This is a genomic window from Oceanicella sp. (assembly GCF_056449545.1).
In genome coordinates this window covers 1-54,827 of sequence record NZ_JBWOMN010000049.1, presented here as the reverse complement: position 1 = coordinate 54,827, position 54,827 = coordinate 1, and the positions used below count along the sequence as shown (strand labels likewise).

The 54,827-nt window shown below is 70.3% G+C and carries 54 protein-coding genes and 1 pseudogene; 35 read left to right on the top strand and 20 right to left on the bottom strand.

The annotated features are described in order from the left end of the window. Positions 1-277 (bottom strand): winged helix-turn-helix domain-containing protein (locus tag AC1HC7_RS07105; RefSeq protein ID WP_479497512.1); only part of this gene is annotated, 277 nt, incomplete at its 3' end. Positions 278-546: 269 nt separating this feature from the next. On the opposite strand from AC1HC7_RS07105, the gene AC1HC7_RS07100 reads away from it, so the two are divergent. The 3 genes from AC1HC7_RS07100 (at position 547) to AC1HC7_RS07090 (ending at position 3,631) form a co-directional block, all read left to right on the top strand. Next, a complete protein-coding gene (locus AC1HC7_RS07100) occupies positions 547-744 on the top strand; it encodes a hypothetical protein (RefSeq protein ID WP_479497513.1) in 198 nt (65 codons plus the stop codon). A 358-nt stretch (positions 745-1,102) separates the two neighbouring features. After that, positions 1,103-2,098, top strand: a complete 996-nt coding sequence (locus AC1HC7_RS07095; RefSeq protein WP_479497514.1) for a hypothetical protein — start codon at positions 1,103-1,105, stop codon at positions 2,096-2,098. Further along, complete coding sequence (locus AC1HC7_RS07090) at positions 2,099-3,631, top strand: FGGY-family carbohydrate kinase (protein ID WP_479497515.1); 1,533 nt, start codon at positions 2,099-2,101, stop codon at positions 3,629-3,631. Between the two features lie 13 nt (positions 3,632-3,644). On the opposite strand, the gene AC1HC7_RS07085 is transcribed toward AC1HC7_RS07090, so the two are convergent. Further along, positions 3,645-4,850 carry an AGE family epimerase/isomerase gene (locus AC1HC7_RS07085; RefSeq protein WP_479497516.1) on the bottom strand — a complete coding sequence of 402 codons (1,206 nt, stop codon included), beginning with the start codon at positions 4,848-4,850 and terminating at the stop codon, positions 3,645-3,647. 210 nt (positions 4,851-5,060) lie between these two features. Between AC1HC7_RS07085 and AC1HC7_RS07080 the strand changes: the two genes are divergently transcribed. From AC1HC7_RS07080 to AC1HC7_RS07040, 9 genes and pseudogenes are all read left to right on the top strand, one after another. After that, the gene (locus AC1HC7_RS07080; protein ID WP_479497517.1) at positions 5,061-6,041 is read left to right on the top strand and encodes an ABC transporter substrate-binding protein; all 981 of its coding nucleotides are present in this window, start codon (positions 5,061-5,063) and stop codon (positions 6,039-6,041) included. A gap of 94 nt (positions 6,042-6,135) precedes the next feature. Next, complete coding sequence (locus AC1HC7_RS07075; protein WP_479497518.1) at positions 6,136-7,284, top strand: ABC transporter permease; 1,149 nt, start codon at positions 6,136-6,138, stop codon at positions 7,282-7,284. Continuing rightward, complete coding sequence (locus AC1HC7_RS07070) at positions 7,285-8,043, top strand: ATP-binding cassette domain-containing protein (protein ID WP_479497519.1); 759 nt, start codon at positions 7,285-7,287, stop codon at positions 8,041-8,043. It begins immediately after the preceding gene. Between the two features lie 283 nt (positions 8,044-8,326). Then, a complete protein-coding gene (locus AC1HC7_RS07065) occupies positions 8,327-8,590 on the top strand; it encodes a hypothetical protein (RefSeq protein ID WP_479498850.1) in 264 nt (87 codons plus the stop codon). Then, complete coding sequence (locus tag AC1HC7_RS07060) at positions 8,572-8,766, top strand: hypothetical protein (RefSeq protein ID WP_479498849.1); 195 nt, start codon at positions 8,572-8,574, stop codon at positions 8,764-8,766. Before AC1HC7_RS07065 ends, AC1HC7_RS07060 begins: the two co-directional genes overlap by 19 nt. Beyond that, positions 8,763-9,047, top strand: a complete 285-nt coding sequence (locus AC1HC7_RS07055) for a hypothetical protein (protein ID WP_479497521.1) — start codon at positions 8,763-8,765, stop codon at positions 9,045-9,047. Before AC1HC7_RS07060 ends, AC1HC7_RS07055 begins: the two co-directional genes overlap by 4 nt. 165 nt (positions 9,048-9,212) lie before the next feature. Next, positions 9,213-9,461 (top strand): annotated as a pseudogene (locus AC1HC7_RS07050) (hypothetical protein); the annotation flags it as partial. 376 nt (positions 9,462-9,837) lie between these two features. Next, positions 9,838-10,845 carry a glycosyl transferase family protein gene (locus tag AC1HC7_RS07045; RefSeq protein ID WP_479497522.1) on the top strand — a complete coding sequence of 336 codons (1,008 nt, stop codon included), beginning with the start codon at positions 9,838-9,840 and terminating at the stop codon, positions 10,843-10,845. A gap of 4 nt (positions 10,846-10,849) precedes the next feature. Beyond that, positions 10,850-10,990: a hypothetical protein gene (locus tag AC1HC7_RS07040; protein WP_479497523.1), complete on the top strand. Its 141-nt coding sequence runs from the start codon at positions 10,850-10,852 to the stop codon at positions 10,988-10,990. Here the strand turns inward: AC1HC7_RS07040 and AC1HC7_RS07035 are convergent. From AC1HC7_RS07035 to AC1HC7_RS07005, 7 genes are all read right to left on the bottom strand, one after another. Further along, positions 10,983-11,228: a DsrE/DsrF/DrsH-like family protein gene (locus AC1HC7_RS07035; RefSeq protein ID WP_479498851.1), complete on the bottom strand. Its 246-nt coding sequence runs from the start codon at positions 11,226-11,228 to the stop codon at positions 10,983-10,985. The two genes, AC1HC7_RS07040 and AC1HC7_RS07035, sit on opposite strands and share 8 nt — an antisense overlap. Before the next feature lie 46 nt (positions 11,229-11,274). Beyond that, complete coding sequence (locus tag AC1HC7_RS07030; RefSeq protein WP_479497524.1) at positions 11,275-11,478, bottom strand: YgaP family membrane protein; 204 nt, start codon at positions 11,476-11,478, stop codon at positions 11,275-11,277. Positions 11,479-11,623: 145 nt separating this feature from the next. Continuing rightward, complete coding sequence (locus AC1HC7_RS07025; RefSeq protein WP_479497525.1) at positions 11,624-12,634, bottom strand: ABC transporter ATP-binding protein; 1,011 nt, start codon at positions 12,632-12,634, stop codon at positions 11,624-11,626. Next, positions 12,631-13,620 carry an ABC transporter ATP-binding protein gene (locus AC1HC7_RS07020; protein WP_479497526.1) on the bottom strand — a complete coding sequence of 330 codons (990 nt, stop codon included), beginning with the start codon at positions 13,618-13,620 and terminating at the stop codon, positions 12,631-12,633. The genes AC1HC7_RS07025 and AC1HC7_RS07020 overlap by 4 nt, the downstream gene beginning before the upstream one ends. After that, positions 13,617-14,579: an ABC transporter permease gene (locus AC1HC7_RS07015; protein WP_479498848.1), complete on the bottom strand. Its 963-nt coding sequence runs from the start codon at positions 14,577-14,579 to the stop codon at positions 13,617-13,619. The genes AC1HC7_RS07020 and AC1HC7_RS07015 overlap by 4 nt, the downstream gene beginning before the upstream one ends. Continuing rightward, positions 14,576-15,550: an ABC transporter permease gene (locus tag AC1HC7_RS07010; protein WP_479497528.1), complete on the bottom strand. Its 975-nt coding sequence runs from the start codon at positions 15,548-15,550 to the stop codon at positions 14,576-14,578. Before AC1HC7_RS07010 ends, AC1HC7_RS07015 begins: the two co-directional genes overlap by 4 nt. A 134-nt stretch (positions 15,551-15,684) precedes the next feature. Next, positions 15,685-17,286, bottom strand: a complete 1,602-nt coding sequence (locus AC1HC7_RS07005) for an ABC transporter substrate-binding protein (RefSeq protein ID WP_479498847.1) — start codon at positions 17,284-17,286, stop codon at positions 15,685-15,687. Between the two features lie 266 nt (positions 17,287-17,552). Between AC1HC7_RS07005 and AC1HC7_RS07000 the strand changes: the two genes are divergently transcribed. The 17 genes from AC1HC7_RS07000 to AC1HC7_RS06920 all read left to right on the top strand — a co-directional run bounded on the left by AC1HC7_RS07000 (position 17,553) and on the right by AC1HC7_RS06920 (position 34,684). Then, the gene (locus AC1HC7_RS07000) at positions 17,553-18,236 is read left to right on the top strand and encodes a MarR family winged helix-turn-helix transcriptional regulator (protein ID WP_479498846.1); all 684 of its coding nucleotides are present in this window, start codon (positions 17,553-17,555) and stop codon (positions 18,234-18,236) included. Further along, the gene (locus AC1HC7_RS06995; protein ID WP_479497531.1) at positions 18,233-18,955 is read left to right on the top strand and encodes a creatininase family protein; all 723 of its coding nucleotides are present in this window, start codon (positions 18,233-18,235) and stop codon (positions 18,953-18,955) included. The genes AC1HC7_RS07000 and AC1HC7_RS06995 overlap by 4 nt, the downstream gene beginning before the upstream one ends. After that, positions 18,952-20,013: a ketopantoate reductase family protein gene (locus AC1HC7_RS06990; protein ID WP_479497532.1), complete on the top strand. Its 1,062-nt coding sequence runs from the start codon at positions 18,952-18,954 to the stop codon at positions 20,011-20,013. The genes AC1HC7_RS06995 and AC1HC7_RS06990 overlap by 4 nt, the downstream gene beginning before the upstream one ends. Further along, the gene (locus tag AC1HC7_RS06985) at positions 20,010-20,753 is read left to right on the top strand and encodes an SDR family NAD(P)-dependent oxidoreductase (protein WP_479497533.1); all 744 of its coding nucleotides are present in this window, start codon (positions 20,010-20,012) and stop codon (positions 20,751-20,753) included. Before AC1HC7_RS06990 ends, AC1HC7_RS06985 begins: the two co-directional genes overlap by 4 nt. 47 nt (positions 20,754-20,800) lie before the next feature. Then, positions 20,801-22,201, top strand: a complete 1,401-nt coding sequence (locus tag AC1HC7_RS06980; protein WP_479497534.1) for a dipeptidase — start codon at positions 20,801-20,803, stop codon at positions 22,199-22,201. Positions 22,202-22,289: 88 nt separating this feature from the next. Next, positions 22,290-23,177: a pentapeptide repeat-containing protein gene (locus tag AC1HC7_RS06975; RefSeq protein WP_479498845.1), complete on the top strand. Its 888-nt coding sequence runs from the start codon at positions 22,290-22,292 to the stop codon at positions 23,175-23,177. Positions 23,178-23,193: 16 nt separating this feature from the next. Then, positions 23,194-24,342, top strand: a complete 1,149-nt coding sequence (locus tag AC1HC7_RS06970; RefSeq protein ID WP_479497536.1) for an acyl-CoA dehydrogenase family protein — start codon at positions 23,194-23,196, stop codon at positions 24,340-24,342. 9 nt (positions 24,343-24,351) lie between these two features. Beyond that, positions 24,352-25,503, top strand: a complete 1,152-nt coding sequence (locus AC1HC7_RS06965) for a CaiB/BaiF CoA transferase family protein (RefSeq protein ID WP_479498844.1) — start codon at positions 24,352-24,354, stop codon at positions 25,501-25,503. 105 nt (positions 25,504-25,608) lie between these two features. After that, the gene (locus tag AC1HC7_RS06960) at positions 25,609-25,953 is read left to right on the top strand and encodes a ribbon-helix-helix domain-containing protein (protein ID WP_479497538.1); all 345 of its coding nucleotides are present in this window, start codon (positions 25,609-25,611) and stop codon (positions 25,951-25,953) included. Between the two features lie 104 nt (positions 25,954-26,057). Next, positions 26,058-26,453, top strand: coding sequence for a VOC family protein (locus AC1HC7_RS06955; RefSeq protein WP_479497539.1), 396 nt, complete (start codon positions 26,058-26,060; stop codon positions 26,451-26,453). 121 nt (positions 26,454-26,574) lie between these two features. Continuing rightward, positions 26,575-27,075, top strand: a complete 501-nt coding sequence (locus AC1HC7_RS06950; protein ID WP_479497540.1) for a twin-arginine translocation signal domain-containing protein — start codon at positions 26,575-26,577, stop codon at positions 27,073-27,075. Positions 27,076-27,088: 13 nt separating this feature from the next. After that, a complete protein-coding gene (locus AC1HC7_RS06945) occupies positions 27,089-28,660 on the top strand; it encodes a GMC family oxidoreductase (protein ID WP_479497541.1) in 1,572 nt (523 codons plus the stop codon). Between the two features lie 204 nt (positions 28,661-28,864). Beyond that, positions 28,865-29,980 carry a site-2 protease family protein gene (locus AC1HC7_RS06940; RefSeq protein ID WP_479497542.1) on the top strand — a complete coding sequence of 372 codons (1,116 nt, stop codon included), beginning with the start codon at positions 28,865-28,867 and terminating at the stop codon, positions 29,978-29,980. Then, complete coding sequence (locus AC1HC7_RS06935) at positions 29,977-31,338, top strand: MBL fold metallo-hydrolase RNA specificity domain-containing protein (RefSeq protein WP_479497543.1); 1,362 nt, start codon at positions 29,977-29,979, stop codon at positions 31,336-31,338. Before AC1HC7_RS06940 ends, AC1HC7_RS06935 begins: the two co-directional genes overlap by 4 nt. Beyond that, positions 31,335-32,864: a thymidine phosphorylase family protein gene (locus AC1HC7_RS06930; protein ID WP_479497544.1), complete on the top strand. Its 1,530-nt coding sequence runs from the start codon at positions 31,335-31,337 to the stop codon at positions 32,862-32,864. The genes AC1HC7_RS06935 and AC1HC7_RS06930 overlap by 4 nt, the downstream gene beginning before the upstream one ends. Beyond that, complete coding sequence (locus AC1HC7_RS06925) at positions 32,861-33,745, top strand: ribose-phosphate pyrophosphokinase (RefSeq protein ID WP_479497545.1); 885 nt, start codon at positions 32,861-32,863, stop codon at positions 33,743-33,745. Before AC1HC7_RS06930 ends, AC1HC7_RS06925 begins: the two co-directional genes overlap by 4 nt. Positions 33,746-33,862: 117 nt before the next feature. Continuing rightward, entirely contained in the window at positions 33,863-34,684 is an 822-nt protein-coding gene (locus tag AC1HC7_RS06920; RefSeq protein ID WP_479498843.1) for a class I SAM-dependent DNA methyltransferase, read from the top strand. A 142-nt stretch (positions 34,685-34,826) separates the two neighbouring features. On the opposite strand, the gene AC1HC7_RS06915 is transcribed toward AC1HC7_RS06920, so the two are convergent. The 4 genes from AC1HC7_RS06915 to AC1HC7_RS06900 are packed head-to-tail and all read right to left on the bottom strand — an operon-like array spanning position 34,827 to position 39,423. Next, positions 34,827-36,356: a class I adenylate-forming enzyme family protein gene (locus AC1HC7_RS06915; RefSeq protein ID WP_479498842.1), complete on the bottom strand. Its 1,530-nt coding sequence runs from the start codon at positions 36,354-36,356 to the stop codon at positions 34,827-34,829. After that, complete coding sequence (locus AC1HC7_RS06910; protein WP_479497548.1) at positions 36,353-37,624, bottom strand: acyl-CoA dehydrogenase family protein; 1,272 nt, start codon at positions 37,622-37,624, stop codon at positions 36,353-36,355. Before AC1HC7_RS06910 ends, AC1HC7_RS06915 begins: the two co-directional genes overlap by 4 nt. Then, positions 37,621-38,355 carry an alpha/beta fold hydrolase gene (locus AC1HC7_RS06905; RefSeq protein ID WP_479497549.1) on the bottom strand — a complete coding sequence of 245 codons (735 nt, stop codon included), beginning with the start codon at positions 38,353-38,355 and terminating at the stop codon, positions 37,621-37,623. The genes AC1HC7_RS06910 and AC1HC7_RS06905 overlap by 4 nt, the downstream gene beginning before the upstream one ends. A 33-nt stretch (positions 38,356-38,388) precedes the next feature. After that, positions 38,389-39,423: a 2,5-dihydroxypyridine 5,6-dioxygenase NicX family protein gene (locus tag AC1HC7_RS06900; protein WP_479497550.1), complete on the bottom strand. Its 1,035-nt coding sequence runs from the start codon at positions 39,421-39,423 to the stop codon at positions 38,389-38,391. Between the two features lie 105 nt (positions 39,424-39,528). Between AC1HC7_RS06900 and AC1HC7_RS06895 the strand changes: the two genes are divergently transcribed. From AC1HC7_RS06895 to AC1HC7_RS06885, 3 genes are read left to right on the top strand one after another with little or no spacing between them, the layout of a single operon-like run. Next, the gene (locus AC1HC7_RS06895; protein WP_479497551.1) at positions 39,529-40,545 is read left to right on the top strand and encodes a flavin reductase; all 1,017 of its coding nucleotides are present in this window, start codon (positions 39,529-39,531) and stop codon (positions 40,543-40,545) included. A 36-nt stretch (positions 40,546-40,581) separates the two neighbouring features. Further along, positions 40,582-41,820: a flavin-dependent oxidoreductase gene (locus AC1HC7_RS06890; protein WP_479498841.1), complete on the top strand. Its 1,239-nt coding sequence runs from the start codon at positions 40,582-40,584 to the stop codon at positions 41,818-41,820. Between the two features lie 41 nt (positions 41,821-41,861). After that, positions 41,862-43,043 (top strand): serine hydrolase domain-containing protein, encoded by a 1,182-nt coding sequence (locus AC1HC7_RS06885; RefSeq protein ID WP_479497553.1) that lies wholly within the window; start codon positions 41,862-41,864, stop codon positions 43,041-43,043. 54 nt (positions 43,044-43,097) lie between these two features. Here AC1HC7_RS06885 and guaB read toward each other — a convergent pair whose 3' ends face one another. Both guaB and AC1HC7_RS06875 read right to left on the bottom strand, forming a co-directional pair. Then, positions 43,098-44,552 (bottom strand): IMP dehydrogenase, encoded by a 1,455-nt coding sequence (guaB, locus tag AC1HC7_RS06880; protein ID WP_479497554.1) that lies wholly within the window; start codon positions 44,550-44,552, stop codon positions 43,098-43,100. A 102-nt stretch (positions 44,553-44,654) separates the two neighbouring features. Further along, a complete protein-coding gene (locus AC1HC7_RS06875; RefSeq protein ID WP_479497555.1) occupies positions 44,655-45,593 on the bottom strand; it encodes a TDT family transporter in 939 nt (312 codons plus the stop codon). Between the two features lie 381 nt (positions 45,594-45,974). On the opposite strand from AC1HC7_RS06875, the gene AC1HC7_RS06870 reads away from it, so the two are divergent. Then, positions 45,975-47,222 (top strand): NnrS family protein, encoded by a 1,248-nt coding sequence (locus tag AC1HC7_RS06870; protein ID WP_479497556.1) that lies wholly within the window; start codon positions 45,975-45,977, stop codon positions 47,220-47,222. 143 nt (positions 47,223-47,365) lie between these two features. Here the strand turns inward: AC1HC7_RS06870 and AC1HC7_RS06865 are convergent, their stop codons facing one another. The 5 genes from AC1HC7_RS06865 to AC1HC7_RS06845 all read right to left on the bottom strand — a co-directional run bounded on the left by AC1HC7_RS06865 (position 47,366) and on the right by AC1HC7_RS06845 (position 53,184). After that, on the bottom strand, positions 47,366-48,178 hold the full coding sequence (locus AC1HC7_RS06865) for an ABC transporter permease subunit (protein WP_479498840.1): 813 nt from the start codon (positions 48,176-48,178) through the stop codon (positions 47,366-47,368). Then, positions 48,175-49,080 (bottom strand): ABC transporter permease subunit, encoded by a 906-nt coding sequence (locus tag AC1HC7_RS06860; protein ID WP_479497767.1) that lies wholly within the window; start codon positions 49,078-49,080, stop codon positions 48,175-48,177. Before AC1HC7_RS06860 ends, AC1HC7_RS06865 begins: the two co-directional genes overlap by 4 nt. A gap of 14 nt (positions 49,081-49,094) precedes the next feature. Next, positions 49,095-50,243 (bottom strand): ABC transporter ATP-binding protein, encoded by a 1,149-nt coding sequence (locus tag AC1HC7_RS06855; protein WP_479497558.1) that lies wholly within the window; start codon positions 50,241-50,243, stop codon positions 49,095-49,097. A gap of 4 nt (positions 50,244-50,247) precedes the next feature. Continuing rightward, positions 50,248-51,345, bottom strand: a complete 1,098-nt coding sequence (locus AC1HC7_RS06850; RefSeq protein WP_479497559.1) for a polyamine ABC transporter substrate-binding protein — start codon at positions 51,343-51,345, stop codon at positions 50,248-50,250. A gap of 216 nt (positions 51,346-51,561) precedes the next feature. Further along, on the bottom strand, positions 51,562-53,184 hold the full coding sequence (locus AC1HC7_RS06845; protein WP_479497560.1) for a glycosyltransferase family 39 protein: 1,623 nt from the start codon (positions 53,182-53,184) through the stop codon (positions 51,562-51,564). Positions 53,185-53,465: 281 nt separating this feature from the next. Between AC1HC7_RS06845 and AC1HC7_RS06840 the strand changes: the two genes are divergently transcribed. Beyond that, positions 53,466-54,497 carry an MBL fold metallo-hydrolase gene (locus AC1HC7_RS06840; protein WP_479497561.1) on the top strand — a complete coding sequence of 344 codons (1,032 nt, stop codon included), beginning with the start codon at positions 53,466-53,468 and terminating at the stop codon, positions 54,495-54,497. A gap of 113 nt (positions 54,498-54,610) precedes the next feature. After that, positions 54,611-54,827: hypothetical protein (locus AC1HC7_RS06835; protein WP_479498839.1), on the top strand; the 217-nt coding region annotated here is incomplete at its 3' end.

The window sequence follows — 54,827 nt, the reverse complement described above, 5'->3', positions numbered from 1 at the left end:
CGTCGAGGTCGAGCATGTTGGGCTCGCCGCCCGCCCGCGCCCCGCCGTCGGCGTCCGCGGGGCCGGCGCCCCGACGATAGCTGACCACCGAGCCGCGCCCGGCGTGGCGCTCGATGATGCCGTATTCGCCCGGCAGTTCCAGCGCCTGGCGCACGGTGCTGCGCGACAGCCCGAAGGTTTCGCCCAACGCCCGTTCGGCGGGCAGGCGGGCGCCGCAGCGATAGACGCCCTCGATCACGGCGCGAAACAGCGCGGGGCCCATTCGTTTCTCAGGCATTGAACATCTACGCTCCATTCTCAACCATTTCATGGCATTTGATGCGCTTCCGGATGATTTGCTGCGATATTTCTTGTTTTGGTCGGCTTTGGCGGAATTTGCGTTGCTATCGGCGCCTGAATGCACTTTCCGGCCTGAAATTGGCCGCGATGAAGCAAGGGCGGGTTCCTGATGGTCACCCAATCCACGCAGGCGGTGGAGGTGCTGCGCGCGCCGCGCGCCCGGGGGGGCGCCGTCCGCGCCGCGCGATCCCCGCGCCAGACGGCCCCGTGCCCCGCGACCTGCATCTGAAAGGCGCGGTGCTGCGGCGGCTGGCGCGGGCCGGGGCGCGCGGGCTCTGGGATCACGAGATCATGCGCGACGCGCTCGACGAGGGCAGCCATTTCGGCGCCGGCAAGATCCTCAAGCGGTTCCGGCTCAGCCCCTTCGGCGCCGCGCGCATGGCCGCCGCCGGGCTTGACGGCTGACCGGACAGCACGGGAAGGGAAACCCCATGTCGGAGGTCCGGGCCTTTGAGGGCGCGCATCTGCTGGCCATCGCCATGATCGTGGCGCCGGGCCGCGTCTGCCTGTGCATGGCGCGGATCTGGGGGCGGCGGCTGTAGCGCCGCCGCGCCTTTTCCGTTTCGCAGCGGTTTCGTCCCTCGCCCCGATCGCGCCGCTTGCGCGACGCCGCGCGTCGCGGTCATACTGCGCGCGCTGCGCCAGAAAGCCGCGCGCGTCCTGCCACGAGGGGTTGAATCCACGGCGTTTCAACTCTGGCGGGGCCGCTGACCGAAAGCGCCTCGACATGCCTTGCCCATCGGAATTTCAGGAACCCATCGACATGAAAAGACTGGACGTCAAGCTGTCCCGCATCCTGTCCGGCGCCTACACGCCCGCGGATTTCATCATCGCCGACGCCAAGGACGCGGATGTGGGCTTCGCCACCCTCGGCCCCGGCCCGGCGCCGGGCCCCGACGGCCAGCCCTCGGGGCGCCTGAAGACGCTTCAGGACTACCACGCCCAGATCCGCGCGGTGGTGAACGGCGATCTGGTCGACGTCATGCTGCTGTCGCTGAGCAGCTTTGACCGTCTGAACCTGGAGGGGCTGTTCACCGGGTCCAAGATCACCCCGGCGGTCCGCTACAACGATTCCACCGACATCTGGAACAACCGCCACGCCGAATACCTGCAAAAGCCCTCGCGGCCGTTTCGCAGCGTCAATCTCGGGCGGGCCAAGGAATGCGGCGCCCGGCTCGGGCTGTATTCCATGACCTTCGTCAACGATCTCGACTGCGATCTGGCGACGCTGGAGGCCTATTGGGACTTCCGCCAGGAGGCCGGCGCCCATGGGCTCGACCACTTTCTCGAAGTGTTCAACCCCAATGTCGAGACCGGGTTTTCCCAGCGCGAGCTTGGCGAATTCGTCAATGACGCCATCCTGCGCGCGCTCGCCGGGCTGGCGGGGGGCGAACGCCCGCGCTTCCTGAAAATCGTCTACAACGGCGCCCGGGCGCTGGAGGAACTGGCGAATTACGACGACCACATCGTCGTCGGCGTGCTCGGCGGCGCCAGCGGCACCACGGCGGACACGTTCAACCTGCTGCACCTGGCGGAAAAGCACGGGGCGCGGGTGGCGCTGTTCGGGCGCAAGATCAATCTGGCGGACTCCCCGATCGACATGCTGACGCTGATGCGTCAGGTGGTCGAGGGCGTGCTGGCGCCCGACGAGGCGGTGCGGGTCTATCACGACGCGCTGTCCGCGAAGGGCATCGCGCCCAAGCGCGCGCTCGAGGCCGACCGGGAAATCACCGATCCGGTCCTCGCCGCCGACCTCTAGATGGCCGCGCGGCCCGGCCAGGGCGTCCTTGTCGCCGGCATCGACGCGGGCACCACGCGCATCCGCACGCTGGTGTTCGCGCTCGACGGCGCGCTGGCGGCGCAGGGCGCGGCGCCGACGCCGATCGAAACCCGGACCGGGCGCGCCGATTTCGACCCGGCGGCGCTGTGGGCGGCGACGCGGGCCTCGATTCGCCAGGCGACGGGCCAGATCGACGACCCCGCGCGCATCCGCGCCGTCGCCGTCGCCAGCGTCGGCGAAAGCGGCGTGGCGCTGGACGCGGGGCTGTCGCCGCTGGCCCGGGCGCTGGCCTGGTATGACCAGAGCCCGCAGCCCCAGTCCGACGCGCTGGCGGCGCGCATCGACGTGAAGGGCCTGCACATGACCTGCGGCCTGCGGCTGTCGGCGCTGGCCGGGCTGAGCAAGATGCTGTGGCTGCGGGATCAGGACCCGGGCGCCTTCGCGCAGACCCGCCACTGGCTGAACGTCGCCGATTACATCGCCTTCCGGCTGTCGGGCGAGATCGCCACGGATTTCAGCCTCGCCGGGCGCATGGCCTGCCTGGACCTGGCGGCGGGGGGCTGGAACGACGCGCTGCTGGCGGATATCGGCATCAACCCGGCCATGCTGCCGCCGCTTCGCGACAACGGCGCGCCGCTGGGGACCATCGGCGCCGACAGGGCCGCGGAAACCGGGTTGCCCGCCGATTGCCTGGTCGCGGCGGGCGGCCATGACCATATCGTCGGGGCGCTGGCCTCGGGGGTGTTCGGCGCCGGCGCGCTGCTGGATTCGCTGGGCACCGCCGAGGCGCTGCTGCTGCCCATGCCCGAAGCCCCCCGCGATCCGCGCATCGTGGAATGGGAACTGGTGGCGAGCCGGCTGCGGATCAACGGACGGGCGCTCGACTACGTGTGCGGCGATCTCGCCACCGCCAGCGCCTCGATCGAATGGTTTCGCGGGCTGGTGGGCGAGACCCGCGGCTACGACGCGACCATGCGCGCCGCCGCGGCCGTGGCGCCGGGGGCCGAGGGGGTGGTGTTCCTGCCGCATCTGCGGGTGGGTTCGCCGCCGGACCGCCGCCCCGGGCCCGCCGGCGCCTTCCTGCACCTGTCCGCCGACAGCGGGCGCGCGGCGCTGTATCGCGCGGTGCTCGAAGGGCTGGCCTTCGACGCGCGCAACATCCGCGATCACCTGCTGCTGCTGCTGCCCCGGGCCGCCCGCGCCGCGGCGCTGAAACGCCCGATCACCGTCATCGGCGGCGGCGCGCGCAACGCGCTGCTGCTCGACATCAAGGCTGCGGCCTTCGACGCGCCCCTCGCCGTGCTGCAAAGCGACGAGGCCGTGAGCCTCGGCGCCGCCATGCTCGCCGCGCTCGGCGCCGGGCTGTTCGACGATCTCGACGCGGCCGTCGCGGCGATGCGCGGCCCGGCGCCGATCCGCCGCCCCGACCCCGGGCTGAGCGCCTGCTATGCGCGGCTGTTTCGCGACCGCTACCTGCCCGCGGCGGCGGCGATGCGCGGGCTCGGGCGCTGATCCCGCCGGCGGATCACCCGGGATCCGCCCCATGCTTCAGCGCCTGCAAGATTTCGAAACAGGCGCCGAGCCCGTGGTAATCGGTCTTGCCCACCGGGCTTTTCAGTTCCGGGATGCGCCTGTTGCCGGCGTCCAGCATGCGAAACCACGCGCCGTGGCGATGATCGACGAAATGCCGGTCCACGAATCGCCACATGCGGTCATGCCAGTCCCAGCAGCGCGGCGCGCCGGCGCCCAGCGCCAGCAGCGCCGCCGCCGCCAGGGTTTCCGCATGGGTCCAGAAATAGCGGGTGTCGTCGAGCCGCCGGCCGTCGGGCCAGATGGTGTAGCGCATGCCGCCGCGCGCCTCGTCCCAAGAAATCTCCATCGCCGCGTCGAACAGAAAGCGCGCCCGCTCGATCATCCACGGCGCCGGCCGATAGCGGTGCAGCAGCATCAGCAGCTTGGCCCATTCGGTGAAATGGCCGAGCACATAGCCATGGGTGCGGAACAGGTTGTGGGGATCGTCGCGATTGTAATCCCAGTCATGGGTCCAGTCCGGGCGGTAATGTTCCCAGACGAACCCCTTGCGGTCCGGGACCGCGTCGGCGAGGTCGACGCAGACGCGCCGCGCCAGCGTGACGGCGCGATCCAGAAACCGCGCCTCGCCGCTGGCCTCGAAGGCGGCGATCATCGCCTCGCACATGTGCATGTTGGCGTTCTGGCCGCGATAGGGCGACACCGCCGACCAGTCCCCGGCGGCGATCTCGTCGGCGTAGAGATCATGGTCCGGCAGGAAGAACCGCCGCTCCAGCAGATCCCAGATCTGATCGAGCCGCGCGCGCGCGCCGGCGATCCCCGCCTTGGCCGCCATGGCCCAGGCCAGCAGCGCGAAGGCGTGGCCGTAGCAGTGGCGGGCGCCGTCGACGACCTCGCGCCCCGACAGGATCCAGGCGTAGCCGCCATCGGCCTGCAGATGCGCCGAGTCGAGAAAATCCAGCCCGTGGCGCGCCTTGTCCAGATCGCCGGGGTCGCCCAGGGTGATGTATGCGGCGGCGAAACCGTAGACGAAGCGGCAGGAGCCCACCAGATGCCGCACCTTGCGATCGCCGATGCGCCCGTCATCGTGGTATTCCTGAAAATACCCGCCGAATTCGCGATCCACCGCCCGGGGGCGGTAGAAATCGATGATGCTTTTGACATGGGCCTTCAGAAAGGCCTCGGAGCGGAAGTCCTGCACGTGCGCCAACCAGTTTTCGCGCGCCCCGCCGGGGGGAGAGCGCCGTGAACCCCTGCCCGCGCCGCCCCCGGCTTGGCGCGAAAGACAACCCGACAGTGCTTATATACAATTCCCGGATGCATGATACGGTGCCCTGCGACGGCCTCATATGCTTCGCCCAGAAAAGCAACGCCGTCCAGACGCCAGACCAATCGCAGGGAGAACATGGGAATGAGAATCTTATCCAGAATCGCCGCCGCCGCCATGGCCGCATCGCTGATGACCGGCGCCGCCGCGGCGCAGGACGGCAAGATCACCATCGGGTTCCTGCCCGGCGTGGTCGATCCGTTCTATCAGGTGATGGAACTGGGCGTGAAGGCCGCGGTCGCCGATCTCGGGATCAACCTGGTGATGCAGGTGCCCCCGACCTGGGGCGTCGAGGTGCAGACCCCGATCCTCGACGCCATGGTGGCGCGCGGCGACATCGACTATCTGGTGATCGCGCCCACCGACAAGGATCAGATGGTCGGCCCCCTGCAATCGGCGCTGGAGGCGGGCATCAAGGTGATCACCGTCGACACCTTCCTGGGCGACGGCGACTACGTGAACGGCCCGGTGACGTTTCCGCTCAGCTATATCGGGTCGGACAATGTGGAGGGCGGTCGGATCTCGGCGCGCGGTCTGGCCAAGGCGATCGGCGGCAAGGGCAATGTCTACATCAATTCGACCAACCCGAATGTCAGCTCGGTCGAGGGCCGCGCCATCGGCTTCAACGAGGTCATGGACAAGGAATTTCCCGACATCAACGTGGTGGGCATCGATTTCAACCTCGACGACATGAACACCGCCGTGCAGCAGACCGCCGCGACCCTTGAACGCGTGCCCGATCTGGTGGGCGTGTTCGGCACCAACGTGTTCAGCGCCCAGGGCGCCGGCACCGCAGTGGTCAACGCCGGTCTCGGCGGCGCCGTCAACGTGGTCGCCTACGACGCCACGCAATTCGCCATCGAGCAGCTGCGCGAAGGCGTGGTCAGCCTGGTGCTGGCGCAGAAACCCTTCGACATGGGCTACATGGCGGTGCAGTTCGCCGCCGCCGACGCCGCCGGCGTCACCAGCCTGCCGCGGCGGGTGGAGACCGGGTTCGCCATCATCAGCATCGACAATGTCGACGACCCCGAAGCGGCGCGCTTCATCTACCAGACGCCCAAATAGGCTTTTCGGAGCCCGTTTCGCGACCGTCGCCGGGGCGCCTTCGCGGGCGCGCCGGCCTCCCCTCCGCGACCGATCGAAAACACAGGACATCGCGATGGCGCAGCAACCGCCTGCGGGCGAGGCCGGGACCGGCTTCGCGCCCGCCAGGACCAAATCGGCCGGCGAGCAGTTGCTGCTCAGTCTCATCCAGGTCTGGGCATGGGTGTTTCTGGCGGCGCTGATCCTGGTCTTCGTGATCTCGGTGCCGCTGGTCTCGGGCAGCGCGGTCAGCTTCATGACCCTGCGCAATTCCCAGAACATCCTGGTCGCCATCACCCCGGTGCTGCTGCTGGGGCTGGGGCAGACCTTCGTCATCATCAGCGGCGGCATCGACCTGTCGGTGGGCTGGGTGATGAGCCTCGCCTCGGTGCTGTCGGCGCTGGCCCTGCGCGAGGTCTACAACCTGGGCCTGCCGCTGCCGGCGGCGGTGCTCGCCGGGCTTGGCGTCGCGGTGGCGGGAGGCGCCATGGTGGGGCTGATCAACGGCGTCATCATCGCGCGGCTCAAGGTGCCGCCCTTCATCGTCACGCTGGGCACGTCCTTCATCGTGCGCGGCGTGGCGCTGCTGATGTCCGAGAACACCACCGTCATCGGCCTGCCGCGCGGGGTGCGCGACTACGGCAACGAGGCGCTGATGTACTATATCCGCGGCGAGGGCGGCGGCCTGCATTTCTTCACCCGCCCCGAGGTCGCCGGCGCCATGCTGCGGCGCATGGATCGCATTTTCACCTATCCGGTGCTGCTGACCGCGATCATCGTGGCGGTCGCGATCTACGCGCTCAGGCGCACGAAATTCGGGCGCTACACCTACGCCATCGGCGGCAATCGCGAAGCCGCGATCCGCGCCGGCGTGCCGGTCGAACGCCACGTCATCCGGCTTTACATGCTGTCCGCCGCCACCGCCGGGGTCGCGGGGTTCCTGTCCATGCTGCGCTTCACCGCCGGGTCGGCGGTGATCGGCGACCCGCTGCTGCTGTCCTCGATCGCCGCGGTGATCATCGGCGGGGTCAGCCTGTTCGGGGGGTCGGGGTCCGTGGTGGGCACGGTGATCGGCTCGCTGATCATCGCGGTGCTGACCACCGGGCTGGTGATGCTCAACGTGCAGCCGTTCTGGCAGTTCATCGTGGTCGGCGCGGTGGTGATCCTGGCGGTGCTCATCGACCAGTCCCGCGACATGATCCGCCACAAGATCGAGAGCAGATAGATGTCAGCGCAACCGGTGCTTTCGATCGAGGGCCTCAGCAAGCGCTTCGGCGGGCTGGTGGCGGTGGACGAGGTCAGCCTCGACGTGTTCCCCGGCGAGGTGGTGGCGCTGCTCGGCGACAACGGGGCGGGGAAATCGACGCTGATCAAATGCGTCTCCGGCGTGCACGAACCCAATGCCGGGCGCATCCTGTTCAACGGCGAGGAGGTGCGCTTCACCCGGCCCATCGAGGCGCGCGAACGCGGCATCGAGACCATCTACCAGGACCTGGCGCTGGCCAACAACCTGGACGTGGCGGGCAACATCTTTCTCGGGCGCGAAAAGGAAAAATCGGTGCTGGGCGGGCTGCTGCGCCCGCTCGACGAACGCTACATGCACGACCAGTCGGCCGAGGCGCTGCGCTCGCTCGATGTCGAGATCCCGTCGATGAAGGCCCCGATCGAGACCCTGTCGGGCGGCCAGCGCCAGGCCGTCGCCATCGCCCGCGCGGTCTACTGGGACGCGCGGCTGATGATCATGGACGAACCGACCAACAATCTCGGCGTGCCCGAACAGCGCAAGGTGCTGGAGCTGATCCGCAAGCTGCGCGAACGCGGGGCGCCGGTGATCCTGATCAGCCACACCCTGCCCGAGGTGTTTTCGGTGGCCGACCGGCTGGTGGTCATGCATCGCGGCCGCAAGGTGATGGAAAAGCGCGTCGAGGACACCGATTCCGAGGACGTGGTGCAATACATGGTCGGCGCGCTCGACGATTTCTGATCGTTGCGATTGCATGCGACGGACGGGGGGTCGGGGCTTGTCGGCGACGCCCTCGGCCCCGTCGCGAAGATCCGCGCCCAGCGCCGCTGCGCTCGCCGCGTCTCGGCGATTGCGACGCGCCCAGGTTCTACGCGAATCGCCGCAGACCCGCGGACTGACCCCCGGCGACCCGCAGGGGATCGCACCCACGAGGACGAAGACGGCGAGATCACCAATTTCTCGGACTGCAGCAGGGAACCGGCCGACGTCATCGCCGCCGCCGAAGAAGTCGAGCGGAACGAGGATGGCCGATCCGAAACCCCACCCCGCGCATTCCGGCCATGCCGAGGCGCTGGGCTTTCCCGGCGAGCCGGCGAAAAAGAGCCGCGCCTTTCAGGCCTATCTCGACACCTGCGTGACATGCGGCGCCTGCACCGACAAATGCCGTTGCTTCCTCGGCGCCGGCGATCCCAGGAACATGCCGGTGGCGCGCCCGGATCCGCTGCGCAGCGTCGCCGCACTTTCGTCGGCAGGCATTTTCCGTGACTGGTGGGGGCGCGCGACCTGACCGAGGAGGGTCTCGACGAGTGCTGCAACCACTGCCGCCAATGTTCGCAATGGCGCCGCTGTTCGGTGTCCCGCCCCTATGGCATCGACACGGCGGAAACCTCCATGGCGGCGCGCGAGGTCCTCGACACCGTGGGCAAGGGCCCGAATACTGCAACGAGATCATCGGCAAGGTGAAGATCGTCGGCAACAATCCGGGGCTGCGGGAAAAGCCCCTGCGCGCCATGCTCGAAGGGCTGGAGGAGGACATCGAGGACGAGACCGGGGTCACGCGTCTGGCGGCGATCCGCGCCATCTGCAAGACCCGGTTCGCCAGGATCATGGCGAATTTCGGATACGACATGGACTCGATCCTGTCGGTCCGTCAGCTTGTCTCCAACGCCATCATCCTCGACGGGCAGGAGACCGACGACGACGAAATCGGGGCCGCGGCGCCCGCAGCGGAAGCGAATCCATGACCCACATCTCCCCGAACCGCGCCCCCACGTTTCGGCGCTTCGCCGAAGGCGAGACCCCCGCCGGCCGGGATCTGGGGGAAACGATCTTTCAGGGCGGTCATTCCTGCAAATGCGCGACCTGCGTGCACAAGACCCCGCCCTGTCAGGGCTCGCGCCCCTCGGGGCATGAAATCCGCGGCTGGCTGGCGATCGCGCGCGGCATGCTCGACTGTTTCACCTGCCGCAAATCGATGCCCGACGCGGATGTTCAGGACCGGCTGCCGAAGGGCGACAAGGCCGCGCTGCGGTGGAAGGGCGACGGGCATGGCCACCGGGCGCGAGGCCTCGCCGCCGATGATGTGCCGGCATTGCGCCGACCCGCCCTGCGTCGATGTCCGCCCCACCGGCGCGCCCGTCATCCGCCCCGACGGCATCGTGCCGGCGGACAAGCATGGCGGCATCGGCCGCCGCCGCTGCATGATGGCCTGCCCCGACACGGCGCGCGCCTTCATCCACCAAACCATCCCCGACGAGAACCGGACATCCTGGGCCCCGCGCGGCAAGGGCGCCGTGGAAAGCCGCACGCTCTGCGTCCCTTGTCGTCACCGTCGCCTGCCGCCTTGGCGGGCGGCCTTTCGGCCCGCTGCCGATCGCCCGGCCGAGCCGCCGCCGGGGCGTTCGCGGCGCCGCCGGCGATCGCCATGCCGGGCGTCAAGACCCTGCGCATCCTGCCCGCCAACCTGTCGGACGCCAATGTCGCCGCGCTCGCGACGGGCAAAGCCGAATGACGCCAACCCAATCAGGAGCCGCCATGCAACAGCCCCATCCTTTCGCCAGATACGTCGCCATCCTGGCGCGCGGCAAGACCAAGACCCGCGCCCTGACGCTGGACGAGGCCCGGGAGTCAATGGGCATGATCCTGCGCGGCGAGGCCGAACCCGAACAGATCGGCGCCTTCCTCATGCTGCTGCGCCTGAAGGAGGAAGCCCCCGAGGAGATCGCCGGCTTCACGCTCGCCGCCCGCGAAGGCTTCGACCTGCCCGCCGACATGCCGGCGGTGGATCTGGATTGGTCCTCCTACGCCGGCAAGCGCATCCAGCTGCCCTGGTTCCTGCTGTCGGCGCTGGCGCTGGCGGGCGCCGGGCGCAGGGTGTTCATGCACGGGACCGGCGGACACACTCCGGGGCGGGTCTACACCCGCGAGACCCTGCAGCGCCTCGGCCTGCCGATCGCCGACAGCCTGACCCAGGCCGCCCATCACCTCGCCGGGCGAAATTTCGCCTACACGCCGCTGCAGGTGCTGAGCCCCATGCTGCGCCACCTGATCGAACTGCGCCCGCTGCTGGGGCTGCGTTCGCCCGTGCACAGCTTTTCGCGCATGCTCAACCCGTTCAACGCGCCGGTGATGCTGCAGGGCATCTTCCATCGCGGCTTCATGGACATCCACGCCGGCGCGGCGATGCTGCTCGACCAGCCGCACATGGCGGTGTTTCGCGGCGAGGGCGGCGAGATCGAGCGCCGCCCCAACAAGCCGACGGCGGTGCTGAGCACCCACGGCGCGGATGAATCCACCACCGAAACCTGGCCCGCCCTGCTCCCCGATCCGCATCAGGCCGCGGATCTGGACATGGATGTGGCCTCGCTGATCGGGTTCTGGCGCGGCGATCGCGACGACGCCTACGCCGCGGCCTCGGTCACCGGCACGCTGGCCATCGCGCTGAAGGCCATGGGCAAGGCCGCGGACATCCCGGACGCGCAGGCGCAGGCCGAACGGCTCTGGGCCGCGCGCGACCGGGATTTCCTGCCGCTGAAGGCCTGACGCCATGACCGCCTTCATGATTTCCGCCGCCCATGAATCCTCGGGCAAGACGGTGGTCTCCACCGGGCTGGCGGCGGCGCTCAGGGGGCCGGGCGGGCGGCGCCGGCGCCGGGCCCGTCCCCGGGCGTCTTTCCGGTTCAGATGAACAGGTTGACGGCGAATTTCGACGCGGCGCCCATATGGGTCGCGGCGCCGCCGATCTCGACGCCCACGATCATGTCGCCGGGCGAATGCTCGAACAGGACCGGCGTCATCTGGCAGGCGATCATGCGCGCCTCGCAATCCATCGTCGCCTCGCGCAGATCCTCGATCGAGGTGACGCCCTTCTTGTTCATCAGGTTCTTCATCATCGTCGAGGCGCTGCTGGAAAAGCTCTGCGAGATCTGCAGCGCGCCGGAAAGCCGACCCGCCCCGATCCGGCGCCCGGCGTCAATGCGCGCCGATCGCCTTCAGAATCCGGGTCAGCGGGCAGAAACCCGACAGGCCGGACTGGAACAGGTTGGCGCCCACGAACACCGTGAACCACAGCCAGCCGAATTGCGACAGGTCGATCTGACCGCTGAAATGGGCCAGCGCCAGGCTGACGAGGACGAAGGCGCCGGCGATGCTCATGGTTGCGCGTTGGGCGTTCATTGGGGTTCTCCTGTCTGGCCCGCTCCGGTGGGGCGGCGGGCGGCGTTTCCTGCCTGCATTTATACATTCAGTTTTTATAATGTAAGCTTGGCGATGAAAAAAAACCCGCCGCCGCGGCAGCGCGCCCCCCACCTCCGCGCCGCGCCTATGCCTCCGCCCGCGCCGCGAATCGCGCGGCGGCCACGTGGCAGGCGACGCGCCGCCCGGGCGCGATGGCGTCCAGCGGCGGCGCAACGCGGCGGCAGCGGTCTTCGGCCAGCGGACAGCGCGGGGCGAAATGGCAGCCCGGCGGCGGCGCCAGCGGCGAGGGGATCTCGCCCGCGATCGGCGTGAAGCCGGCGCGCGCCCCGTCCAGCGCCAGCTTCGGCACGCTGGCCAGCAGCGCCTGGGCATAGGGATGCGCCGGGGTTTCGAACACCTCTTGGGCGCCGCCCTGTTCGACGATGCGCCCCAGATACATCACCGCCATGGCGTCGCTGACATGGCGCACCACCGACAGGTCATGGCTGATGAACAGGCAGGTCAGCCCCAGATCGCGACGCAGATCCAGGAACAGATTGATGATCTGCGCCTGGATCGACACGTCGAGCGAGGCCACCGGTTCGTCGCAGATCAGCAGGTCGGGCTCCATGGCCAGGGCCCGGGCGATGGCGATGCGCTGGCGCTGGCCGCCGGAAAACTGGTGCGGATAGCGCCCGGCGGCCTGGGCGTCGAGCCCGACCCGCGCGAACCACGCCGCCACATGGGCGCGGGCCTTGGCGCGGGTCGTCAGCCCGTGGGCGATGGGCCCCTCGGCCACCGCGTCGCCGACCTTCATGCGCGGGTCCAGCGAGGCGAAGGGGTCCTGAAACACCGTCTGCACCCGCGTCGTGATCTTGACCCCGTCCCGCATCACCGGCTGGCCGTCGAGCAGCACCCGCCCGGCGCCGGGCGCCAGGATCCCCGCCGCCACCCGCCCCAGCGTGGATTTCCCGCAGCCGGATTCGCCCACCAGCCCCAGGGTCTCGCCCCGCGCCACGCTGATCGACACGTTGCTGACCGCCTGCACCGATCTGGTCTCCACCGCCGCGCCGAGCTTCGCCGCGATGCGCTCGCCCATGGACAGGTTGGGGCCGAAATCGCGGCTGACGCCCTCGATGCTGAGAAACGCGTTCATGACGCCGCCGCCCCGGCGCGCACCGGGCGCACGCAGCGCCAGGCGCGGGGGCCGTCGGGGGCGACGTCGCGCGTGACGCCGGGGGCCTCGTCGCAATCCGGGCCGGCGCGATCGCAGCGCGGCGCGAACGGGCAGCCCGGCGGCAGCGACAGCAGGGCGGGCGGCGCGCCGGGTATCTGGCGCAGCCGCGCCCCGGCATGGGCGGCGGCGGGCAGCGAGGCGATCAGCCCCTGCGTATAGGGATGGCGCGGATCGCGCAGCACCGCGCCGGTGGGGCCTTCCTCGACCACCCGACCCGCATACATCACCAGCAGCCGGGTCGCCAGATTGGACACCACCGCCAGATCATGGCTGATCCAGATCAGCGCCACCCCGAAATCCCGCGCCAGATCGCCCATCAGCTTCAGGATCTGCGCCTGGATCGACACGTCGAGCGCCGTGGTGGGTTCGTCGGCGACGATCACCCCGGGCCTGTGCAGCAACGCGATGGCGATGGCCACGCGCTGGCGCATGCCGCCGGAAAACTCGTGCGGATAGGCGGCCAGCCGCGCCCTGGCCGACGGAATCCCCACCCGGGTCAGCATTTCGGCGCAGCGCGCCGCGGCGGCCCTGCCCGAGATCCGCTCATGGGCCTCGATCGCCAGCCGCATCTGTCGGCCGATGGTCAGCATGGGGTTCAGCGTGGCGATCGGGTCCTGAAAGATCATGGCGATCTCGCGCCCGCGGCGCTTGCGCAGCTCCGCTTCCGCCAGCCCCACCAGGTCCTGCCCGTTGAGCCGGATCGACCCGGCGACCACCCGCCCCGGAGGGTCCACCAGCCCCAGCAGCGAAAACCCGGTCACGGTCTTGCCCGACCCGCTTTCGCCCACCAGCCCGACGATTTCGCCCCGCGCCAGCGAAAACGACACCCCGTCCACCGCCTTCACCAGCCCGGCCCGGGTCGGGAAATGGGTTTTCAGATCGGTCACCTGCAGGACATCGGTCATCGCCGCAGCCTCGGGTTGACCTGGTCGCGGATCTGATCGCCGACGATGTTGATGGCGACGATCAGGATGATCAGCGCCACGCCGGGATAGACCGAAATCCAGTAGCGTCCGCTCATCATGTAGGGAAACCCGTTGGCGATCAGCATCCCCAGCGACGGCTCGGTCACCGGCAGGCCGAGGCCGAGAAAGCTCAGCGTCGCCTCCAGGCTGATGGCGTTGGCGATCTGCACCGTGGCCACCACGATCAGCGGCGGCATGCAGTTGGGCAGCAGGTGGCGCAGCACCACCCGCGGCCCGCTCAGGGGCGTGGCCAGCGCCGCCTCGATGTAGTCCTTGCGCCGCTCCGCCGTGGCGGCGCCATAGGCGGTGCGGGCGAAATAGGCGTATTGCGCGGCCACCAGCGCGGCGATCAGCGGCCCCTTGCCCTGCCCCAGCAAGGCCACCAGCACCAGCGCCAGCAGGATCGCCGGAAAGGACAATTGCAGATCGACGATGCGCATGATCAGCGATTCCAGCCACCCGCCCAGATACGCGGCGAGAATGCCCAGCGTCGCCCCGATGCTCAGCGCCACCACCCCCGCCGCCAGCCCGATCTGGATCGAGATCCGCAGCCCGAAGAAGATCGCCGACAGCAGGTCGCGCCCCTGCGGGTCGGTGCCGAGCGCATGCAGGTAGCCGCCGGTCCCCACATAGCCCGGCGGCCGGCGCGCGTCGCGCAGCGACAGCGAGGCGAGGTCATAGGGGTCCTGCGGCGAGACCAGCGGCGCGAAGATCGCCAGCGCCGCCATGACCAGCACCACCAGCAGGGCCGCCACCGCGACGCGGTTCTCGCGGAATTCGGCCCAGAACCGGCTCAACGGCGTGCCGGGGGGCGTGCCGGGGGGCGTGCCGGGGGGCGTGCCGGGGGGCGTGCCGGGCGCAGACCTGCGGGCGGCATGCGCCTTGTCCCCGGCGTTCACGACGCGGTCCTCGCGCGGATCCGCGGGTCGATCAGCGCGAACGCCAGATCGACGGTGAAATTGATGCTGACGAACAGCAGCGCGATCAGGATCAGATAGGCGACCATCACCGGGCGGTCGAGCACGGCGATGGAATCGATGATCAGCTTGCCCACCCCGGGCCACGAAAAGATCGTCTCGGTGACCACCGCGAAGGCCAGGGTCGAACCGAGCTCGAGCCCGAACACCGTGATGATCGGGATCGAGATCAGCTTCAGCAGGTGGCGGCGCAGGATCACGCTTTCGCGGATCCCGGCGGCGCGGGCGAACTTGATGGTGTCGCTCAGCATGGTTTCCCGCGTGCCGGCGCGCGCCAGCCGGATCATCATCGCCAGCTTGAAGATCGCGAGGTTGACGGCGGGCAGCACGATATGCGCCAGCCCGTTGCCGGTGAGAAAGCTCCACCTGACCCCGAACAGCGTCACCGTGTCCCCGCGCCCGCCCGCCGGCAGCCAGCCCAGCGACACCGCGAAGGTCATGATCAGGATCAGCCCGACCCAGAACGAGGGCACCGAGAACCCCAGCACCGACACCGCCATGATGGTCCTCGAAATCCAGCTGTCGGGGCGGTAGCCGGCATAGACCCCGAGGCCGACCCCCAGCACGGCGGCCGAGATCACCGAGATCAGCACCAGTTCCAGCGTCGCGGGCAGCCGCCCGCCGATCAGCTCCAGCACCGGGATGTTGTAGACGAAGGAGCGCCCGAAATCGCCCTGCAGCAGGTTGCCGGCAAAGATCCAGTACTGTTCCCACAGGGGCCGGTCGAGCCCGAGCCGGCGGATCGCCTCGGCGCGGATGTCCTCGGTGGCGTCGGGGGGGATGACGATGTCCACCGGGTTGCCGATGGCGTAGACGCCCACGAACACGATCACCGACATCACCGCCATGACCAGCGCGGCCTGCAGGAAGCGTTGGATGACGAAGCCCAGCATTGCGCCCCCCCGATGGGCCTGCGTTCAGCGGATCGGGCGGCCGGCGCCCCCCGATACCCGGTTGAAGCCGGGCGGCCGGCGGCCCCGGCGCGGGTCCCCCCGGGCCCGCGCCGGGCCGGCCGCCCGGCCGGGCCTCAGCCCCTGGGCGTGATGAAGAAGGCCAGCGTATCCTCGTCATAGCGCGGCGTGAAGGTCAGCGCCCCCGCCCTGGCGGCCCAGACCGTCTGCAGCTGGATGATCGAGATATAGGCCCGATCGGCCATGGTCAGCGCCATGGCTTCTTCGTAGAGCGCCCGGCGTTCGTCGAAATCGAGCTTGGTCGCGCCCTCTTCCAGCAGCGCATCCACCTTGGGGTTGCCGTAGTCGATGCGGTTGAACTGCCCGAGCTTCAGATCGGGCGCCTTGGAATGGGCCAGCGCGCCCAGCGTGTAGGAGGCCTCGCCGGTCAGCGTGCCCCAGCCGTTCATGAACACCGAATACTCAAGCCGCGCCTGGGCCGGAAAATACACCGTCTTGGAGACCGCGTTGACATTGGTCCTGATCCCCACCTGGCTGAACATCTGCCCCAGCCCCTGGCAGATCGCGCCGTCGCCGGGCAGCCGGTCGGCGGTGCAGAACAGGTCGATCTCGAACCCGTCCGGATAGCCCGCCTCGGCCAGCAGGGCCCTGGCCTTCCCGGGGTTGTATTCGGGCGTCGGAATGGCGGCGTTGGACCCGAAGAAGCCCGGGGGCATCATCTGGTTGGCCGGCTTGCCGAGGCCTTCGAGCACGATCTCCACCATGGTTTCGCGGTCGATGGCGAGGTCGAAGGCGTCGCGCACCCGCTGGTCGCGCAGCGGATTGGTCGCCAGTTTCGAACCGTCCCTGGCGCGCACCCGCGGCGTGTCCTCGCGCTGGTCCAGGGCCAGGTTCATGATGTAGACGCTGTCGCCGATCACCGCGTCCACGTCGGGATCGCGCTGCAGGGCCAGGTAATCCACCGAGGAGACGTAGTTGATCACGTCCACCTGCCCCGCCTTCAGCGCCGCCAGCCGCGAACTGTCATTGGGGATCTCCTTGCGGATGACCTTTTCCCAGGCGCCCTTGCCGCGCCAGTAGTCGTCGAAGCGTTCGAGCACCAGATCGCCCTTGGGCTCCCAGCTCACCAGCTTGTAGGGGCCGGTGCCGATGGCGGCCTTGCCGCTGTTGAAGCCCGCGGCCGAGGTTTCGGGGGTCGAATAATCCGCCGCCGCGTCGCTGCTGACGATGAACAGGCGCACGAAATCATACGGCAGCGTCGCCGCCGGGCCGTCGGTGTGGATGCGCAGGGTCAGCGGGTCGACGATCTCCACCTCCTTGACGCGGCGCACGTAGATGGTGGTGGTGGTGGGGCCGGAGACCACGGGAATGCGCTCGATCGAAAACTTCACGTCCTCGGCGTCGAAATCCGACCCGTCATGGAACTTCACGCCCTCGCGCAGCTTGAATTCCCAGGTGTCCGCGTCGATCGGCGTCCAGGACAGGGCCAGCCCCGGCTCGATCTGCAGATCGTCCCCGGACCAGACCAGCGTGTCGTAGATATGCTTGGCCGCCTCGGCATGCGGGCCAAGCGCCGAATAATGCGGATCCAGCGATTCCGGCCCGCCGCGCACCCCCATCGTCAGGGTCTGCGCGGACGCGGCGCCGACCGCCATCGCCAGCCCGAGCCCGAACCCGACCGCAACCGCCGCCGGTCGCAGAAATGACCTGTGTCTCATCTGGTTTCCTCTCCTGTTGCATGATGGCGGCGGTTTGCCCGCCTTGTTTAAATTCCATTTGGAACTTGCGATTCCGAGGATGAGCATTATTATTGGACCCGTCAAGCGCGATATGGCAAAAGCAAGTTCTTATTGGAACATGCGTCGCCTGTCCCGGATCGCAACGCCAGCTTCGCCGGTCCGGATCGCAACGCCAGCTTCGCCGGCCAGGTTCGCCGCATCAGGATCGCCGTTTCAGGATCGCAGGTCAGGGAGCCCCCGCGCATATGAACGAACAGCGTCACACGGCCGCACGGGGCCAGCGCCCCGATGACCGCGCGCCGAACCCGCAGGGCCCGCCGATCCCCGGCGCGCCGTCGGGCGGCGGGGTCTCGGGCATGGATCCGATGCTGGAGGCCAAGCTCTGGCGCAACCCGTGCTGGCTGGCCTTCCGGCTCAACTATCTGGCGCTGCGCTACAACGTGCCGCTTTACGACTGGGTGAAGCGCAATTACGGGCTCAGCCGCCCGGAATACGTGGTGGTCTACGCGCTGGCGCTGGCGGACGGGGCGCGGTCGCGCGACATCTCCCGCAGCTCGGGCTTTCCCAAGAACACGCTGTCGCGCGCCATCGCCCGGCTGGAGGGCCTGAAGCTGATCAAGCGCAGCCGCACCCCGGGACAGGGGCGCAACCAGACCCTGCGCCTGACCCCGGCGGGGCGCGCGCTCTACGAAGAAACCCTGCCCGCCTTCGTGACGCAGGAACGGCTCATGCTGTCGAGCCTCAGCGAGGACGAGCGCGCCACCCTGTCGCGGCTGATGGCCAAGATGGTGCTGGATTCCGGCGACTGGCCAAGCGCGCTGCCCGACGGCCCGCCGGGCCCGACGGACATGACCGACGCGACCGACACGACCGACGCGCGGGGCGGGGCGCCCGCGGCGGCCGACACCAGCAGGGGGAAGACATCATGAAGATCGCCGACATGAACTGGCGCGACGTGGAGGCCCAGGCGGCGCGCGATCCGCGCTGCGTGCTGCCCATCGGGTCCACCGAACAGCACGCGCAGCTGTCGCTCTGCGTGGATGCGATCCTCGCCGAAAAGGTGTCGATCGACGCCGCGGAGCCGCTGGGCGTGCCGGTGTTCCCGGTGATCCCCTACGGGCTGGCGCCGTATTTCAGCGCCTATCCGGGCACCATCTCGCTGCGCCCCGAAACCCTGCTGGCGGTGGTGCGCGACGCGGTCGAATCGATGCGGCGCGGCGGTTTTCGGCGCATCCTCATCGTCAACGCCCATGGCGGCAACAACCCGGTGGACGCGCAGGCGCAGCAGTTGATGGCGGACTGGCCCGACATCTCGGTGAAATTCCACAACTGGTGGAACGCCCCCGCCACCTGGGCCAAGGTGCAGGCCATCGATCCCACCGGCAGCCACGCCAACTGGATGGAGAACTACCCCTGGACCCGGCTGGCCCACGCCCCGGCGCCCGAGGGCGAAAAGCCGGCCCCCGACATGCAGGCGGCGCGCGTCGCCCCCCCGGCCCAGGCCCGGGCGATGCTGGGCGACGGCGCCTTCGGCGGGCCGTGGCGGCGATCCGACGCGGACATGCTGGCGCTCTGGGCCGTGGGGGTGGCCGACACCCGCGCGGCGCTCGAAGGCCCATGGCCGGATCCGGGCGATCCCGGCGCATGAGCGGCGCGGCCCCTGACGCCGGCGTTCGGCCCGAAATCCTGATCTGGGGGGCCGGGGCCATCGGCGGCGTGCTCGGCGCCTGGTGGGCGCGCGCCGGGATTCCGGTGCGGATGGTGGACATCGTCGAACCCCACGCCCGGGCCTGCGCCGGCGACGGGCTGGCCATCGAGGGCCCGATCAACGCCTTCCGACAGGTGGTGCCCTGCGTCGCGCCCGAGCGGCTCGACGGCGTGCATGGCCGCGTGGTGCTGGCGGTGAAGGCGCAGGACACCGAGGCCGCCATGACCGCCCTGCTGCCGCATCTGGCCGCTGACGGCTATGTGCTGTCGGCGCAGAACGGGCTCAACGAACGGCTGATCGCGAACATGGCCGGGGCTGATCGCTGCATGGGCGCATTGGTCAATTTCGGCGCCGACTGGCTGGCGCCGGGGCGCATCCTGCTGGGCAATCGCGGCGCCGTGGCGGTGGGCGAGATCGACGGGACCACCCGCCCCCGCACCCGCGACATGTTCGCGCTGCTGAAGCTGTTCGAACCCGACGCCGTGCTGACCGACAGCATCTGGGATTACCTCTGGGGCAAGCTCGGCTACGGCGCCATGCTGTTCGCCACCGCGCTCAGCAATGACAGCATGACCGACAATTTCGCCGATCCCGCCCGGGCGCCGGCGCTGATCGGGCTGGCCCGCGAAATGATGCTGATCGCGCGCGCCGAGGGCGCCGCGCCGCGCCCCTTCAACGGCTTCGAACCCGCGGCCTTCATGCCCGCCGCCCCCGAGGCCGCCGCCCGCGCCTGCCTGGCCCGGCTGGCGGCGTTCAACGCCGGGACCGCCAAGACCCATAGCGGCGTCTGGCGCGACCTGGCGGTGCGCAGGCGACGCACCGAGGTCGACCCCCAGATCGGCGTCGCCGCCGCAATCGGCGCCGGTCACGGCATCGCCGCGCCGCTGCTGACCCGGCTGACCGAGCTGATCCACGACATCGAGGACGGGCGCCGCGCGCAATCGCCCGAGACCTTCGCGCAGCTGGCCGCCGCCCTGCCCGCGCGGGCGCGGCCATGACCCGGCGCGTGGCGCTGGTCACCGGCGCGGTCGGGGGCATCGGCGCCGCCATCGCCGCGCGGCTGGCGCGGGACGGCGCGCAGGTCGTGGTCAGCGACCTTGCCGGCGCGGATTTCGACGCGGCGCGCGACCGGCTCGGGCTGCCGGCCATCGCCGCCGATCTGGGATCGCGCGAACATGCGGCGGCGCTGTTCGCCGCGGTGACCCGCGATCACGGCGCGCCGGACATTCTGGTCAACGCCGCGGGCGGCGTGCGCGGCCAGACCGGGCGCCCGGTCGAGGAGGTGCAGGAACATGACTGGCGCGCCGTGTTCGCCGCCAATGTGGACAGCGCCTTCTTTCTGGCGCAGGCGGTCGCGCCGGCGATGCGCGAAGCCGGCCGGGGGCGGATCGTCACCATCAGTTCGGGCGCCGGGCTGCGCCCCAGTCTCACCGGCATCCAGGCCTACGCCGCCGCCAAGCACGCGCTGATCGGCCTCACCCGCCAGCTCAGCCATGAACTGGGCCGCCACGGGATCACGGTGAATTCCGTGGCCCCGGGCTTCGTGCTCTCCAACCCGGCGACCCGGGCGCAATGGGACGGCTACGGCCCCGAGGGCCAGCGCCGGTTGGTGGAGCGCATCCACACCCGGCGCATCGGCGCCCCCGAGGACATCGCCGCCGCCGTCGCTTTCCTGACCGGCGACGAAGCCGGATGGATCAGCGGTCAGGTGCTGAGCGTCGACGGCGGCGTGGCGTGACCCCGCCCGGTCACGCCCCCGATCACCCCCCCGGTCAGGATCCGGTCTTGACCCACGCGCTGGCCGGGCGCGCGGCGGCCATCGAGCGGCTCTGCGATCTGATCCGCTGCCCCTCCGTGGGCGCCGATCCGGGATTTGCGCAGGGCATGGAAGACGCGCGCCGCCTGATCGAAACCCGCCTCGCCGAGATCGGTTTCTCGCGGATTCAGCGGCTCGAAGCGCCCCCGGGGGGGCATCCGGCGATCTACGCCGAACGGCGCGGGGTCGCGGACCGGCCCACCATCCTCGTCTACGGTCATTACGACGTGCAGCCGCCCGACCCGCTCGACAAATGGACGACGCCGCCTTTCGAACCGACGCTGCGCGACGGGCGGCTTTACGGGCGCGGGGCCTCGGACGACAAGGGGCCGAGCATGGTCGCGCTCGAGACCCTCGCCGCCTTTCTCGCCGTAGAGGGCGGGTTGCCGGTCAATGTCAAGCTGCTGTTCGAGGGCGAGGAGGAAACCGGCAGCCCCTCGCTCTCGGCCATCCTGCGCGACCATCGCGACCTGCTGGCGGCGGACGCGATCCTGTCGGCGGACGGCGCCCGCTGGCGCCCGGACCTGCTGGCGATCAATGTGGGTTCGCGCGGCAATGGCGGGCTGGAGTTTTCGGTGCGCACCGCCTGCAAGGACCTGCATTCAGGGCGCTATGGCGGCATCGTCCCCAATGCGCTGCACGTGATGGCCGAGATCATCGCCGGGCTGCACGACGCCCGACGCCGCGTCGCCGTGCCCGGCTTTCATGACGGCGTCGCCGAACCCGACGCCGCCGCGCGCGCCGCGCTGGCCGCCATCCCCGACAATGCGGCGCAGATGTTCGCGGCGCTGGACGCCGCGCCCGCGGGCGAGGCCGGTTACGGCATGCTGGAACGCCTGTGGCTGCGCCCGACGCTGGAGGTCAACGGCATGTGGGGCGGCTATCAGGGCGCCGGCGCCAAGACCGTGATCCCGGCCGAGGCCCACGCCAAGCTCACCATGCGTCTGGTTCCCGGCCAGGACCCGCAGGCGGTGCGCGATGCGGTCGTCGCGCATCTCGCCGCCGCCTGCCCGGCGGGCGCGCGGCTGAGCGTCACCGACCGGCGCGGCTGGGCCGGGGCCTACGAGGTCCCCCCCGATCACCCGTTGCTGCTGGCCGCCGAGGACGCGCTGGAAACCGCCGCCGGGGCCCGGCCGCTGCGGGTGCGCATCGGCGCCAGCCTGCCGCTCGCCGATATCGTGGCGCGGGGGCTGGGCATCGACACGGTGATGTTTTCGTTTGCGCTCTCGGATGAAGACTACCATGCGCCCAACGAATTTTTCCGCCTGTCCTCGATCGACGAGGGGCTGGCGGCCTGGGTGGCGATCCTGCGGCGCATCGGGCGCCAGCGGGTCGGGGATTACGCGCGCTTCCGGCGCGATCCCGCCTAGGCGGGTGTCGTCGCGCCGCGTCTGGACGCCGCCGCGGCGGGCGCCCATATTGGACCCGACCCCGCGACAACAGTTGAAAGCCCGGCCCATGACCCGCCTGCGCACCACCCTCGCCATCAGCATTTCATGCGCGCTGTTCGCCGCCCTGCCGGCGCTTTCCATGGACGCCGAGACGATCATCGCCAATGGCGGCTGCCCGGGCTGCGACCTGCGCGCCCACAGCCTGCGCGCGCTGACGCTCGCCAACGGCGATTTCAGCGGCGCGGTGCTGCGCGAGGCGGATCTGAAGACCGCAAGACTGCCCGGCGTCAATTTCGGCGAGGCCGATCTGCGCCGCGCCGAGATGGAGCGCATGTTCGCCCCCGACGCCGATTTCACCGGCGCCCGCCTGCGCGCCGCGGATCTGGAGAAATCCACCCTGACCGGCGCCCGCATGACCGGCGCCGACATGCGCGACATCGATCTGGAATCCGCCGACCTGACCGTCGCCGACCTGTCGGACGCCGATATCCGCGGCGCCCTGCTGCGCCGCATTCGCGCCGACGGCGCGTCGTTTCGCGGCGCCCGGATGGAGCGCGTGGACATGGAGCGCGCCTCGCTGGCGAACGCCGATTTCTCCGATGCGGATCTGCGCAACGCCGATCTCGACCGCATCGCCGCCGGCGGCGCGCTGTTTCGCAACGCCGATCTGAGCGGCGCGCGGCTGTCGAGCGCCCGGCTGCAGCGCGCCGATCTGCGCGGCGCCGATCTCGACGGCGCGCTGCTGCGGCGCACCAACCTGTCGGGCGCCGATCTCACCGGCGTGCGCGGGCTGGACGCGGACCGCCTGGCCATGGCCTGCGGCGACGCCGAGACCCTGCTGCCCCGGGGCATGACCATCGCCCCCTGCGACCGCGCCGGCGCGCCGGCGCGGGGGTGGCCAGCCGCGCGGGGTCAGGCGCCTGGTCAACCGGCGGCGGCGCGCGCCGCCGGTTGAACAGGATCGGGCGCCCATGGACGACTTTCAGGACATTCGCGACGGCGTGGCGGCGCTGTGCGCCGATTTTCCCGGCGCCTACTGGCGCGGGCTCGACGCCGAAAAAGCCTATCCCGACGCGTTCGTCGCGGCGCTGACCGAGGCGGGGCATCTGGCGGCGCTGATCCCGGAATCCTTCGGCGGCGCCGGGCTCGGCGTCGCGGCGGCGGGGGCGATTCTGGAGGAAATATCCCGCGCGGGCGGGCATCCCGGCGCCTGCCATGCGCAGATGTACACCATGGGCACGCTGCTGCGCCACGGCTCCGAGGCGCAGAAATCCCGCTATCTTCCGGCCATCGCCCGGGGCGAGCTGCGCCTGCAGGCCTTCGGGGTCACCGAACCGAAGGCGGGCAGCGACACCACCTCGATCGCCACCACCGCGCGGCGCGACGGGGATCGCTACATCGTCAACGGCCAGAAGGTCTGGATCAGCCGCGCCGAGCAGTCCGACCTGCTGCTGCTGCTGGCCCGCACCACGCCGAAGGCGCAATGCGCGCGCAAGACCGAGGGGCTGAGCGCCTTTCTCGTCGACATGCGCGCGGCGCGCGGCGCCGGGCTGCGCATCGCCCCCATCGACGCGATGATGAACCACCACGCCACCGAGCTGTTCTTCGACGACCTCGCCATCCCCGCCGACGCGCTGATCGGCGAGGAAGGGCGCGGTTTCGCCTACATCCTCGACGGCATGAACGCCGAACGCATCCTCATCGCCCATGAATGCATCGGCGATGCGAAATTCTTCATCGAACGCGCCGCCGCCTACGCCAGCGAACGCGAAGTGTTCGGCCGCCCCATCGGGCGCAATCAGGGGGTGCAGTTCCCCATCGCCCGCGCCTATGCCCAGATGCGCGCCGCCGAACTGATGACCCGCGAGGCCGCCCGCCTTTTCGACGCCGAACACCCCTGCGGGGCGGAGGCCAACATGGCCAAGCTGCTGGCTTCGGAGGCGTCATGGGCCGCCGGGGACACCTGCGTTCAGACCCATGGCGGCTACGGCTTCGCCACCGAATACGACATCGAGCGCAAGCTGCGCGAAACCCGGCTGTATCAGGTGGCGCCGATCTCCACCAACCTGATCCTGTCCTTCATCGGCGAACATGTGCTGCACATGCCGCGCTCCTTCTAGGCGGGGGTCATGACCCGGGATCAAATGCCGCTGGACGGGGTGTTCGTGGTGTCGCTGGAACAGGCGGTGGCGGCGCCGGTCTGCACCGCGCGGCTGGCGGATGCGGGCGCGCGGGTGGTGAAGGTGGAACGCCCCGAGGGCGATTTCGCCCGCGGCTACGACGGTTTCGTCAAGGGCGAATCCAGCTATTTCACCTGGGCCAACCGGGGCAAGCAGTCGTTGCGGCTCGATCTGAAGCAGCCCGGCGACCTGGCCTTGATGCGGCGGATGCTGGCCCGCGCCGACGTGTTCGTGCAGAACCTGGCGGTGGGCGCCGCGGCGCGGCTGGGGCTCGGGGCCGAGGATCTGCGCAAGGCGAACCCGCGGCTGATCACCTGCGCGATCTCGGGCTATGGCGAAACCGGCCCCTGCAGCGACATGAAAGCCTATGACATGCTGATCCAGGCCGAAAGCGGGCTGTCGGCGATCAGCGGCGGCGGGCGCATCGGCGTGTCGATCGCCGACATCCTCACCGGGGTCAACGCCCATGGGGCGATTCTGGAGGCGCTGGCGCTGCGCGCGCGCAGCGGCGTCGGCTGCCACCTGTCGCTGTCGCTGTTTGACAGCATGGCCGATCTGATGGCGGCGCCGATCCTGCAGCAGATCGGCGCCGGCGCCGGGCCGCGCAGCATCGGCATGCGCCACCCTTCGATCACGCCCTACGGCGCCTATCCCTGCCGCGACGGCGGCGAGGTGATCATCGCGGTGCAGAACGAACGCGAATGGGCCCGGCTGTGCGAACAGGCGCTGGAGGCGCCCGAACTGGCGGCCGATCCGCGCTTCGCCGACAATCGCGCGCGCACCGCGCGGCGCGCCGAACTCGAACCGCTGATCGCCGCCGCCACGGCGCGATTTTCGCGCAGCGACCTGACGGCGCGGCTGAAGGCGGCCAGCATCGCCCATGGCGCAATGCGCGATCTTCCGGCGGTCCTCGCGCATCCGGCGCTGCGCATGGCCTCCCTGACCCTGCCCGACGGGCGGCGCGCGCAGGTTCCCGCGCCCCCGGCGCGCACGCCCTGGCGCGGCGACGCGCTGGCCCCGGTCCCGGCGCTGGGGCGCGACGACGCGGCGCTGCGCGCCGAATTCGCGCCGGGCTCCGGCGACGCGCCGGACCCGGACTGATCCCCTCGCGGGCCGTCCGGGCCCGCACGAAAACGCGATCGCCTTGCAAATGCCCGGCGGCGGATCAAAGATGACGCTTCGCGGATTACTCGGGGAGGAGCGGTCATGTGTCGAATTTTCGCCGGACAGGATCCAGAGGACTACCAGCCTGAAACCCGGCGCATGCGGCTGAACGGCCAGAGCACCAGCATCCGGCTGGAGCGGTCGTTCTGGAAGATCGTCGATGACATCGCCGGCGCCGAGGGGGTCTCGACCCCGGCCTTCGTGTCCAAGCTGCATGCCGAAGTGCTTGAACTCAGGGGCGAGGCGCCGAACTTCACCTCGCTGCTGCGCTGCGCCTGCCTGATCCGCCGCGACCAGATGGCGGCGGCGGCCGAAATCGGACCCGGGATCGAATCCCGAATCGACGGCGATTTCGGCTCCGGGGGCGGGACCATCGCCGCGCAATAGCGCCGGTCACGAGTCTTCGATGTAGTATCATGCTACTACCAACGGCCCGCGCCGCCTCGCTACCCTGATCGCAAGCATTAGGGACAGCTTTGAGGGAGAGCTCGGTGGCCAAGGCGATCCACATGATGATTCGGGTGCGCGACGAAGCGCGCTCGGTGGCGTTCTACGAAGAGGTTTTCGCCCTGCGCGTGATCGAGCGACTGGATTTCGACGGCTTCACGCTGGTCTATCTGGGCAATGACGAGACCGACTTCGAACTGGAGCTGACCGTCAACAAGGACCGCGCCGCGCCCTACGAGCTCGGCGACGGCTACGGGCACATCGCGTTTTGCGTCGACGATCTCGACGCCGAACGCGCCCGCATCGAGGCCGCCGGCCACGCGCCCCGCAAGATCGTCGAATTCAGCCCCGGGGGCGCGCTGCTGGCCCGGTTCTTCTTCATCCAGGACCCCGACGGCTACGACATCGAGGTCTTGCAGCGGCAAGGCCGATACCGCTGACCCCCATCGGAGTCGCGGCAAGGTCAAGACGCCCCGTCCCCGGGGCGAGAGATCCGGAAAACGTCCCGGCAAGGGACGAGGCATCAAGGGAGGAACGCCGACTATGGAACCTGATCGTTCAATGCTGACCCGCAGGGATCTGCTGGCGCGCAGCGCCGCGGCCGGGGCCGCGCTGGTGGTGGGGGCCGGCTTCGTCGCCGGGACCTCCGCCGCCTGGGCCGTCGAGGTCAACCACCTTCAGCCCCGCACCATGGCGACGCTGATCCAGATGGCGCGCGACATCTACCCCCATGACCGCGTGGCCGATGAATTCTACGCCGCCGCGGTCAAGGGCTATGATTCCGCGGATCTCGCGGCCTCGATCGAGGCCGGGATCGCGGCGCTCGACGCGGCCGCCGCCGGCAAGGGTTTCGCCAGCTATCTCGACACGCGCTGGGAACGCGACCGCGTCGACATCCTGCGCGCCATGGAGGACAGCGCCTTCTTCCAGCAGGTGCGCGGCGGGCTGGTGGGCGGCCTCTACAACCAGAAAGCGGTCTGGCCGCTGTTTGGCTACGAGGGCGAAAGCTATTCCAAGGGCGGCTACATCAACCGCGGCTTCAACGACATCAACTGGATCTGAGGAGGGCGCGATCATGGCTGCACCATTTGACCTGAGCGACGACGGCGTCGTCGTCGTCATCGGCACCGGCGCCGGCGGCGGCGTGCTGTCCAACGAACTGGCCCAGAAGGGCGTCAGCGTCGTGGCGCTGGAGGCGGGCGGACGCTACCTGCCCGAAGACTACGTCAACGACGAATGGGAAAGCTTCGGCCAGCTGGCCTGGACCGACGCGCGATCGACATCCGGCGACTGGCGGGTGGCCAAGGATTTTTCCGGCCTGCCGGCCTGGATCGTCAAGGCGGTCGGCGGCACGACGACCCATTGGGCCGGGGCCTCGCTGCGCATCCGGGACCATGAATGGAAGGCCGCCACCACCTACGGCCCGGTGCAGGGGGCGAACCTGCTCGACTGGCCGATCGACAACGACGACATGGACCCCTATTACGTGAAGGCCGAAAACAAGCTCGGCGTCACCCGCACCGGCGGGCGCGCGGGACTGCCCGGCTGCAACAACTACAAGGTGTTCGAGGCCGGGGCCAAGGCGCTCGGCTACAAGGAGGTCCACACCGGCCGCATGGCCATCAACAGCGCCGAATACGACGGCCGCAATGCCTGCCAGCAGACCGGGTTCTGCTTTCAGGGCTGCAAATGGGGGGCGAAATGGTCATCGGCCTACACCGACGTGCCGCGGGGCGAGGCGACCGGCAATCTTGAAGTCCGCGAACGCGCCCATGCGCTGAAGATCGAACATGACGCCAAGGGCCGCGTCACCGGCGTGCTCTACGCCGACAAGGACGGCAATCAGCATCTGCAAAAGGCGCGCATCGTCTGCGTGGCGGGCAATTCCATCGAAAGCCCGCGCCTGCTGCTGAATTCGGCGTCGAGCCTGTTCCCCGACGGGCTTGCCAATTCGTCGGGCCAGGTGGGGCGCAACTACATGCGCCACATGACGGGCTCGGTCTATGCGGTGTTCGACAAGCCGGTGCGCATGTGGCGCGGCACCACCATGGCCGGGATCATCCAGGACGAGGCGCGCCACGACCCGTCGCGCGGCTTCGTCGGCGGCTACGAACTGGAAACCCTGTCGCTGGGCCTGCCTTTCATGGCGGCGTTCCTCGACCCCGGCGCCTGGGGGCGCGAATTCACCTCCGCGCTCGATGGCTACGAGAACATGGCCGGGATGTGGATCGTGGGCGAGGACATGCCCCAGGAAACCAACCGCATCACCCTCAACCACGACCTGAAGGATCAGTTCGGCCTGCCGGCGCCCAACGTGCATTTCGACAACCACCCCAACGACAACGCCATGCGCGATCACGCCTACCGGCAGGGCGCGGCGATCTATGACGCGGTGGGGGCGACGCGGGTGTTCCCGACGCCGCCCTATCCCTCGACCCACAATCTGGGCACCAACCGCATGTCGGCGAATCCGCGCGACGGGGTGGTGAACCGCTGGGGGCAGTCGCATGACATCGGCAACCTGTTCGTGTCCGACGGCAGCCAGTTCACCACCGGCGCGGCCGAGAACCCGACCCTGACCATCGTCGCGCTGGCGATCCGGCAGGCGGACCACATCGCCGGGGAAATGAGCCGGGGCAACCTCTAGCCCCAGCTTCGGCGCCCCTGACGCGCCCGGGGCCGGAAACGGCCCCGGGCGTATTTTTTCGGGCTGCTGCGACGGCTGCGGCCGCGAACGCGCGCCCACGCAAGGCGCTGCAAGCCGGCTGCGGCAATGCTCCCCTCTGGCCAATGGCCGGCGCGCACCATACCTTCCTGCGCAGATGTCACGGCAAACGGAGGGCGTTGCGCCATGAAATGGTCGTGGAAACTGACCCGGATTGCGGGCATCGACATTTATGTCCATGTCACGTTCCTGGTGCTGATCCTGTGGATCGGCGTGGCCCATTGGCGCGCCGAGGGATCGCTGGGCGCGGTCGCCACCGGGGTCGGCTTCATCCTGGCGCTGTTCGCCTGCGTGGTGCTGCATGAATTCGGCCACGCCCTGACAGCGCGCCGCTTCGGCATCGCCACCCGCGACATCACGCTGCTGCCCATCGGCGGCGTCGCGGCGCTGGAACGCATGCCCGAGGACCCCAAGCAGGAAATCCTCGTGGCGCTGGCCGGCCCGGCGGTCAACGTGGCGATCGCCGCCCTGCTGTGGCTATGGCTGTCGCTGGCCGGCGCGATGACCTCGGCGGAGCCGCTCAGCCTCACCGGCGGGCCGTTTCTGGAACGACTGCTGGCGATCAACGTCATGCTCGCGGTGTTCAACATGCTGCCGGCGTTTCCCATGGATGGCGGGCGGGTGCTGCGCGCCGCGCTGGCGCTGCGCATGGACCGCGCCCGCGCCACGGGCATGGCGGCGCGCATCGGTCAGGCGCTGGCGCTGTGGCTGGGGCTGATGGGGCTGCTCTACAACCCGTTCCTGATCCTCATCGCGCTGTTCGTGTGGTTCGGCGCGGCGGCCGAGGCGGGCTCCGAGCAGGTGAAATCCTCGCTCGCGGGCGCCGCCGTGGGCCGCGCCATGCTGGTCGACTATCAGACCATGGCGCCGGGCGATCCGCTGTCGCGCGCCGTGGCGCTGACCATGGCCGGCAGCCAGAAGGATTTCCCGGTGATCGAAGGCGGGCGCATGATCGGCGTGCTGGGCCAGAGCGACCTGCTGCGCGGCCTGCAGGCGGCGGGCGAATCCGCCCCCGCGGGCGACTGGATGCAGCCCCAGACCGACGCCGCCGAAATCGACGAGCCGCTGGAAAGCGTGCTGGCGCGCCTGCAGGCCAGCCCCTGCCGGGTGCTGCCGGTGATGCGCGACGGGCGGCTGGCGGGGATCGTCGATCTCGACAACGTCATGGAGCTGATCCGCATCCAGACCGCGATTCAGGACCACCGCAGCCACTGGCCCGCCGGCAAGGAGACCCTGCCATGACACTGTCGCTGCAATTTCTGGGCGCCGCCGGGACGGTCACCGGCTCGCGTCATCTGGTCCATGCCGGAGACAAGCGGATCCTGGTGGATTGCGGGCTGTTTCAGGGCTTCAAGCAGCTGCGCCGCAAGAACTGGGCGCCGTTCCCGGTCCCGCCGGGCAAGATCGACGCGGTGGTTCTCACCCATGCCCATATCGACCATTCCGGCTACCTGCCGCTGCTGGTGCGCAGCGGCTTTCGCGGCCCCGTCTATTGTTCCGAGGCGACCCGCGATCTTTGCGCGATCCTGCTGCCCGACAGCGGCTATTTGCAGGAAAAGGACGCCGAGCGCGCCAATCGCTACGGCTACACCAAGCACAAGCCGGCATTGCCGCTTTACACCCGCGAGGACGCCGAGGCCTGCCTCGCCGCCTTCGCGCCGCGCGGATTTCACGAGTCCTTCGACATCGCCCCCGGGATCTCGGCGCTGTTGCGTCCGGCGGGGCATATCCTCGGCGCGGCGATCGTGGAATTGCGCGCAGGCGGGCGCAAGCTGGTCTTCACCGGCGATCTCGGCCAGTTCGGCGCCGCGACCATGCCCGACCCGGAACGGGTGCGCGACGCCGACGCGCTGGTGATGGAATCCACCTATGGCGACCGGCTGCACGGGACCGCCGACCCCGAGGATGAAATCGCCGGCGTGATCAACGACACCGCCGCGCGCGGCGGCACGGTGCTGATCCCGTCCTTCGCCGTAGGCCGGGCGCAATCGCTGATGCACCATCTCGAACGCCTGAAGCATGCCGGGCGCATTCCCGACCTGCCGGTGTTTCTCGACAGCCCCATGGCTGAACGCGCCAGCGACGTGTATCGCAGCCATCTCGACGACCAACGCCTGTCGGCGGCCGAATGCGACGCCATGTTCGCCATGACGACCTATGTGCGCACCCCCGACGAATCCCGGGCGCTGAACGCCAACCACATGCCCAAGGTGATCATCTCGGCCAGCGGCATGGCCACCGGCGGGCGGGTGCTGCACCATCTGAAGGTCATCGCGCCGGACCGGCGCAACAGCATCCTGTTCGCCGGGTTCCAGGCCGGGGGCACCCGCGGCGCGGCCATGGTCGCGGGCGCCAAACGGGTCCGCATCCATGGCGATTACGTCACCATCCGCGCCGAGGTGCGCAATCTCAGCATGTTGTCGAGCCACGCCGACCGCGACGACCTGCTGCGCTGGCTGCGCGGCTTCGAGCGCCCGCCGGGACAGGTGTTCATCGTCCATGGCGAACCCACGGCGTCGGAGGCCCTGCGCGTGCGCATTCGCGACGAACTGGGCTGGGACGCCGAGGTGCCGCTGCTGTTCGACGAGGCCGCCCTGTGAGCGGCGCGCCCCCGGCCGGGGATCCGGCCAACCTGCTGACGCCGCGGCGCATCGGCGTCGACACCCGCGACCAGCCGGTGGTCTACATGAACGTGAACTGCCCGGTCTGCCTCGCCGAAGGCTTTCGCGCCCATGCCCGGGTGCGGCTCAGCTTGCGCGACCGCCACGTGATCGCCACCGTCAACCATGTGTTCGGCGACCTGATCGCCCGGGACGAGGCGGCGCTGTCCGAAGCCGCCTGGCGCCGGCTCGACCCCCGCCCCGGCGACCTGGTGCGCATCGCCCATGCCAGGCCGCCGCTGTCCATGAGTTCGGTGCGCGGCAAGATCTACGGCGAACGCCTGAGCGCGCCGGATCTGGCCCGCATAATCGAGGATCTGGTGGCCGGGCGCTATTCGGACATCCAGGCCTCGGCCTTCATATCCGCCTGCGCCGCGCAGCCGCTGGATCTGGACGAGATCCACGCCCTGACCGGCGCCATGGTCGAGGTCGGCGAGCGCATGCACTGGGACGCGCACCCGATCGCCGACAAGCATTGCGTCGGCGGGCTGCCGGGCAATCGCACCACGCCGATCGTGGTGGCGATCATGGCCTCGCTGGGCGCGACCATGCCCAAGACCTCGTCGCGGGCCATCACCTCGCCCGCGGGCACCGCCGACACCATGGAAACCCTGGCCCCCGTCGAACTCGACGCCCCGGCCATCCGCCGCGTGGTGCAGCGCACCGGCGGCTGCGTCGTCTGGGGCGGCGCGGTGCGCTTCAGCCCGGCGGACGACCTGCTGATCCGCATCGAACGCGCGCTCGACATCGACAGCGAGGGCCAGCTCATCGCCTCGATCCTGTCCAAGAAGATCGCCGCCGGGGCCACGCATATGGTGCTCGACATCCCCGTCGGGCCGACCGCCAAGGTGCGCGACGCCGCCGCCGCCGGGCGTCTCGCCGCGAATCTGGAAAGCACCGCCGAAAAATTCGGGCTGGCGGTGCGCACGCTGATCACCGACGGGCGCCAGCCGGTGGGGCGCGGCATCGGCCCGGCGCTGGAGGCCCGCGACGTGCTGGCGGTGCTGCGCGGCGACGCGGACGCCCCCGCCGACCTGCGCGACCGCGCCGCGACGCTGGCCGGGGCGCTGCTGGAGCTGGTGGATCTGGCCCCCCCCGGCGCCGGCCTCGCCGCCGCCGCCGCGGCGCTGTCCGACGGGCGCGCCTGGCGAAAATTCCAGGCCATCTGCGACGAACAGGGCGGCATGCGCGCCCCGCCCGTCGCCGCCCACAGGCACGAGATCACGGCGACCGCCGCCGGCGCGGTGCGCGACATCGACAATCGCAAGCTGGCCCGCTGCGCCAAGCTCGCCGGCGCCCCCGAGGACAAGGCCGCGGGCATCGACCTGCATGTGCGCCTCGGCGACCGCGTGACCGCGGGCCAGCCGCTCTACGCCGTCCACGCCGAACACCGCGGCACGCTCGACTACGCCATGCGCTACGCCGAAAGCGCCGCGGACATCATCCGCATCGGAGCCCCGCAATGACCCCCCTGCTGATCCCGCTGCCCGGCAACGAGACCTTCGCGCAAGGCCTGACGCGGGCCGGAGGCTTTGACCTCGGCAAGCTCGAAACCCGCCGGTTCCCCGACGGCGAGACCTATCTGCGCCATCGCTCCGAACTGTCCGGGCGCTCCGTGGCGCTGGTCTGCACCCTCAACGACCCCGACCCCAAGCTGATGCCGCTGCTGCTGGCGGCGGGCGCGGCGCGGGCGCTGGGCGCGCGCCGCGTCGGGCTGGTCGCCCCCTACCTCGCCTATATGCGCCAGGATCGGCGGTTCCATGACGGCGAGGCGGTCTCGGCGATGCATTTCGCCAACATCCTGTCGCGCGAGATCGACTGGCTGGTCACGGTGGACCCGCATCTGCACCGCATCCATGACCTCGGCGACATCTACGGCGTGCCGGCGCAGGCCCTGCACGCCGGCCCGCTGATGGCGCAATGGATCGGCGCCGAGATCCCAGACCCGCTGCTGATCGGCCCCGACGAGGAAAGCGAGCAATGGGTGTCGGCGGTCGCGGGGATCATCGGCGCGCCGTATGCCGTGGCCCGAAAGACCCGCGCCGGAGATCGCCGCGTGACGGTGGACATCCCGGATCTGCGCCAATGGACCGGGCGCACGCCGGTGCTGGTGGACGATGTCGCGTCGTCGGGCGAGACCCTGATCGCCAGCGTGGACATCCTGCGGCGCCGCGGCTTGCCCGCCCCCGTCTGCGTGGTGGTGCACGGCATCTTCGCCGGCGACGCGCATGCCCGGCTGCTGGCCAAGGGCGCGCGCGTGGCGAGCGCCGATTCCATCCCCCATGCCAGCAACCGCATCGCGCTGGCGCCGCTGGTCGCGGGCGCCGTGGCGCAACTGGCGAGCTAGACGCCCCGTCGCCCCGATCCCCAAAACCACCAGATCCCCAAATCCGACAGTTCCCAAATCCGACAGATCGAAAAACCGACCTGCCAAACCCGCGCCCCGCGCCCAGGATCCCGCGCCATGAGCCCTGACCCGACCGACCGCCTCGCCGAGGCCTACAACCGCGCTCTGGCGCTGGAAAAATCCGGCGATCGCGACGCCGCCGCCGCCGCCTATGCCGAGGTCCTGCGCCTCGACCCCGCCGATCATGGCGGCGCGGCGGTGCGGCTCGCCGCCATGGGGCGCGGCGCGGCCCCCGACAAGGCGCCCGAGGCCTATGTGACCACGCTGTTCGATCAGCAGGCCGCGGCCTTCGAGGCGATCCTCGTGGGCCAGCTGGCCTATGCGGTCCCAGATCTGCTGCGCGCAAGCCTCGACGCCGTCGCCCCCGGCCCCTATGCGCGCATGCTGGATCTGGGCTGCGGCACCGGGCTCGCCGGCGCGGCGCTGGCCGGGATCTGCGCCCATGCCGAGGGCGTGGACCTCGCGCCCGCCATGCTGGAGATCGCCGAGGATCGCGGCGTCTATGACGACCTGTATCTGGGCGACGCGGTGGACTTCCTGCACGCGCCAGGCGACCCGGACACGCCGCTCTGGGACCTGATCGTCGCCACCGACATGCTGCCCTATATCGGCGAGGTCGCGCCCCTGTTCGCCGGCGCCGCCGCCTGCCTCGCGCCCGGCGGGGTGCTGGCGTTCTCGACCGAGACCCCGCCCCCCGCCGCCGTCCCGTCCCAGGGCTGGGGCGTCGGCCCCAACCAGCGCTACGCCCATGCCGAACCCTATCTGCGCCTGGCGCTCGACGCGGCGGGATTCGCCCCGATCAGCTTCGATCCCATCACCGTGCGCACCAATGACGGCGCGCCCGAGCCCGGCCAGCTGATCCTCGCGCGCAAAGCCTGAAACCCGGCCCCAGGCCGGTCACGCGGCCTCCCCGCCCATCGCGGCCCCCGCGCAGGGAGGGGGTCCAGGGGAGGGGCGCAGCCCCGCCACGGGTGCGCGCCGCCGCCCGGCGGCGCGCCCTGAATTCACCCGGGCGCCCCGCTCACGCCAGCGCCCGCTCGACCAGCGCGCGCAGATCCCCGACCACCACCTTGCCCATGGCGTTGCGGGGCAGCGCATCCACAAACACCACCGCGCGCGGGCGCTTGAAGCGGGCGAGCCTGCCGTCGAACCCCGCCAGCACCGCCGCGGCGTCCAGCGCCGCGCCCGGCGCGCGCACCACCGCGGCCACCGGCGCCGCGCCCCAGCGCGGATCGGGCAGGCCGACGACGGCGGCCTCGGCCACCCCGGGCATGGTCTGCAGCACCCGCTCCAGTTCCGCCGGAAAGATGTTCTCGCCGCCCGAGATGATCACGTTCTTGACCCGGTCCGCGAACCAGAACACCCCGTCCGCGTCGCGCCGGGCGACGTCGCCGGTGCGAAACCAGCCGCCGGAAAAATCCGCATCCGCGTCGGGGCGGTTGAGATAGCCCCGCGCCAGCGCCGGGGATTTCAGCAGGATCTCGCCGGTCTCCCCGGTCGCCACGTCGCGCCCGCGCCCGTCCACCAGCCGCGCCGACACCCCCGGCCCGGGGCGCCCGATGGCGCCGGGATGCGCGGCCGCGTCGGCCTCGCGCTGATAGATCGCCACCGGGCCGGTCTCGGTGGCGCCGTAGATCTGGATCACCGCCACGCCCCGCGCCCGCACCGTCTCGATCAGGTCCACCGGCACGTCGGTCGAACCCGTCGCGATCAGCCGCAGCGACGACAGGTCGGCGTTCTCCCAGCCGGGATCGGCCAGCATGGCGCGCAGGGTTGCGGGCACCTGCACGCTCAGGGTCGGGCGGTCCCGCGCGATGCGCGCCAGGCAGTCGCGCGGATCGAAGCGCGCGCACAGCGTCGCCTCGGCCCCGATCAGCAGCGCCGGCAGGGTCTGGATGTTGAGCCCGCCCACATGAAACATGGGCAGCACGGTCAGCACATGATCGCTGGCGCGCATGTCGTGCATGTCCACCGCCAGCGCCGCGTTGGCAAGCAGCGCCGACTGGCTCAGCAGCGCCCCCTTGGGCCGGCCGGAGGCCCCCGAGGTGTAGACCAGCAGCGCCGGCGCCGCGGGGGATTCGCGGCGCGCCGCCGCCGCCGCCGCGCCGCCTGACAGCATCGCCGCCATGGCCTCCTCGGCGGCGCAGACCGGGGCGGCGCCGGCGACGCGCCGCGCCATGTCCTCATGCGCCGCGTCGGCGACGATCAGCGACGGCGCCGCGTCGCCGACGATCCAGGCCATCTCCTCGACCGCCAGCCGCCAGTTCAGCGGCGCCAGCATGGCCCCGAGCCGCGCCGCCCCGAACAGCAGCATGATCTGCGTCGCCGCGTTCAGCCCCAGCCACGCCACCCGGTCCCCCGCGCCGACGCCGCGCGACGCCAGCCAGCGCGCCGCGCCCTCGGCGCCCCGCGCCAGCGCCGCGCGATCCAGCGTCGCATCCGGCGCGTTCAGCGCCCGGCGGTCGGGACCGGCGGCGGCGACCGCCGCCAGCCGGCTTCCCAGATCGCGCGCCCGGCTCAGCGGCGGCAAATCGCCCGGCGCGCCGGTCATGCCGCGGGATCGTCGGTTTCGCCGGGCTCGTAGAGCGCCTCGCGCCCGATGCGGTCCATGCAGATTTCGGCGGTCCAGGGCAGCATCAGCGCGCCGCAGCGGCTGTCGCGATACAGCCTTTCCAACGGCAGGGATTTCAGCATCGACTGGCCGCCGCAGGTGCGGATCGCCAGCGCGCAAACGGCGTTCGAGGTCTCCATGACGACATGCTGGGCGGCGTAGGCGCGCAGCACCTGCGCCTTGCTCGGATCTGCCCGGGCCTCGGAAATCGACTGAAACCACAGGCAGGCGGCCTGCTCCAGCTTCACCCGCATCTCGGCCACCGCCAGTTGCTTGGTGGGATACATGCGCCGCTTCACCGGCGGCAGGCCGGGGATTTCGCCGCGCAGGTATCGCACGGTGAAATCATGGGCCGCCTGGGCGATGCCCAGATAGGTGGGGCTGAGGGTCATGAACATGTGCGGCCAGCGGCTCGCCGCCTGATAATAGACCCCATGGGGCATCAGCGCCTCGTCCTCGGGCACGAACACGTCGTCGAACAGCAGCGTGCGCGACACCGTGCCCCGCATCCCCAGCGGGTCCCAGCCGCCGACCACGCTGACGCCTTTCGCGTCCGCAGGCACCGCCACATACATGGTGTCCCGGCGCGAGGCGCGCCGGCCTTCCTGCACCTCGCCGCAGAGCAGCCCGTAGTAATCCGCATGCCCGGCGAGGGAGGCGAAGATCTTCTTGCCGGTGATCCGCCAGCCGCCGTCGACCCTGGTCGCGCGGGTGGAAAACGGCGCCGCGCCCGCCGCCGCCGCGCCGCCCTCGGAAAACGACTGCGAATAGATCTTTGCGTGATCCACGATGCGCTTGTAGTGCAAGGCGCGCCGGCGCAGATGTTCGCTCCGGGTCGCGGCGTCCATCTCCAGGTCGTCCGACAGCATCCCGGTCCACAGGCAGGAACTGACATGCATGTTCCAGGTCAGCGCCGTGGCCCCGCAATAGCGCCCCATCTCCGCCGCCGCCAGCATGTAGCCGCGGTAATCGGCGCCCAGCCCGCCGTTTTCCGCGGGCACGCAGATCCCGAGCAGCCCCGCCTCGTGCATGTCGCGGAAATTCTGCGTCGGGAAACGCGCCTCGCGATCCCAGGTCGCGGCCCGATCGGCGAAGGTCTCGACGCCGATCCTGCGCACCCGGGCGGTGAGATCGGCTTCGGCCTCGCTCAGCCGGAACGCCCCGGGGTCGAACATCGGCGCGTCGGGGGCGGGGGCGTCTGCGGTCATGTGGCTTTCTCCTCAAGGGACTTGCGGAAATCGGCGACCGCGGCGGCCGTCATTTCCGGTTGTTCGAGCGGCAGGAAATGCCCGCCGGGCAATTCGACGAACCGCGCATCGGGGATCGCCTCGGCCATGCGGCGCATGGTCCGGGCCGGCGCCGCCATGTCCCGGTCGCCGGCCAACGCCAGCGTCGGGGCGGAAAGATCCGCCAGCGCCGCGCGCCGGTTGAAGGTGGTCAGGCATTCCAGAATGTCGCGAAAAACCTTCTCCGGCACCCGGCCCATGGCGGCGGCGGCGATGGCGCGGGCGGCGTCCGGGGCCTCGGGCGCCATCATCGCCCGGGCGCTCTGGGCCCCGAGATCGGCCATGCTCGCGCCCCGGTCCAGCGGCCCCAGCCGCGCCGCCAGAAAGGCATCCCTGAAACTTTCGTCGCGCCCGCCAAAGGCCGGGGTCGTGCAGCACAGCGTGATCGCGCGCACCCGGTCGGGGCGGGTCGCCGCCATCTCCAGCGCCAGCATGCCGCCGAGCGAATGGCCGAACAGTTCGGCGCGCCCGATCCCCAGCGCATCCAGTTTCGCCGCCAGCCAATCGGCGAGGCGCGGGAAGGTCGCTTGCGCCTCCCAGGGTTCGTCGCCGAACCCCGGCAGATCCAGCGCCAGCGCGTCGGGCACGCGCGGCGCCAATAATTCGAAGGTCGCGGCGCCGCCGCCAATGCCGTGCAGAAACACCATGGTCATGGGGGTTTTCCTTGAATCAGACTGGCCGGCGCCTCAGACCGGAACGCCGGCTTTCACCGCCAGCACGCCGTCGAGCGCGATGTCGCAGCCGCGCACCGGCAGATCGAAATGGCCCTCGGTGTAGCGCCCGGCGAATTCGTTCGCCCCGGTGGAGAACAGGAAATTCCCGGCATAGGCCCGCAGTTCCGTGCCGTTGCTGTCGCGCTGGTCGTACATGGTCAGGGATTCGTAGCGGGCGGCGGGGTTCAGCCCCCAGCCCACATGCGAGATCGCATAGGCCACCGGGTCGTTCCAGGCGGCCAGATAGCGGCGCATGAGTTCGGCGTCGGTCCCGTCGCCCTCGATGGACACCACGTAGTCATCCTTCAGGGTCAGCGTCACCGGGCTTTCCAGATAGCGCTTGAAGGTGAGGTTCACGTCCCCGGCGTCGAGCACCAGCCGCCCGTTGGCGCTGCCGGCTCTGGGAAAGCTCACCAGCACGCCGCCGGGCCAATGCGCCACCGTGCCGGGGCGGTCGGTCCAGCCCCAGACCCCGGCGGTGGCCGCGCCGCGCATGTCGACGCTCAGATCGGTCCCCGCGGGCGAGGTCACGCGCATCTGCGTCGCGGCGCGGCATCTGGCGACCGCGGCCTTGACGATGTCCTTCATCGCCGGTTCCGGGACCAGGCGCTCCAGGCAGTCGGGATGTTCGTTGGAGACCATCTGCACCCGCGTCCCGGCCTTCAGGATCGCGCCAAGCTGGGGCGCGTGCAGCAGGCCCTCGACGGTCAGGTCGAGGATGATGTCGGCGGCTTTCAGCGATTCCAGCGCCGCGCCCTGCCCGTTCAGCGCCTGACTGGCGCCGGTGGAGCGCACCGGCACGGGCGCGGTCTGGGCCGGGCTCGGCACGCGCACATGGAACACCGTCGCCCCGGTCGCCAGCGCCGCCAGCTCCGCCAGATGCACGTTGAGATCGCGCGACTGGGTCTCGCTGAGGATGGCGACGCTTTCCTCCGGCTTCACCGCGCACAGCGCCAGAACCCGGCTGAACGCGGCGATCCAGCGCGCCTCGATGCGGTCCGCAAGCATCGGCTTCTCCCTCGTTTGTTCGATGTCCCGTCTGCGGCCTTGATCCTAAGCGCGATTCGGGCAAACTGGAAAGATGAATTTTCATGTTTTTGTCGGGAGGCCGTGATGACCGAGTCCGAAACGCCAGCCCCGCACCCCGATGCGGACCCCCCCTCCATGCGCCAGGCGCTGTCGCGCTTCGCCACCGGGGTGACGGTGATCACCGCGCGCGACCGCGACGGCGCGCCGATCGGCTTCACCGCGTCCAGCTTCAACGCCCTGTCGCTGGACCCGCCGATGATCCTGTGGAGCCTGTCGCGCAGGTCCATCCATCTTGACGACTACCGCGCCGCGGACGCCTATGCGGTCAACGTGCTGGCCCAGGACCAGCACGAGATCGCCAGCCGCTTCGCCCGCCCGGTGGAAGACCGCTTCGCCGGGCTCGACTGGGCCCCCGGCGCCAGCGGCGCGCCGGTGATCGCCGGGGCGCTGGCGAACTTCGAATGCAGCCATGAAACCGTGCAGGGGGTCGGCGATCACCTGCTTTTCATCGGCCGGGTCACCGGGTTTTCCCACGGCCACGGCGCGCCGCTGACGTTTTTCGGCGGGGCCTTCGGCACCGTCACCACGCCGCGCCATGGCCCCGCGCCCTCGGGGTTCTACGAGGATTACACGCTGTATCTGCTGGCCCGGGCCTCGGCGCTGGCCTCGGAGGATTTCCACGCCCAGCTTGCCGCCGAGGGCGTCCCCGCCCCGGTCTGGCGGGTGCTCGCGGTGTTGATGAGCGGCCCGGCCACCGTGGGCAAGCTCGCCGACGCGGTGCTCTACAAGCAGCCCACGCTGACCAAGCTGCTGGGGCGCATGGAGGCGGACGGGCTGGTGGCGCGCATGCGTCAGAGCGCGGATGGGCGCGAGGTGACCGTGCGCCTGCGCGACAAGGGCCGCGAACTGGCCGAGGAGCTGATCCCCATGGCGCTGGAGCACGAGACCGCGATCCTCGGCGACGTGCCGGTGGACGAGGTCCAGACCCTGCGCCACGTGCTGCGCAGTTTCATTGCCCGCGCCGAACAGGGCGGGCGCCGCAGGGATGCGAAACCGGCGACGGCGGCCGATGATCTCGACCCGGCGGCCGGGGAGGGCTAGACCTGAGTCCGACGCGATCAGGGGGAGGCCTGCAAAATGATCATCATCGCCGGCGCCGGCATCGGCGGGCTGACGCTCGCGCTCGCGCTGCACAGGCATGGCCTGCCCTGCCGGGTGTTCGAATCGGCGCGCGACCTGCGCCCGCTTGGCGTGGGCATCAACCTCCAGCCCCATGCGGTGAAGGAACTGTGCGCGCTGGGTCTGCTGGAGGCGCTCGACGCCATCGCCATCCGCACCCGCGAGGTCGCGTATTTCAATTCTCAGGGCCAGAAGATCTGGGCCGAGCCGCGCGGGCGCGACGCCGGCTACGACTGGCCGCAGTTTTCGGTCCACCGGGGAAAATTCCAGTTCATGCTGCTTGACGCGGTGCGCGCGCGGCTCGGCCCGGATGCGGTGGTCAGCGGCGCGCGGGTGACGGGCTGGCGCGCGACCGCGACCGGCGTCGACGTCGATGTCGCGACCGCGCGCGGCGCCCAGATCATCTCCGGCGCGGCGCTGATCGGCTGCGACGGCATCCATGCGGCGACCCGCAGGCGCATGCATCCCGACGAGGGCCCGCCGGTCTGGTCGGGGACCATGCTGTGGCGCGCCACCACGATCGCGCCGAAATTCCTCTCCGGCGCCAGCATGGCCATGGCCGGCGACCGCAACCGCAAATTCGTCTGCTATCCCATCGCCGAGACCGAAGACGGGCAAAGCGTGGTCAACTGGATCGCCGATCTGCGCTATCCCGACGACCATCCCTGGAAACGCGAGGACTGGAACCGCCCTGGCGACCCGTCCGAGATCCTGCCCCGCTTCGCCGACTGGACATTCGACTGGCTCGACGTGCCGGCGCTGATCCGGGGCGCCGAGGCCATCTACGAATTCCCGATGATCGACCGCGACCCCCTGCCCGCCTGGACCATGGACGGCGCCACCCTGCTGGGCGACGCGGCGCACGCCATGTATCCCATCGGCTCCAACGGCGCGACGCAGGCCATTCTCGACGCCAGCGTATTGGCGCGCGAATTGCGGCGGCGCCCGGCGCCCGAGGCGCTCGCCGCCTATGAGGCCATCCGCCGCCCCGCCACCGCGGCCATCGTCAAGGCCAATCGCGGCGACGGGCCGGATCAGGTGCTGGACATCGTCGCGGCGCGCGCGCCAAACGGCTTTGACCGGCTCGAGGACGCCATCTCGCAGGCCGAACTGCACGCCGTCGCCGCACGCTACAAGACCATCGCCGGCTTTCGGGTCGAGGACCTGAACGCCGCGCCGGCCTTGCTGGACGCGTGACGACGCCGCCCGGCAATTCATTGGGAGGATGATAGTCAATCATGGCGAAACTGGACCGGTCCGCGCTGGCGCGGCTCGATGACTGCATGGCGCGTTGGGTTGCCCGCGGCGATTACGCCGGCATCGAATGGATGATCGGCGACGCGACCGGCGCGGTGCTGCATCAGGGCCGCGCCGGCGCGCGCGAGATCGGCGGCGCGGCGATGCCGGACACCCCGATCTACCGGATCTATTCGATGACCAAGCCCATCCTGTCGATCGCCGCCATGCAGATGGTCGAGGAATGCCGCCTGCGCCTGCATCTGCCAATCGCCGACTGGCTGCCCGAATACGCCGACATGCAGGTGCTGGGGGCGGACGGATCGCGCCGCCCGGCCCGCGCGCCGATCCGGGTGCAGCATCTGCTCTGCCACATGTCGGGCCTGTATTACGGTTTCGCCGGCGAACCGCTGGAGGACGAAACCGCCGGCGACTGCCTTCTGGCCACCACCACGCCGCTGCGCGAGGCGGTGCGCGATTTCGCCCGCTTCCCGCTGGATTTCGACCCCGGGACGCGCTGGCGCTATTCCTGCGCCAGCGACGTGCTGGGCGCGATCATGGAAATCATCGAACAGAAACCCCTGCCCGAAATCCTGCGCGCCCGGGTGCTCGCGCCGCTGGGCATGACCGAGACCGGGTTTCGCGTCCCCGCGGCGGCGCAGGCCCGGGTGATGGGCATGCATGGCGGCCGCCAGCCCGAAGACCCGACGACCGTGCCGCTGGACGTGAACGCGCCCTACCCGCTGGACGACCCGGATTTCGCGCGCGGCGGCCACGGGCTGTATGCGACCATGCAGGATTACGCGCGGTTCACCGCGGCGCTGCTGGCGCTGGCGCGGGGCGGCGATCGCGCCCCGGGGCTGGTGGGGCGCAAGACCCTGGCGGCGATGACCGAAAACCACGTGCCCGATTCGGCGCTGCCGCTGCATATCGAACTCATCGACCTCGACCAGCGCCCCGGGCTCGGCGGCTACGGCTTCGGGTTGGGATTTCGCCGCGCGCTGGGCAAGCGCGACCGGCGCATCCTTGCCAGCGAGGGCGAATTCGGCTGGTCCGGCGCGGCGGAGACCTGGTTCAGCGTCGATCCCCACGAAGGCGTGCACGCGCTGTTCATGACCCAGAACCTGGATTTTTCCGGGGCCAGCGAGGATTTCCAGACCATGCTGAACGCGGCGCTGACCTAGCGCCGCGCCGCCGCGCCGCCGGGGCGCCGCCCCCCGACCTGGCGCCGCCCGCGCTCAGCCGACGCGGTAGTTCGGGCTCTCGCGGGTGATCTGCACGTCATGGACATGGCTTTCGGTCAGCCCGGCCCCGGTGATCTTCACGAACCGGCAGCCGCCGCGCATGGCGTCGATGCTGCGGTTGCCGGTGTAGCCCATGGCGGCGCGCAAGCCCCCCACCAGCTGATGCAGCACCGCGCCCGCCGCGCCCTTGTAGGGCACCTGGCCCTCGATGCCCTCGGGCACCAGCTTGTCGGTGGCGGCCTCTTTCTGGAAATAGCGATCCGCCGAGCCCCGCGCCATGGCCCCCACCGATCCCATGCCGCGATAGGCCTTGAAGCTGCGGCCCTGATACAGGATCAGCTCTCCCGGCGCCTCGTCGGTGCCGGCCAGCATCGACCCGATCATGGCGCAATGGGCGCCCGCGGCGATGGCCTTGGCCAGATCCCCGGAAAATTTTATGCCGCCATCGGCGATCACCGGCGTGTCGGTCTCCGCCGCCGCCTGCGCGCAATCCATCACCGCGGTCAATTGCGGCACCCCGACCCCGGCGACGATGCGCGTGGTGCAGATCGAACCCGGCCCGATCCCCACTTTCACCGCATCCGCCCCGGCGCCGATCAGCGCGCGCGTCGCCTCGGCGGTGGCGACGTTGCCCGCCACCACCTGCACGTCGTTGGACAGCGTCTTGATGCGCTCGACCGCCCGGGCCACCGAAATCGAATGCCCATGCGCGGTGTCGATGACGATCAGATCAACCCCCGCGTCGATCAGCGCCTCGGAGCGTTCATAGCCCGCATCGCCCACCGTGGTCGCCGCCGCCACCCGCAGCTGCCCCAGCGAATCCTTGCAGGCATGGGGGTTGAGCACCGCCTTTTCCAGATCCTTGATGGTCAGCAGCCCCGCGAGCCGCCCCTCGCCATTCACCACCAGCAGCTTTTCGATGCGCCGCGCCTGCATCAGCCCGCGCGCCTCGTCCAGATCCACCGGTTCGCGCAGCAGGGCGAGGTTTTCCGAGGTCATCAGCGCACGCACCGGCGTGGTCCCGTCCGAGGTGAAGCGCATGTCGCGATTGGTGAGGATGCCGACCAGACGTTCATCCGCGTCCACCACCGGGAATCCGGTGATCTTGTAGCGTTCCTGCAGCACCCGCGCATCGGCCAGCGTCTGGTCGTCGCGCAGGGTGATCGGCGCGTAGACGATGCCGCTTTCAAAGCGCTTGACCCGGCGGATCTGGCGCGCCTGCTCGGCGATGTCGAGATTGCGGTGCACCACCCCCATGCCGCCGGCCTGGGCCATGGCGATGGCCATCTCGGCCTCGGTCACCGTGTCCATGGCCGAAGACAGGAGCGGGATGTTGAGGGTGATGCGCGACGTGACGCGGGTGCGCAGCTCGGCGTCCGAAGGCAGCACCTCCGAGGCGCCGGGCACCAGCAGAACGTCGTCGAATGTGAACGCCTCGCGAATCTCCATCGGTCTCTCCTGATCGGGATCGGCTTTGGCGCTTCCCTTTCGCATGGGCCGGGCGCGAAGAAAAGACGTGATTGCCCGGTTTGGGGTTTTGGCGGGCGGGGGTCAGTCGAACAGCGCGCCCTTGCGCGCCGCGTCCGCCAGGCGCCAGGTCAGCGCCAGCGCCGCCGCCGAGGCCAGCAACGCCAGCCCCCAGGCAAGCGGCGCCAGCGCCGGAACCCGGCCGCTGACGACGATCGTCGCGTGGGCGAGCGCGGCCAGCGCGAAGCCGAAGACGCCCCAGGCCGGCGTCCAGCCGCCGGCAAGCAGCCAGCGCGCCCGCAGCGCCAGCCAGATCGCGACGCCGAGCGCCGCGGCGGTCAACGCCGACGCCGGCGCCCAGTTCACGCCGAGCGCCCGCCCGGCAAGCGCCGCCAACGCCGGCGCCGCCGCCAGCAGCGACAGATCGGCGCGCCGCCCCGGCGCCGCCCATGCCGCGCCGCGCGCCTGCCGGAGCGCGCCGACGCCGATCGCCGCGATCGCCGCGATCGCCACCGCGAACAGCAACGTCGACAAGGCCCCGAAGCCCAGCGCCGCGCCGCCGAGCGGAGCGACGATCTGCCCGGCGAAGGGCAGCAGCAGATCCGGCCCCACGGCGCGATCCCCGGGCGGCGCGCGCAGCAGGGTCAGGACCACGACCCCGGCGAACACCCAATGCAGCAGCGCCCCGATCACCCAGGCGCCGATGGCGGGCCCCTGCGCGATGGGCGCGAGCCCGGCGCCCAGCAGCATGAGGCTCATGGACAGCGCCGCCGCGCCGCCGCGCATGGGCGGGGCCAGATCGGCGATCAGCGCATCGGGATCGAGCCCGATCTTGACCGCGTAGAGCCCGGCGCAGAACAGCAGCAGCATGCTGGCGAGCCCGAGCCAGGCCTCGCCGATCCACCCCGGCGCGCCCAGTTCGCCGGCGGCCGCCCGCCACATGAGCCCGACGCCGAGCAGCCCGAGGCAGAGCGGAAACGCCGAGACCGGAAAACGGCGGATCGGGGCCATGGGATCGGACATGTCGTCTTCGCTTTTCGGGTGCGGCGCGTGGCGGGGCTTCGCGCCCATAAACACCTTCGGCGCGGGTCGCGGCAATGGCGGATCGGGATCCGCCCTACACAAAACGCGATGCCGGCGCGCCCCGGATGCGCATGGGCCGGCATTGCGTCGGCGCCTGGTTCGGGGCGGCGGACACCGGGCGGGGCGGGTTCGGGCGGGGCGGGTTCGGGCGGGGCGGGTCCGGGCGGGGCGGGTCCGGGCGGGTCCGGGCGGGGCGTCACGCGTCAGCGGCGAGCGGTCCCAATTGGTCGCATCGCAACTCCTGAGAATTTTACTAGGATACAGTCCGACCCGCGCAGCCCGCGGGCCGAAACCGATGCAGACGATCCCGGGAGGCCTCAGATGTTCGCGGCCAGACCAATCATGTTCGGGGGCGCGCCCCATGCCGCGCCCCATGCCGCGCCGATGCGCGCGGCGCCCGATCTGCGCGCGTCGCCGCCGCGCCGCCGCGCCTATGCCGGGCCGGCCTTTCTCAGCCACGGCTTCCGGCCGTTCTTCTTCGGCGCCGGCGTGCTGGCGGCATTGCTGGTGCCGCTCTGGACGCTCGCCTATTTCGGCGCGCTCGACCTGGGCGAGGCGCCGCTGCGCTGGCATATGCACGAGATGCTCTGGGGGTATCTCGGCGCGGCGCTGTCGGGGTTCCTGTTCACCGCCATCCCCAACTGGACCGGGCGGCTGCCGATCTCGGGCGCCGGTCTCGGGGGGCTTTTCGGGCTGTGGCTGGCGGCCCGCGCGGCGATGCTGGCCGGCGGACAGGGCGCGCTGGCGGCGCTCGCCGGGGCGTTTCTGGTCGCGGTCGCGGCGCTGGTCTGGCGCGAGGTCATCGCCGGGCGCAACTGGCGCAACGCCGTGGTGGCGCTGCTGGTCAGCGTTTTCGCCGCCGCGCAGCTGACATTCCTGTTCGTCAGTCAGGATCTGGGGTTCCGGCTCGGGCTTGGCGTCGCCGCCTGCATGCTGATGCTGATCGGCGGTCGGGTGATCCCGAGCTTCACCCGCAACTGGCTGGCGCGGCAAAACGCGAAAGCCATGCCCGCGCCCATGGGCAGGCCGGACGCGGCGGCGATCCTGATCGCCGTCGCGGCGCTTGCGGCATGGGTCGCGGCGCCGGATTCGCGCCTTGCCGGGGCGGGCTTCGCGATCGCCGCCATCGCCCATGTCTGGCGGCTGTCGCGCTGGCGCGGCGCGGCCGCAAGGTCCGAGCCGCTGCTGCTGGCGCTGCATGTCGCCTACGCCTGGCTGCCCGTCGCCTATGCGCTGTTCGCGGCGTCGATCCTCGCCCCCGGCCTCGCGCAGCCCCAGCAGGCGATCCACGCGCTCGCCGCCGGGGCGGTGGGGCAGATGACCCTGGCGGTGATGACCCGGGCCAGCCTCGGCCACAGCGGGCGCAGGCTCGCCGCCACGCCGGCCACCACCGCGGCCTATGTCTGCGTGTTCGCCGGCGCGGTCCTGCGGGTCGCGTCGGGCTGGCTGGCGGCGCCGGCGCCGCTGCTGATCGGCGGCGCGGCGCTCTGGTCGCTCGGGTTTGCGATTTTCGCCGTGGCCTACGCGCCGATCTTCGTGAAGCCGCGCCCGCGCCGCCGCCCGGTCTGAGCCGCCCCTTCCGAGCCGCGCGCGGCCGGGCGCCGGCGTGGTCCCGGGCCTGACCCGGGCCCATGATCCAAGGCCCGTGACCCGAGGCCCGTGAGCCGAGGACTTTGATCCAGGGGGCTGGCCGGGCCAGCCGCGCCGCGCCCTCAATCCGGGCGCCTGCGCCCCTTCCACACCGCCAGCGCGATCCCGGCCCCCACCACAAGGATCATCAGCGTCGCCAGCGCGTTGATCTCGGGCGACACCCCGAGGCGCACCTTGGAGAAGATCACCATGGGCAGGGTCGAGGCCCCCGGCCCGCTGACGAAGCTGGCGATCACCAGGTCGTCGAAGCTCAGCGTGAAGCTCAGCAGCCAGCCCGAGACCAGCGCCGGGGCGATCGCCGGCAGGGTCACGTCGAAGAACACCCGCGGCTGGCGGGCGCCCAGATCCATCGCCGCCTCCTCCACCGAGCCGTCGAAATCCGCCAGCCGCGCCTGCACGATCACCGCCACGAAGGCCATGCAGAACGTGGCGTGAGCGATCACCACGGTGTCGAGCCCGCGCCCGGCGGGCCAGCCGAACAGGCTCTCCATGGAGATGAACAGCAGCAGCAGCGACAGCCCGGTCACCACGTCGGGCATGACGATCGGCGCCGTGGCCATGCCCGACAGCAGCAGCCGGCCGCGAAACCGGCCGAAACGGCTGAGCGCGTAGCCGATCATCGCCCCGAAGATCACCCCCAGCGTGGCCGACATCACCGCGATCTTCACCGAGATCCAGGCGGCGTGCAGGATCTGGTCGTTGGCCAGCAGCGCGCCATACCATTTCATCGACCAGCCGCCCCAGACGCTGGCCAGCTTCGAGGCGTTGAAGCTGTAGATCACCATGATGACGATGGGGATGTAGAGCAGCGCGAAGCCGAAGGCCGAGGCCCAGATCAGAAAGCCGCCGCGGGATTTTCCGCCCCCGGCGGTCATTCCTTCACCCCCAGCGCGTTGCGCATGAACATGATCGGGATCACCAGCAGCGCCAGCATGGCGATGGCCACCGCCGAGGCCACCGGCCAGTCGCGATTGTTGAAGAACTCGGTCCACAGCACCTTGCCGATCATCAGCTGATCCGGCCCGCCCAGCAGCGCCGGGATCACGTATTCGCCCACCGCCGGGATGAACACCAGCATGCAGCCGGCGACGATCCCGGGCATGGACAGCGGCAGCGTCACCGTCAGGAACGCCCGCATGGGCGATGCGCCAAGGTCGTGCGAGGCCTCCAGCAGGTTCGAATCCAGCTTTTCCAGCGTCGAATACAGCGGCAGGATCATCAGCGGCAGATAGCCGGTGATGATGCCCAGATAGACCGCGAAGTCGGTCTGCAGCATGGTGAAGGGCCCGATCCCGACCAGCCCCAGCGCCGCGTTGATGAAACCGGTGGGCGCCATCAGCCCGATCAGCGCATACATGCGCAGCAGGAACGAGGTCCAGAACGGCAGGATCACCAGCATCAGCAGCAGGTTGCGCCGCCTGACCGGGCTGCGCGCGATCAGCAGCGCCATGGGATAGGCCGCCAGCAGGCAGGCCAGCGTCGCCATCGCCGCCATCCAGATCGAATTCAGATAGGCGCTGTAGTAAAGATCATCCTCCAGCAGAAACAGGTAATTGCCGAAATTCAGGAACACCGTGAGGATGCCGTCGGACCATTCGTAGAGATCGGTGAAGGGCGGGCGGGCGATCGCCGATTCGGCGAGGCTGACCCGCAGCACCACCAGAAACGGGATCAGAAAGAACAGCCCCAGCCACAGCATCGGCGCGGCGATGACCAGCGCGCGGCCGCGTTCGCGCAACCCGCGCAGGCGCGCGGCCAGCCCCGCCCCCCCGCCCATGGCGTCGGGCGCGCTCATGACGTCAGCGCCACGCCGGCCTCGGCGGGCCAGGACACCCAGGCCCGATCGTCCCAGGTCAGGGCCGCGCCCTGCAGCCGGTCGGCGTTGACCAGCGTCACCCGCACGCGGAATCCCGAGGGCAGCCGCACCCGGTAATGGGACAATCCGCCCATGTAGGCGACGTCCTCGATCACCCCCTCGGCGGCCCCCCCGGCCCCCGCCCCGGTCTCGGGAGGCCCGGCGCTCAGCCGCAGCTTTTCGGGGCGCACCGCCACCCAGATCCGCTGGCCCATCTGGCAGGAGATGCCGTGATGGATGTCGATCTCGCCGCCCAGCTCCGCCGAGCGCAGGCGCGCATGGTCGGCCTCGTCCTCGATCACCTCGCCCTCGAACAGGTTCACCGAGCCGACGAAACCGGCGATGAAGCGGTTGCGCGGGAATTCGTAGAGATCGCGCGGCGCGTCCACCTGCACGAGGCGGCCCTGATCCATCACCCCGATGCGGCAGCCCAGCGTCATCGCCTCCTCCTGGTCGTGGGTCACCACGATGAAGGTGGTCCCGAGACGCTCCTGGATGTCCTGCAATTCGAACTGCGTCTCCTCGCGCAGCTTCTTGTCGAGCGCCGAGAGCGGCTCGTCGAGCAGCAGCGCCTTGGGCCGCTTGACCAGCGCGCGCGCCAGCGCCACGCGCTGGCGCTGGCCGCCCGAAAGCTGGCCGGGCTTGCGCCGGGCGAAATCGGTGAGCTTGACCATCGCCAGCATCTCCGCCACCCGCGTTGCCATCTCGGGCTTGGAAACCCGGTCCTGCTTCAGCCCGTAGGCGACGTTCTTTTCCACGCTCATATGCGGAAACAGCGCGTAGGACTGGAACATCATGTTGATGGGCCGGTCCCAGGGGGGGATGCGGGTCATGTCCTGCCCGTCGATCTCGATCAGCCCGTCATCGGGGGTCTCGAACCCGGCCAGCATGCGCAGCAGGGTCGATTTCCCCGACCCCGAGCCGCCGAGCAGGCAGAAGATCTCGCCCTTGCGCACCTCCAGCGACAGGTTGTCCACCGCCTTGTAGCCGTCGAAGGTTTTCGTGACCCCCTTGATGCGGATGAAGGTGGCGCCGTCATCGCCGACGGGCGCCGCGCCGCGCCCGCCCTCGGTTTCGCCCGCCATGACCTCAGCGGCCCGTCTTGACCTTGGTCCAGGCGCGGTTGACCGCCCGGTCGGTGCGCGAATCATAGACCACCGCGGTCCAGAGCTTGGCCATCACCGCCTCGGGCGGGAAGATGCCGGGATCGGCGGTGATCTCGGGATCCACCAGCGGCAGCGAGGCGGCGTTGCCGTTGGCGTACCAGACATAGTTGGTGATGTCGGCGGTGATCTGCGCGTCCATGATGAAATTGATGAACTTGTGGGCGTTGTCGGGATGCGGCGCGTCCACCGGGATGGCGAGGTTGTCAAACCACATCAGCGCGCCTTCTTTCGGGATCGCATAGGCGATCTCGACGCCGTTCTCGGCCTCGTCGGCGCGGTCGCGGGCCTGGAACACGTCGCCCGACCAGCCCACCGACAGGCACACGTCGCCATTGGCCAGATCGGTGATGTATTGCGAGGAATGGAAGTAGCGCACATAGGGCTGGATCCTGGACAGCAGCGCGGCGCCCGCGGCGATGTCCTTCTTGTCGGTGGAATTCGGGTCGAGCCCCAGGTAATTCATCGCCGCCGGGATGATCTCGGTGGGCGCGTCGAGAATGGTGATGCCGCAATCCGCCAGCTTCGCGGCGTTGGCCGGGTCCAGGACCAGCGCCCAGCTGTCGGTGGGCGCGTCGTCGCCAAGGCGTTCGGCGATCTTGCCGGTGTTGTAGCCGATGCCGGTGGTGCCCCACATGTAGACCACGGAATGGGCGTTGTCGGGGTCATGCGCCGCGGCGCGGGCCATGATCACCGGATCCATGTTCTTGAGGTTGGGCAGCTTGGACTTGTCGAGCTTGCGGTAGACTCCGGCGGCGATCTGGCGCTGCAGGAAATCGCCGGTGGGCACCACGATGTCGTAGCCCGAGGACCCGGTCATCATCTTGGCTTCCAGCACCTCGTTGGAATCGAACACGTCATAGGTGACCTTGATGCCGGTGGCGGCCTCGAATTTCGCCACCGTGTCCTCGGCGATGTAATCCGACCAGTTGTAGACGTTGAGCGCCTTTTCCTCGTTCGCCTGCGCCGCCAGCGCCGACAGGCAAAGCGCGAGCGCGGCGCCGCCGAGATACGTGGTCTTCATGTTGTCACCTCTCTGTCGGGACGGTCGCGCCGCCCCCTGTTGTCCTGACCGTGATCCGCAGGCGGCGCGCGACGCGACCGCCGCCGCGCCTGGCGGATCTTGCCGACAATCTAGACATGGATGAGTGCAATCCGCAAAGAGGTTTTGCGTTTTCGTGATCACAAAATTCAGCCGACGCCGCGGCGGCGACAGGTCCGGCGGTCGCCGTCAAACCCGTCAATAGCCGCGAAAACCCTGCACGCTCCAGATCGCGTATGTGATCACATTGTCGGAATGGGTGGCGAAGGAGCCTTCCTCAAGCAATTCGGCATGTTCGAATCGCGCCGCGATCTCCTCGCCCCGGGTCAGGTTCTGCACCGCCAGAATCATCGTGCGATCATCCCCCGGCGCCAGGCGCGCCTTCAGTTCGAAATGATTGGAGGCGACGCCGTCCGGGTCGTAGATGGCGATGTCCTCCAGCGTCAGCCCGCCCTCGAACATGCATTCCGACAGGCGGCGGCGGTCGTTGGACAGCAGCGCGTCGGAATCCTCGCCCTCCAGCGCCGCCAGCGCGTGTTCGCAGAATTGCGGGCCGATGCGCATCTTCTTGAACGGATCGTAGGCGCGGGGCAGGTCCGCCCCGTCCAGCGCGTAGACCAGCCCGGCGCCCCAGATCGCCGCCAGCGCGACCGCGCCGATGACAAGCTGCGCGATCAGCGCCCGGGTCCAGCCGCGCGCGACCAGCAGCCACGCCGCCAGCGCCGCGCCCGCGACATAGGCCGGCGCCGCCCAGTTGGCGTTGGCCTGGCTCAGCAGCGCCTGCACGCACATCGCCAGCAGCAGCGGCGCGCTCAGCCAGGCCAGCAGCCGCAGCCGCCAGTCGCGCCGCGCCGCGCCGAAACCGACCAGCGCCAGCGCCGCGACCATGGCGACGAAGGCCACCGGCCCGATCACCGCCAGCTGGGCGCCGAGAAATTCCGCCAGCTTGTCGGGGTTGAGCAGATCGCCGCCGATCTCGGCGTTCTCCGACAGATGCGCCACGGTGGCGAAGCCGTTGCGCGCGTTCCAGGCCAGATTGGGCGACAGCACCAGCAGCGCCGCCCCCGCCGCCAGCAGCGGCCCGCGCCGGTTGGCCGGGCCCTCGCGCGAGAACAGCGCATAGCCGAGCCCCGAGAGCGGCAGCGCCACGGCGGTGTATTTCGCCATCATCCCGAGCCCGACCCCGAGCCCCATCGCCGCCCACCAGCCCCAGCGCGGCGGCGGCGGCGCGGGTGTCCTGCGCCGCCCCGGCGCCGGCGCGGGTTCGATGGCCCGGATCAGCGCATAGACCCCCAGCGCCCAGCCCGCCATCATCACCGGATCGGTGGTCATCAGCATCGAGGACACCGTGACCCCCGGCGCCGCCAGATACAGCGCCGCAGCCCAGAACCCGGTGCGCGCCTCGAACAGCCGCCGCGTCGAAAGGAAGATCAGCCCCGCCACCGCGAAATGCGCCGTCGGCGCGAAGACGCGCAGCGCGAACAGCGTGTCGCCCAGCATCTCGGCGGCGGCGCGGATCAGCCAGGCGACCAGCGGCGGCTTGGAATAATAGCCGGCGTCGAGCGACTCGCCATAGACCCAGTATTGCGCCTCGTCGAAATGCACCGGGGCGACGCTGAACGCGTTCAGGACCAGCCGCAGCGCCAGCACCCCCAGCAGCAGCCAGACCGCCCGCCAGGTCCAGCGCCGGTTGTCCCGCGCCGCCTTGAGCCCCGCCTTGCGGCCCTTGCCGGCTTTCCCGCCGCCCGGCGCCGCGGACCCGCCCGCGGGCGCCGCCGCCGCGCCGGCCGGACCCTGCGCCGATATGGATCGTTTCGCCATCAAGTCCTCCGCCGCGCGCCCGGCCGGTTTCAGGCGCGCCCAAGCCGCGCGCGGATCCTGGCCTTCTGCCGCATTCCCCCGCGCCGCGCAAGACGCCGCCCATGGCCGGCCCCGGGCGCCAGGCCCAACTGGCGAATAGACTTGCGCCGGCATATGCCTAAGATGCGTTCCGGCATTTGCATTGGCGACGCTCGCCATTGCGACCCGCCCGATCAGGGCCTGACAGCCTCCCCGCCGCCGATCGCCCGCCCGCCTTCCCCGGCCACAATCAGGAGACCCGCATGTTTCGCCCCTTGCGCCCCAACCGATCCCCCAGCCGATCCCCCGACCAGTCCCGGCGGCGCCCAAGCCGCCGCGAGATCCTCAAGCTCGCCGCCATGGCCCCGGCGCTGGCGCTCACCGCCGCCCCCGGGCCGCTGCGCGCGCTCGGCGCCCCGAACGCGGACCAGGCCCCCGGGTTTTTCCGCTTCACGCTCGGCGACAAGAACATCACCATCCTGTCGGACGGCAACCTCAACACCCCGGCCGCGATGCTCGGCGTCAACGCCGATCCCGAGGCGGTCGCGGCCTTCCTCACCGCCCATTACCTCGACACCGAGGTGAACTACGCCCACACCAACCACGTGATGATCGGCGAGGGCGACAAGACCGTGCTGGTCGATGTCGGCTCCGGCGACCGGTTCCAGCCCAGCGCCGGGCGGCTGGTGAGCAACATGGAGGAAGCCGGCATCGACCCCGCCGGCGTCACCGACGTGGTTCTGACCCATGCCCATCCCGATCACGTCTGGGGCGCCATGGATGATTTCGGCGACGACCCCCGCATCCCCGAAGCGGCGCATCACATCGGCGGCGCCGAATACGACTGGTGGATGCAGGACGGCCTGCCCAGCCGGGTCCCCGCCGGCATGGCGCCTTTCGTGGTCGGCGCGCAAAGCGCGCTGGGCGCGCTGGGCGACCGGCTCGCCCCGGTGAAGGCCGGCGACGGGCCCATGTCGGGGGTGCAGGTCATCGACACGCCCGGCCACACCATCGGCCACATGTCGCTGATCGTCGAAAGCGGCGACGAGCGCATGCTGATCACCGCCGACGCGCTCAACCACGGGCATGTGAGCTTCGAGCGCCCGGAATGGATCTACGGCTTCGACATGGACGGCGCGCAGGCGGTGAAGACCCGGCGCCGGCTGCTCGACATGGCGGTGGAGGAAAAGATGGTGGTGGTCGGCTACCATTTTCCCTTCCCCGGCGTCGGTCACGTGGTGCGCAGCGGCGAGGCCTACCGGTTCCTGCCGGCGCTGTGGCGCTGGCAGGGCTGACCCCGCGGATCCGCGCGGCGGGCGACAGGCCCGGGGGCGGGGCGCATTTGGCGTTTCGCCCCCGCGCGCCTATATTGAGCATGTTGGTGTGAATTTTTAGGATCGGACACGAAATGCCCCCTGCCGCACGGATCACGGACACGACCACCCATATGGGCCAGCCGCTGGCGCCCGGCCCCGGATCCCCGAACACGATCATCGCCTTCATGCCGGCCTGGCGCGCCGTGCCGGCCGCCGCCGCCGCCGCGCTGCAAGCGGCCAAGGACACATCGGACAAGGCGATACAGGCGGTCGAGCAGGCGCGCGCCGCGGCCTCGGGCACCCCCGGCG

Excerpts from the sequence above, each read along its gene's own strand:
- AC1HC7_RS06985 (WP_479497533.1), top strand. The coding sequence starts at position 20,010 with ATGACCCGGCGCGTGGCGCTGGTCACCGGCGCGGTCGGGGGCATCGGC.
- AC1HC7_RS07000 (WP_479498846.1), top strand. The coding sequence starts at position 17,553 with ATGAACGAACAGCGTCACACGGCCGCACGGGGCCAGCGCCCCGATGAC.
- AC1HC7_RS07030 (WP_479497524.1), bottom strand. The coding sequence starts at position 11,478 with ATGAACGCCCAACGCGCAACCATGAGCATCGCCGGCGCCTTCGTCCTC.
- AC1HC7_RS07005 (WP_479498847.1), bottom strand. The coding sequence starts at position 17,286 with ATGAGACACAGGTCATTTCTGCGACCGGCGGCGGTTGCGGTCGGGTTC.
- AC1HC7_RS06875 (WP_479497555.1), bottom strand. The coding sequence starts at position 45,593 with ATGTCCGATCCCATGGCCCCGATCCGCCGTTTTCCGGTCTCGGCGTTT.
- AC1HC7_RS06920 (WP_479498843.1), top strand. The coding sequence starts at position 33,863 with ATGAGCCCTGACCCGACCGACCGCCTCGCCGAGGCCTACAACCGCGCT.
- AC1HC7_RS07040 (WP_479497523.1), top strand. The coding sequence starts at position 10,850 with ATGACCGCCTTCATGATTTCCGCCGCCCATGAATCCTCGGGCAAGACG.
- AC1HC7_RS06970 (WP_479497536.1), top strand. The coding sequence starts at position 23,194 with ATGGACGACTTTCAGGACATTCGCGACGGCGTGGCGGCGCTGTGCGCC.
- AC1HC7_RS07095 (WP_479497514.1), top strand. The coding sequence starts at position 1,103 with ATGAAAAGACTGGACGTCAAGCTGTCCCGCATCCTGTCCGGCGCCTAC.
- AC1HC7_RS06865 (WP_479498840.1), bottom strand. The coding sequence starts at position 48,178 with ATGACCGCCGGGGGCGGAAAATCCCGCGGCGGCTTTCTGATCTGGGCC.
- AC1HC7_RS06910 (WP_479497548.1), bottom strand. The coding sequence starts at position 37,624 with ATGACCGCAGACGCCCCCGCCCCCGACGCGCCGATGTTCGACCCCGGG.
- AC1HC7_RS06960 (WP_479497538.1), top strand. The coding sequence starts at position 25,609 with ATGTGTCGAATTTTCGCCGGACAGGATCCAGAGGACTACCAGCCTGAA.
- AC1HC7_RS07080 (WP_479497517.1), top strand. The coding sequence starts at position 5,061 with ATGAGAATCTTATCCAGAATCGCCGCCGCCGCCATGGCCGCATCGCTG.
- AC1HC7_RS07045 (WP_479497522.1), top strand. The coding sequence starts at position 9,838 with ATGCAACAGCCCCATCCTTTCGCCAGATACGTCGCCATCCTGGCGCGC.
- AC1HC7_RS07075 (WP_479497518.1), top strand. The coding sequence starts at position 6,136 with ATGGCGCAGCAACCGCCTGCGGGCGAGGCCGGGACCGGCTTCGCGCCC.
- AC1HC7_RS06895 (WP_479497551.1), top strand. The coding sequence starts at position 39,529 with ATGACCGAGTCCGAAACGCCAGCCCCGCACCCCGATGCGGACCCCCCC.
- AC1HC7_RS07090 (WP_479497515.1), top strand. The coding sequence starts at position 2,099 with ATGGCCGCGCGGCCCGGCCAGGGCGTCCTTGTCGCCGGCATCGACGCG.
- AC1HC7_RS06950 (WP_479497540.1), top strand. The coding sequence starts at position 26,575 with ATGCTGACCCGCAGGGATCTGCTGGCGCGCAGCGCCGCGGCCGGGGCC.
- AC1HC7_RS07020 (WP_479497526.1), bottom strand. The coding sequence starts at position 13,620 with ATGACCGATGTCCTGCAGGTGACCGATCTGAAAACCCATTTCCCGACC.
- AC1HC7_RS06870 (WP_479497556.1), top strand. The coding sequence starts at position 45,975 with ATGTTCGCGGCCAGACCAATCATGTTCGGGGGCGCGCCCCATGCCGCG.
- AC1HC7_RS06990 (WP_479497532.1), top strand. The coding sequence starts at position 18,952 with ATGAGCGGCGCGGCCCCTGACGCCGGCGTTCGGCCCGAAATCCTGATC.
- AC1HC7_RS06975 (WP_479498845.1), top strand. The coding sequence starts at position 22,290 with ATGACCCGCCTGCGCACCACCCTCGCCATCAGCATTTCATGCGCGCTG.
- AC1HC7_RS07070 (WP_479497519.1), top strand. The coding sequence starts at position 7,285 with ATGTCAGCGCAACCGGTGCTTTCGATCGAGGGCCTCAGCAAGCGCTTC.
- AC1HC7_RS06965 (WP_479498844.1), top strand. The coding sequence starts at position 24,352 with ATGACCCGGGATCAAATGCCGCTGGACGGGGTGTTCGTGGTGTCGCTG.
- AC1HC7_RS07010 (WP_479497528.1), bottom strand. The coding sequence starts at position 15,550 with ATGCTGGGCTTCGTCATCCAACGCTTCCTGCAGGCCGCGCTGGTCATG.
- AC1HC7_RS06890 (WP_479498841.1), top strand. The coding sequence starts at position 40,582 with ATGATCATCATCGCCGGCGCCGGCATCGGCGGGCTGACGCTCGCGCTC.
- AC1HC7_RS06860 (WP_479497767.1), bottom strand. The coding sequence starts at position 49,080 with ATGGGCGGGGGGGCGGGGCTGGCCGCGCGCCTGCGCGGGTTGCGCGAA.
- AC1HC7_RS06995 (WP_479497531.1), top strand. The coding sequence starts at position 18,233 with ATGAAGATCGCCGACATGAACTGGCGCGACGTGGAGGCCCAGGCGGCG.
- AC1HC7_RS06940 (WP_479497542.1), top strand. The coding sequence starts at position 28,865 with ATGAAATGGTCGTGGAAACTGACCCGGATTGCGGGCATCGACATTTAT.
- AC1HC7_RS06900 (WP_479497550.1), bottom strand. The coding sequence starts at position 39,423 with ATGCTTGCGGACCGCATCGAGGCGCGCTGGATCGCCGCGTTCAGCCGG.
- AC1HC7_RS06840 (WP_479497561.1), top strand. The coding sequence starts at position 53,466 with ATGTTTCGCCCCTTGCGCCCCAACCGATCCCCCAGCCGATCCCCCGAC.
- AC1HC7_RS06855 (WP_479497558.1), bottom strand. The coding sequence starts at position 50,243 with ATGGCGGGCGAAACCGAGGGCGGGCGCGGCGCGGCGCCCGTCGGCGAT.
- AC1HC7_RS06935 (WP_479497543.1), top strand. The coding sequence starts at position 29,977 with ATGACACTGTCGCTGCAATTTCTGGGCGCCGCCGGGACGGTCACCGGC.
- AC1HC7_RS06885 (WP_479497553.1), top strand. The coding sequence starts at position 41,862 with ATGGCGAAACTGGACCGGTCCGCGCTGGCGCGGCTCGATGACTGCATG.
- AC1HC7_RS06845 (WP_479497560.1), bottom strand. The coding sequence starts at position 53,184 with ATGGCGAAACGATCCATATCGGCGCAGGGTCCGGCCGGCGCGGCGGCG.
- AC1HC7_RS06925 (WP_479497545.1), top strand. The coding sequence starts at position 32,861 with ATGACCCCCCTGCTGATCCCGCTGCCCGGCAACGAGACCTTCGCGCAA.
- AC1HC7_RS06915 (WP_479498842.1), bottom strand. The coding sequence starts at position 36,356 with ATGACCGGCGCGCCGGGCGATTTGCCGCCGCTGAGCCGGGCGCGCGAT.
- AC1HC7_RS07065 (WP_479498850.1), top strand. The coding sequence starts at position 8,327 with ATGGCCGATCCGAAACCCCACCCCGCGCATTCCGGCCATGCCGAGGCG.
- AC1HC7_RS06945 (WP_479497541.1), top strand. The coding sequence starts at position 27,089 with ATGGCTGCACCATTTGACCTGAGCGACGACGGCGTCGTCGTCGTCATC.
- AC1HC7_RS06905 (WP_479497549.1), bottom strand. The coding sequence starts at position 38,355 with ATGACCATGGTGTTTCTGCACGGCATTGGCGGCGGCGCCGCGACCTTC.
- AC1HC7_RS06850 (WP_479497559.1), bottom strand. The coding sequence starts at position 51,345 with ATGAAGACCACGTATCTCGGCGGCGCCGCGCTCGCGCTTTGCCTGTCG.
- guaB (WP_479497554.1), bottom strand. The coding sequence starts at position 44,552 with ATGGAGATTCGCGAGGCGTTCACATTCGACGACGTTCTGCTGGTGCCC.
- AC1HC7_RS07025 (WP_479497525.1), bottom strand. The coding sequence starts at position 12,634 with ATGAACGCGTTTCTCAGCATCGAGGGCGTCAGCCGCGATTTCGGCCCC.